At 57.3% G+C, this 56,409-nt stretch carries 54 protein-coding genes (1 of these 54 only partly in view); 29 read left to right on the forward strand and 25 right to left on the reverse strand.

Annotated features, from left to right (window positions below; all coding sequences use genetic code 11):
- Positions 1–39: 39 nt before the first annotated feature.
- A complete protein-coding gene (gene znuB, locus BHU62_RS20980) occupies positions 40–825 on the reverse strand; it encodes a zinc ABC transporter permease subunit ZnuB (protein ID WP_073534229.1) in 786 nt (261 codons plus the stop codon).
- On the reverse strand, positions 822–1,580 hold the full coding sequence (gene znuC, locus BHU62_RS20985; RefSeq protein WP_073534231.1) for a zinc ABC transporter ATP-binding protein ZnuC: 759 nt from the start codon (positions 1,578–1,580) through the stop codon (positions 822–824). The genes znuB and znuC overlap by 4 nt, the downstream gene beginning before the upstream one ends.
- Before the next feature lie 78 nt (positions 1,581–1,658).
- Here znuC and znuA point away from each other — a divergent pair, with 78 nt between their 5' ends.
- From znuA to lpxM, 3 genes are all read left to right on the forward strand, one after another.
- Positions 1,659–2,603, forward strand: coding sequence for a zinc ABC transporter substrate-binding protein ZnuA (gene znuA / locus BHU62_RS20990; RefSeq protein ID WP_073534436.1), 945 nt, complete (start codon positions 1,659–1,661; stop codon positions 2,601–2,603).
- A 21-nt stretch (positions 2,604–2,624) separates the two neighbouring features.
- Positions 2,625–3,947 (forward strand): murein DD-endopeptidase MepM, encoded by a 1,323-nt coding sequence (gene mepM / locus BHU62_RS20995; RefSeq protein WP_073534232.1) that lies wholly within the window; start codon positions 2,625–2,627, stop codon positions 3,945–3,947.
- A gap of 150 nt (positions 3,948–4,097) precedes the next feature.
- Positions 4,098–5,066, forward strand: coding sequence for a lauroyl-Kdo(2)-lipid IV(A) myristoyltransferase (lpxM, locus tag BHU62_RS21000; RefSeq protein WP_073534233.1), 969 nt, complete (start codon positions 4,098–4,100; stop codon positions 5,064–5,066).
- Positions 5,067–5,115: 49 nt separating this feature from the next.
- On the opposite strand, the gene BHU62_RS21005 is transcribed toward lpxM, so the two are convergent.
- The 3 genes from BHU62_RS21005 to BHU62_RS21015 all read right to left on the reverse strand — a co-directional run bounded on the left by BHU62_RS21005 (position 5,116) and on the right by BHU62_RS21015 (position 8,588).
- Positions 5,116–5,997 carry a leucine-rich repeat domain-containing protein gene (locus BHU62_RS21005; protein ID WP_073534234.1) on the reverse strand — a complete coding sequence of 294 codons (882 nt, stop codon included), beginning with the start codon at positions 5,995–5,997 and terminating at the stop codon, positions 5,116–5,118.
- 85 nt (positions 5,998–6,082) lie between these two features.
- Positions 6,083–7,525: a pyruvate kinase gene (pyk, locus tag BHU62_RS21010; RefSeq protein ID WP_019452801.1), complete on the reverse strand. Its 1,443-nt coding sequence runs from the start codon at positions 7,523–7,525 to the stop codon at positions 6,083–6,085.
- A gap of 190 nt (positions 7,526–7,715) precedes the next feature.
- Positions 7,716–8,588: a MurR/RpiR family transcriptional regulator gene (locus tag BHU62_RS21015; protein WP_004932335.1), complete on the reverse strand. Its 873-nt coding sequence runs from the start codon at positions 8,586–8,588 to the stop codon at positions 7,716–7,718.
- Between the two features lie 448 nt (positions 8,589–9,036).
- On the opposite strand from BHU62_RS21015, the gene zwf reads away from it, so the two are divergent.
- From zwf to mdtI, 4 genes are all read left to right on the forward strand, one after another.
- Positions 9,037–10,512 (forward strand): glucose-6-phosphate dehydrogenase, encoded by a 1,476-nt coding sequence (gene zwf / locus BHU62_RS21020; RefSeq protein WP_073534393.1) that lies wholly within the window; start codon positions 9,037–9,039, stop codon positions 10,510–10,512.
- Between the two features lie 154 nt (positions 10,513–10,666).
- Entirely contained in the window at positions 10,667–11,308 is a 642-nt protein-coding gene (locus tag BHU62_RS21025; protein ID WP_073534394.1) for a bifunctional 4-hydroxy-2-oxoglutarate aldolase/2-dehydro-3-deoxy-phosphogluconate aldolase, read from the forward strand.
- Between the two features lie 552 nt (positions 11,309–11,860).
- A complete protein-coding gene (gene mdtJ, locus BHU62_RS21030) occupies positions 11,861–12,229 on the forward strand; it encodes a multidrug/spermidine efflux SMR transporter subunit MdtJ (RefSeq protein ID WP_004932327.1) in 369 nt (122 codons plus the stop codon).
- Entirely contained in the window at positions 12,216–12,545 is a 330-nt protein-coding gene (gene mdtI / locus BHU62_RS21035; protein ID WP_073534395.1) for a multidrug/spermidine efflux SMR transporter subunit MdtI, read from the forward strand. The genes mdtJ and mdtI overlap by 14 nt, the downstream gene beginning before the upstream one ends.
- A 60-nt stretch (positions 12,546–12,605) precedes the next feature.
- Here the strand turns inward: mdtI and BHU62_RS21040 are convergent, their stop codons facing one another.
- Positions 12,606–12,950 (reverse strand): RidA family protein, encoded by a 345-nt coding sequence (locus tag BHU62_RS21040; protein WP_073534396.1) that lies wholly within the window; start codon positions 12,948–12,950, stop codon positions 12,606–12,608.
- A 133-nt stretch (positions 12,951–13,083) separates the two neighbouring features.
- Here BHU62_RS21040 and BHU62_RS21045 point away from each other — a divergent pair, with 133 nt between their 5' ends.
- From BHU62_RS21045 to rnd, 5 genes are all read left to right on the forward strand, one after another.
- Positions 13,084–15,000 carry an ATP-dependent DNA helicase gene (locus BHU62_RS21045; protein ID WP_073534397.1) on the forward strand — a complete coding sequence of 639 codons (1,917 nt, stop codon included), beginning with the start codon at positions 13,084–13,086 and terminating at the stop codon, positions 14,998–15,000.
- Between the two features lie 79 nt (positions 15,001–15,079).
- Positions 15,080–15,781 carry a tRNA (adenosine(37)-N6)-threonylcarbamoyltransferase complex dimerization subunit type 1 TsaB gene (gene tsaB / locus BHU62_RS21050; protein ID WP_073534398.1) on the forward strand — a complete coding sequence of 234 codons (702 nt, stop codon included), beginning with the start codon at positions 15,080–15,082 and terminating at the stop codon, positions 15,779–15,781.
- A gap of 100 nt (positions 15,782–15,881) precedes the next feature.
- Entirely contained in the window at positions 15,882–16,472 is a 591-nt protein-coding gene (locus BHU62_RS21055; protein WP_073534399.1) for a Slp family lipoprotein, read from the forward strand.
- Positions 16,473–16,680: 208 nt separating this feature from the next.
- Positions 16,681–18,369, forward strand: a complete 1,689-nt coding sequence (fadD, locus tag BHU62_RS21060) for a long-chain-fatty-acid--CoA ligase FadD (RefSeq protein WP_073534400.1) — start codon at positions 16,681–16,683, stop codon at positions 18,367–18,369.
- 81 nt (positions 18,370–18,450) lie between these two features.
- A complete protein-coding gene (gene rnd, locus BHU62_RS21065) occupies positions 18,451–19,572 on the forward strand; it encodes a ribonuclease D (RefSeq protein WP_073534401.1) in 1,122 nt (373 codons plus the stop codon).
- A 237-nt stretch (positions 19,573–19,809) separates the two neighbouring features.
- Here the strand turns inward: rnd and minE are convergent, their stop codons facing one another.
- Genes minE through minC form a run of 3 tightly spaced genes read right to left on the reverse strand, consistent with a single transcriptional unit; the run spans position 19,810 to position 21,616 of the window.
- Positions 19,810–20,079, reverse strand: a complete 270-nt coding sequence (minE, locus tag BHU62_RS21070) for a cell division topological specificity factor MinE (protein ID WP_004932303.1) — start codon at positions 20,077–20,079, stop codon at positions 19,810–19,812.
- Between the two features lie 3 nt (positions 20,080–20,082).
- A complete protein-coding gene (gene minD, locus BHU62_RS21075) occupies positions 20,083–20,895 on the reverse strand; it encodes a septum site-determining protein MinD (protein WP_073534402.1) in 813 nt (270 codons plus the stop codon).
- Positions 20,896–20,920: 25 nt separating this feature from the next.
- Positions 20,921–21,616 (reverse strand): septum site-determining protein MinC, encoded by a 696-nt coding sequence (minC, locus tag BHU62_RS21080; RefSeq protein WP_073534403.1) that lies wholly within the window; start codon positions 21,614–21,616, stop codon positions 20,921–20,923.
- A gap of 136 nt (positions 21,617–21,752) precedes the next feature.
- On the opposite strand from minC, the gene BHU62_RS21085 reads away from it, so the two are divergent.
- The 4 genes from BHU62_RS21085 to BHU62_RS21100 all read left to right on the forward strand — a co-directional run bounded on the left by BHU62_RS21085 (position 21,753) and on the right by BHU62_RS21100 (position 24,360).
- Complete coding sequence (locus BHU62_RS21085; RefSeq protein WP_073534404.1) at positions 21,753–22,025, forward strand: YcgL domain-containing protein; 273 nt, start codon at positions 21,753–21,755, stop codon at positions 22,023–22,025.
- A gap of 28 nt (positions 22,026–22,053) precedes the next feature.
- Positions 22,054–23,076, forward strand: coding sequence for a lytic transglycosylase domain-containing protein (locus BHU62_RS21090; protein ID WP_073534405.1), 1,023 nt, complete (start codon positions 22,054–22,056; stop codon positions 23,074–23,076).
- A 58-nt stretch (positions 23,077–23,134) separates the two neighbouring features.
- Positions 23,135–23,791 carry a fumarylacetoacetate hydrolase family protein gene (locus BHU62_RS21095; protein ID WP_025159804.1) on the forward strand — a complete coding sequence of 219 codons (657 nt, stop codon included), beginning with the start codon at positions 23,135–23,137 and terminating at the stop codon, positions 23,789–23,791.
- A 122-nt stretch (positions 23,792–23,913) separates the two neighbouring features.
- Positions 23,914–24,360, forward strand: coding sequence for a YcgN family cysteine cluster protein (locus BHU62_RS21100; protein WP_004932284.1), 447 nt, complete (start codon positions 23,914–23,916; stop codon positions 24,358–24,360).
- A 672-nt stretch (positions 24,361–25,032) separates the two neighbouring features.
- Here BHU62_RS21100 and dsbB read toward each other — a convergent pair.
- Both dsbB and nhaB read right to left on the reverse strand, forming a co-directional pair.
- The gene (gene dsbB, locus BHU62_RS21105) at positions 25,033–25,563 is read right to left on the reverse strand and encodes a disulfide bond formation protein DsbB (protein WP_033643335.1); all 531 of its coding nucleotides are present in this window, start codon (positions 25,561–25,563) and stop codon (positions 25,033–25,035) included.
- Positions 25,564–25,684: 121 nt separating this feature from the next.
- Positions 25,685–27,250 carry a sodium/proton antiporter NhaB gene (gene nhaB, locus BHU62_RS21110; RefSeq protein WP_073534406.1) on the reverse strand — a complete coding sequence of 522 codons (1,566 nt, stop codon included), beginning with the start codon at positions 27,248–27,250 and terminating at the stop codon, positions 25,685–25,687.
- A 244-nt stretch (positions 27,251–27,494) separates the two neighbouring features.
- Between nhaB and fadR the strand changes: the two genes are divergently transcribed.
- Complete coding sequence (gene fadR, locus BHU62_RS21115; protein WP_033643333.1) at positions 27,495–28,214, forward strand: fatty acid metabolism transcriptional regulator FadR; 720 nt, start codon at positions 27,495–27,497, stop codon at positions 28,212–28,214.
- A 56-nt stretch (positions 28,215–28,270) separates the two neighbouring features.
- On the opposite strand, the gene BHU62_RS21120 is transcribed toward fadR, so the two are convergent.
- Entirely contained in the window at positions 28,271–29,806 is a 1,536-nt protein-coding gene (locus BHU62_RS21120) for a SpoVR family protein (RefSeq protein WP_073534407.1), read from the reverse strand.
- A gap of 300 nt (positions 29,807–30,106) precedes the next feature.
- Here BHU62_RS21120 and zinT point away from each other — a divergent pair, with 300 nt between their 5' ends.
- From zinT to dadX, 3 genes are all read left to right on the forward strand, one after another.
- Positions 30,107–30,757, forward strand: coding sequence for a metal-binding protein ZinT (zinT, locus tag BHU62_RS21125; RefSeq protein ID WP_073534408.1), 651 nt, complete (start codon positions 30,107–30,109; stop codon positions 30,755–30,757).
- Between the two features lie 561 nt (positions 30,758–31,318).
- Positions 31,319–32,623, forward strand: coding sequence for a D-amino acid dehydrogenase (locus tag BHU62_RS21130; protein ID WP_073534409.1), 1,305 nt, complete (start codon positions 31,319–31,321; stop codon positions 32,621–32,623).
- A gap of 76 nt (positions 32,624–32,699) precedes the next feature.
- A complete protein-coding gene (gene dadX / locus BHU62_RS21135; protein WP_073534410.1) occupies positions 32,700–33,773 on the forward strand; it encodes a catabolic alanine racemase DadX in 1,074 nt (357 codons plus the stop codon).
- A gap of 8 nt (positions 33,774–33,781) precedes the next feature.
- On the opposite strand, the gene BHU62_RS21140 is transcribed toward dadX, so the two are convergent.
- The 3 genes from BHU62_RS21140 to BHU62_RS21155 form a co-directional block, all read right to left on the reverse strand.
- Positions 33,782–34,975 carry a multidrug effflux MFS transporter gene (locus BHU62_RS21140; RefSeq protein ID WP_073534411.1) on the reverse strand — a complete coding sequence of 398 codons (1,194 nt, stop codon included), beginning with the start codon at positions 34,973–34,975 and terminating at the stop codon, positions 33,782–33,784.
- 78 nt (positions 34,976–35,053) lie between these two features.
- Positions 35,054–35,614: a 3'-5' exonuclease gene (locus BHU62_RS21145; RefSeq protein WP_073534412.1), complete on the reverse strand. Its 561-nt coding sequence runs from the start codon at positions 35,612–35,614 to the stop codon at positions 35,054–35,056.
- Between the two features lie 316 nt (positions 35,615–35,930).
- Positions 35,931–36,413: a hypothetical protein gene (locus BHU62_RS21155; protein ID WP_073534414.1), complete on the reverse strand. Its 483-nt coding sequence runs from the start codon at positions 36,411–36,413 to the stop codon at positions 35,931–35,933.
- A 225-nt stretch (positions 36,414–36,638) separates the two neighbouring features.
- On the opposite strand from BHU62_RS21155, the gene BHU62_RS21160 reads away from it, so the two are divergent.
- Positions 36,639–36,932 (forward strand): hypothetical protein, encoded by a 294-nt coding sequence (locus tag BHU62_RS21160; protein ID WP_073534415.1) that lies wholly within the window; start codon positions 36,639–36,641, stop codon positions 36,930–36,932.
- 275 nt (positions 36,933–37,207) lie between these two features.
- Here the strand turns inward: BHU62_RS21160 and BHU62_RS21165 are convergent, their stop codons facing one another.
- Positions 37,208–37,384 (reverse strand): GhoT/OrtT family toxin, encoded by a 177-nt coding sequence (locus BHU62_RS21165; RefSeq protein WP_025159799.1) that lies wholly within the window; start codon positions 37,382–37,384, stop codon positions 37,208–37,210.
- An 872-nt stretch (positions 37,385–38,256) separates the two neighbouring features.
- Between BHU62_RS21165 and BHU62_RS21170 the strand changes: the two genes are divergently transcribed.
- Positions 38,257–38,946 (forward strand): alpha/beta hydrolase, encoded by a 690-nt coding sequence (locus BHU62_RS21170; RefSeq protein ID WP_073534416.1) that lies wholly within the window; start codon positions 38,257–38,259, stop codon positions 38,944–38,946.
- Positions 38,947–39,168: 222 nt separating this feature from the next.
- Here BHU62_RS21170 and BHU62_RS21175 read toward each other — a convergent pair whose 3' ends face one another.
- Complete coding sequence (locus tag BHU62_RS21175) at positions 39,169–39,399, reverse strand: hypothetical protein (protein WP_073534417.1); 231 nt, start codon at positions 39,397–39,399, stop codon at positions 39,169–39,171.
- A gap of 436 nt (positions 39,400–39,835) precedes the next feature.
- Between BHU62_RS21175 and BHU62_RS21180 the strand changes: the two genes are divergently transcribed.
- Positions 39,836–41,344 (forward strand): hypothetical protein, encoded by a 1,509-nt coding sequence (locus BHU62_RS21180; protein ID WP_139282310.1) that lies wholly within the window; start codon positions 39,836–39,838, stop codon positions 41,342–41,344.
- 62 nt (positions 41,345–41,406) lie between these two features.
- Here the strand turns inward: BHU62_RS21180 and BHU62_RS21185 are convergent, their stop codons facing one another.
- Positions 41,407–42,678, reverse strand: coding sequence for a YeaH/YhbH family protein (locus tag BHU62_RS21185; protein ID WP_073534419.1), 1,272 nt, complete (start codon positions 42,676–42,678; stop codon positions 41,407–41,409).
- 131 nt (positions 42,679–42,809) lie between these two features.
- Positions 42,810–44,744 (reverse strand): protein kinase YeaG, encoded by a 1,935-nt coding sequence (gene yeaG / locus BHU62_RS21190; RefSeq protein WP_073534420.1) that lies wholly within the window; start codon positions 44,742–44,744, stop codon positions 42,810–42,812.
- 426 nt (positions 44,745–45,170) lie between these two features.
- Between yeaG and BHU62_RS21195 the strand changes: the two genes are divergently transcribed.
- Positions 45,171–45,935 carry a MipA/OmpV family protein gene (locus BHU62_RS21195; protein WP_073534421.1) on the forward strand — a complete coding sequence of 255 codons (765 nt, stop codon included), beginning with the start codon at positions 45,171–45,173 and terminating at the stop codon, positions 45,933–45,935.
- Positions 45,936–46,029: 94 nt separating this feature from the next.
- On the opposite strand, the gene BHU62_RS21200 is transcribed toward BHU62_RS21195, so the two are convergent.
- Positions 46,030–46,905, reverse strand: a complete 876-nt coding sequence (locus tag BHU62_RS21200; RefSeq protein ID WP_073534422.1) for a D-hexose-6-phosphate mutarotase — start codon at positions 46,903–46,905, stop codon at positions 46,030–46,032.
- An 83-nt stretch (positions 46,906–46,988) separates the two neighbouring features.
- On the reverse strand, positions 46,989–47,984 hold the full coding sequence (gapA, locus tag BHU62_RS21205) for a glyceraldehyde-3-phosphate dehydrogenase (RefSeq protein ID WP_073534423.1): 996 nt from the start codon (positions 47,982–47,984) through the stop codon (positions 46,989–46,991).
- Between the two features lie 348 nt (positions 47,985–48,332).
- Between gapA and msrB the strand changes: the two genes are divergently transcribed.
- Both msrB and BHU62_RS21215 read left to right on the forward strand, forming a co-directional pair.
- Positions 48,333–48,746 carry a peptide-methionine (R)-S-oxide reductase MsrB gene (gene msrB / locus BHU62_RS21210; protein WP_073534424.1) on the forward strand — a complete coding sequence of 138 codons (414 nt, stop codon included), beginning with the start codon at positions 48,333–48,335 and terminating at the stop codon, positions 48,744–48,746.
- A gap of 63 nt (positions 48,747–48,809) precedes the next feature.
- Entirely contained in the window at positions 48,810–49,082 is a 273-nt protein-coding gene (locus BHU62_RS21215) for a YeaC family protein (protein WP_004932218.1), read from the forward strand.
- Positions 49,083–49,128: 46 nt separating this feature from the next.
- On the opposite strand, the gene BHU62_RS21220 is transcribed toward BHU62_RS21215, so the two are convergent.
- From BHU62_RS21220 to sppA, 4 genes are all read right to left on the reverse strand, one after another.
- Positions 49,129–50,406, reverse strand: coding sequence for a glycoside hydrolase family 18 protein (locus BHU62_RS21220; RefSeq protein WP_073534425.1), 1,278 nt, complete (start codon positions 50,404–50,406; stop codon positions 49,129–49,131).
- Positions 50,407–50,637: 231 nt separating this feature from the next.
- Complete coding sequence (pncA, locus tag BHU62_RS21225; RefSeq protein ID WP_073534426.1) at positions 50,638–51,270, reverse strand: bifunctional nicotinamidase/pyrazinamidase; 633 nt, start codon at positions 51,268–51,270, stop codon at positions 50,638–50,640.
- 22 nt (positions 51,271–51,292) lie between these two features.
- Positions 51,293–52,309 carry an asparaginase gene (gene ansA / locus BHU62_RS21230; protein WP_073534437.1) on the reverse strand — a complete coding sequence of 339 codons (1,017 nt, stop codon included), beginning with the start codon at positions 52,307–52,309 and terminating at the stop codon, positions 51,293–51,295.
- A 93-nt stretch (positions 52,310–52,402) separates the two neighbouring features.
- Positions 52,403–54,259, reverse strand: a complete 1,857-nt coding sequence (gene sppA / locus BHU62_RS21235) for a signal peptide peptidase SppA (RefSeq protein WP_073534427.1) — start codon at positions 54,257–54,259, stop codon at positions 52,403–52,405.
- Between the two features lie 160 nt (positions 54,260–54,419).
- Here sppA and BHU62_RS21240 point away from each other — a divergent pair, with 160 nt between their 5' ends.
- From BHU62_RS21240 to mnmH, 3 genes are all read left to right on the forward strand, one after another.
- Complete coding sequence (locus BHU62_RS21240) at positions 54,420–54,971, forward strand: NAD(P)H nitroreductase (protein ID WP_073534428.1); 552 nt, start codon at positions 54,420–54,422, stop codon at positions 54,969–54,971.
- Positions 54,972–55,128: 157 nt separating this feature from the next.
- Entirely contained in the window at positions 55,129–56,172 is a 1,044-nt protein-coding gene (selD, locus tag BHU62_RS21245) for a selenide, water dikinase SelD (RefSeq protein ID WP_073534429.1), read from the forward strand.
- Positions 56,172–56,409: the 5' end (the start) of a tRNA 2-selenouridine(34) synthase MnmH gene (mnmH, locus tag BHU62_RS21250; protein ID WP_073534430.1), read on the forward strand. Its footprint extends 881 nt past the window's final position; the window shows 238 of its 1,119 coding nt (coding positions 1–238); it begins with the start codon at positions 56,172–56,174; its stop codon lies beyond the right edge, outside the window. Before selD ends, mnmH begins: the two co-directional genes overlap by 1 nt.

Genomic DNA, 56,409 nt, shown 5'->3' on the forward strand with positions numbered 1-56,409 from the left:
AGGGCCGCATCAGCGGCCCTTGTCATATTCCGGCTTTAATCAGGCCTGTTGTTTTTTGAATAGGCTCAGCGTGAACAGCACGGCGGCGCTCAGCACCACCGAAGGGCCGGCCGGCGTATCGTAAAACGCCGAGAAAGTCAGGCCGCCGGTGACGGCCACCATCCCGAGCAGCACCGCGCAGCCGGCCATCTGTTCCGGCGTGCGCGCGAAGCGGCGGGCGGTAGCCGCCGGAATGATCAGCAGTGAGGTGATGATCAGCGCGCCGACGAATTTCATCGCCAGGCCGATGGTCAACGCGGTGATCAGCATCAATACGGTGCGCGCCCGCACCAGATTGACGCCGTCAACGTGCGCCAGCTCCGGGCTGATGGTCATCGACAGCAAATCGCGCCATTGCCACCACAGCACCAGCAACACCACCGCGACGCCGCCGGCGATCATCACGATATCGCTCAGCGTAACCGACAGCAAATCGCCGAACAGGTAGGCCATCAGATCGACTCGCACGTTAGACATCAGCGCCACCACCACCAGACCCAGAGACAGGGCGCTGTGGGCCAGAATGCCGAGCAGGGTATCCACCGAAAGCTGCGGGCGGCGTTCCAGCCACACCAGGGCCAGGGCCAGCAGCAGCGTAATGGCAATCACCGCATAGAAAGGATTGATGTCCAGCAGCAGACCAAAGGCGACGCCGAGCAGCGAGGCGTGGGCCAGCGTGTCGCCAAAGTAGGACATGCGGCGCCAGACCACGAAGGAGCCCAGCGGCCCGGCGGCACTAGCCAACAATACGCCGGCCAGCCAGCCGGGGAGTAACAGTTCGATCATGCTTCGCGGCTCCCGGTTTTCTTCAAGACAATTCTTCCCTGCAGGTCGTGACGGTGATTGTGATGGTGACGATATACCGCCAGTTGCTCTGCGCCGCGGTTGCCGAACATGGCGATGAATTCGGGATGCATCGAGACCACTTCCGGCGCACCGGAACAGCAGATGTGCTGATTGAGGCACAACACCTCGTCGGTTTTCGCCATCACCAGATGCAGGTCGTGCGAAACCATCAGCACGGCGCAGCCCAGCTCTTTGCGCAGCTGGTCGATCAGATCGTAGAGCGCCAGTTGGCCGTTGACGTCCACCCCTTGCGTCGGTTCGTCCAATACCAGCAGTTGGGGTTTATTCAGCAGCGCCCGCGCCAGCAGCACGCGTTGATTTTCACCGCCGGAAAGCTTTTGCATCGGCTGGTCGAGCAGGTGGGCGGCCTGCACGCGCTTGAGCGCCGGCAGAATGTCGGCTTTCTTCACGCCGGGTTTCAGGCGCATAAAGCGGCTGACGGTCAGCGGCAGGGTGGCGTCGAGGTGCAGTTTTTGCGGCACATAGCCGATGCGCAGATCGGCTTCACGCTCCAGCGTGCCCTCGGAAGGTTTGACCAACCCTAGCACTACGCGCACCAGCGTGGATTTGCCCGCGCCGTTCGGGCCAAGCAGCGTGAGGATGCGGCCTGGCTGAAGGCTGAGGGAAATATTCGACAGCACCTTGCGGTTGCCGAAGGCGACGGAGATATTTTTTAGCGTTATCAGTGTAGACATCTCGAGATTACAGGTTGCAGAACGAAGCGAATGTTATAATATCACGCCTTGTTGATGAAAACGATGGGATTACTGATGATGGCAAAGAAAAATAAATGGCTGCAGCGCACGCTGCTGGCCAGCGCTCTGTTGATGGCCGGCCCGCTGAGCAGCGCTTCCGCTGCGGTGGTGACCTCGATTCGTCCGCTGGGCTTTATCGCATCGGCCATCGCCGACGGCGTAACGCCGACCGAAGTGCTGTTGCCGGACGGCGCTTCGCCGCACGATTTCGCGCTGCGCCCGTCTGATATCCAGCGCTTGCGCTCCGCAGACCTGGTGCTGTGGGTCGGGCCGGATATGGAAGCGTTCCTGACCAAGGCGCTGTCGCCGATCGCCGCCAAGAACCAATTGGCCATCAGTGAACTGCCGGCGGTGAAGCCGTTGCTGATGAAAGGTGAAGATGACGACGATCATGATCATGCAGGCGATGCGCATAATCATGCCGATCACGATCATGGGCATCATCACGGCGAGTACAATATGCACGTTTGGCTGTCGCCGGAGGTGGCGAAAGTGACCGCGATCGCGATTCACGACAGATTGTTGGAACTTATGCCGCAAAATAAGGACAAATTAGACGCAAACCTGCGCCAGTTCGAGAATCTGCTGACGCAAACTGACAAAAATGTTGGTAACATGCTTACGCCTGTGCAAGGTAAGGGTTATTTTGTTTTTCATGATGCTTACGGCTACTTTGAGAAACACTACGGTTTGAGTCCACTGGGCCATTTCACCGTCAATCCCGAAATTCAACCTGGAGCGCAGCGCCTACACCAAATTCGAACACAGTTGGTTGAGCAGAAAGCGGTATGCGTTTTTGCTGAGCCACAATTCAGGCCGGCCGTAATCAATGCCGTCGCCAAGGGTACCACTGTGCGTTCCGGAACGCTGGACCCGCTGGGCATCGGCATCGCGCTGGGGAAGGACAGCTACGGGACATTCCTGACACAGCTGTCGAACCAGTACGTGAGCTGCCTGAAGTAAAGCTTATGAGGATAATATCGAGTGCAGCAGATAGTCCGAACTATCGCTCTGGCGTATAACAACCTGCCACGGCCCCACCGCGTCATGCTGGGGTCGCTGACAGTCGTCACATTGGCCGTCGCTGTTTGGCGGCCTTTTGTTTACCACCCAGAACACAATCCCATCGCCAAGAACGTCGAGTTAGAATCCAGCCAGTTGCGGTCACTGCTCCCCGAAGCCAGTGAACCGATCGATGCCGACCAACCCACCCCCGACGACGAAATTCCGCAGGATGAGCTGGACCAAAAGGATGCCGGCGATGATGGCGTGCATGAATATGTGGTTTCCACCGGCGACACGCTCGGCAGTATTTTGACGCAATATGGCATCGACATGTCGGATGTCACCTTGCTGGCTTCGCAAAACCGCGATCTGCGTAACCTGAAGATCGGTCAACAGCTGTCGTGGACCGTGAACGAAGCGGGCGATCTGCAGCAACTGACCTGGGAAGTCTCCCGCCGCGAAACCCGTACCTATGAACGCGTCGGCAATAGCTTCAAAGAGTCGAAAGAGGCACAGCAGGGCGAATGGCGCAACAAGGTGATCAGCGGCCGGGTTAACGGCAGCTTCGTCAGCAGCGCCGGCGACGCCGGGCTGAGCCGCAACGAAATCAATGCGGTGATCAAGGCGCTGCAGTGGCAGCTCGATTTTCGCAAATTGCGCAAAGGCGATCAGTTCGCGGTACTGATGTCGCGCGAACATTTCGACGGTAAGAAATCGCAAAGTCAGCTGTTGGGCGTGCGCCTGCGTACCGGCGGCAAGGATTATTACGCTGTTCGCGCCGAGGACGGCAAATTCTACGATCGCCAGGGCTCCGGTCTGGCGCGCGGCTTCATGCGTTTCCCGACCATGAAGCAGTTCCGTATCTCCTCCAACTTCAACCCGCGCCGTGTGAACCCGGTGACCGGCCGCGTGGCGCCGCATAAAGGCGTCGATTTCGCCATGCCGGTCGGTACGCCGGTACTGGCGGTCGGTGACGGTGAGGTGGTGATCGCCAAGCGCAGCGGTGCGGCGGGCAACTATGTGGCGATCCGCCACGGCCGTCAGTACACCACGCGTTATATGCACCTGAAGAAACTGCTGGTGAAACCGGGCCAGAAGGTGAAACGCGGCGATCGCATTGCGCTCTCCGGCAACACCGGCCGTTCTACCGGGCCGCACCTGCACTTTGAACTGTGGACCGGCCAACAGGCGGTGAACCCGCTGACGGCCAAACTGCCGCGTTCCGAAGGGCTGAGCGGCAAAGATCGCAGCGATTATCTGGCGCAGGTGAAGGAAGTGGTTCCTCAACTCCAGCTGGATTAACGTCCCCCTTTTCCCGGCGCTTCGGCGCCGCTAATTTCATCGGCCTGATTGCGGGCCGATGCTGTTTTATCTGGGCGGTTCGCGGTTGTTAATTGCAAAATCGGTGATGGCAATTATGATTAGCCGAATCGCTAAGCCAAGAGCATGTGCATGCAAAACGAGAAAAAATCGAACGTAGAGTTCATCCCGCAGTTTCAAAAAGCCTTTTTGTACCCGCGCTACTGGGGCGTGTGGCTGGGAACTGGCCTGATGGCCGGCGTTTCGCTGGTGCCTGCGCGCTTGCGCGATCCGGTACTGGGCGCGATCGGTAAACTGGCCGGTAAGCTGGCCAAGGGCGCGCGGCGCCGCGCGCGCATCAATCTGCTGTACTGCTTGCCGGAGCTGCCGGAAAGCGAACGTGAGCACATCATCGACCAGATGTTCGCCTGCGCGCCGCAGTCGATGGTGCTGATGGCGGAGCTGGCGTGCACCAAGCCGGAGAAAGTGCTCCAGCGTGTGCGTTGGCACGGTGAAGAGGTCTTGGACAAGATCCGCGCGGAAGGGCGTAACGTGATCTTCCTGGTACCGCACGGCTGGGCGGTGGATGTGCCGGCGATGTTGATGGCCGCGCGCGGTCAACCGATGGCGGCGATGTTCCACAACCAGCGCAACCAGCTGGTCGATTACCTGTGGAATGCCGTGCGTCGTAAATTCGGCGGCCGCATGCACGCGCGCAATGACGGTATCAAACCGTTTATCAGTTCGGTGCGGCAAGGGTACTGGGGCTACTACTTGCCCGATCAGGACCACGGTGCCGAACACAGCGAGTTCGTCGACTTCTTCGCCACCTATAAAGCGACCTTGCCGGCGGTAGGACGGCTGATGAAAGTGTGCCGTGCGGCGATCGTGCCTCTGTTCCCGGTTTACGACGGCAAAACCAGCATGCTGGATATCTATATTCGCGAGCCGATGGATGACCTGGCCGAAGCAGACGATCCGCGCATTGCCCGCCGCATGAACGAAGAGGTGGAAAATCTGGTGGGCCCGAACCCGGAGCAGTACACCTGGATCCTCAAACTGCTGAAGACGCGCAAGGAAGGGGAGATTGAACCTTACTCGCGCGACGATCTGTATCGTTAATCCTTTCTACCGCTAATGCCGGCCAGGCCGCAACCCGGCCGGCGTCTCTTCAGATGTGGACCATACAGCCGCGAGCCCGCAGGATGTCGACGACTTTAGGCGTGCGGGTGAAATCATTCCAGCGCAGGTCCAGCTTGCGCAGGCGGCTCAGCTCGCCGAGGCTTTCCGGCAGGTCGCTCAGGCGATTGGCACGCAGATCCAGGCTTCTCAGCGCCGTCAGCTCACCGATATTTTCCGGTAGGCGCGTCAGCTGATTGAAACGCAGGTTCAGCTCGCTCAACCGCGGCAGCCGACAGACGGCCTGCGGCAGCTCGGCGATGGCATTGTTAGCCGCGTCGAGTATCTCCAACTCACCGAGCTGAGCCATTTCCGCCGGCAGCGTGGTCAGGGCATTCTTCATGATATGCAGTTCGCGCAGTGCGCGCAGTTGCCCGATTTCGACGGGCAGGTTGCTGATGCGGTTGTTGTATAAACGCAGCTCCTGCAATGCCGCAAGCCGCGGTATCGCCTGTGGCAAAGCGGTTAAATGGTTGTCGGTCGCGTTGAGATAGACCAGCTGCTGCAGCTGCGCCAGCGAGCGCGGCAAAACGCTCAAGCCGTTATCGCTCAGATAGAGATATTTCAGCCGATGCAGTTGCCCCAGTTCTTCGGGGAGTTCGCTTGCGCGATTGTGGCCGAAGTCGAACATCTCGAGCCGTTGCAACTGGCCAATCTCCGGCGGCAGGCGGTCGAGCTGGTTGCAGGAGATATTCAGCACCTGTAGATTTCGGTGCCGGAAGATCGGGATGGGGAAGGTGGTCAGCTGATTGTCGTACAGGCTTATCTTGCGCAGCGAGTGGCCGGCTAATTGCGACTCGTCGAGCTGCATCAGGCCGTGACCGTCGAGATCGAGTTCATCACCGCTCGCTGCGGGATTGTGCTGGTGGAGCATGGTGTTCTCCGTCGTTTATGGCGGTGTCAGGGCAAAAAAAATGCCGGCCCACGTGAGCCGGCCGGCATTTCGTCTGCGGCGCGGATTACTCGACGCGCAGGATACGGCTGGTATTGGTGGTGCCGACGGTTTCCATCACGTCGCCCTGGGTGACGATCACCAGGTCGCCGGAGACCAGGAAGCCTTTGTCGCGCAGGCGGTTGACGGCTTCATTGGCGGCGATCACGCCGTCTTTGTGGCTGTCGAAATACACCGGCGTCACGCCGCGATACAGCGCGGTCAGGTTCAGCGTGTGTTCATGACGCGACATGGCGAAGATCGGCAGGCCGGAGCTGATGCGTGACATCATCAGCGCGGTGCGGCCGGACTCGGTCATGGCGATCAGCGCGGTGACGCCTTTCAGGTGGTTGGCGGCATACATCGAAGACATGGCGATCGCCTCTTCGATGTTGTCGAACTGCACGTCCAGACGGTGTTTGGAAACGTTGATGCTCGGGATTTTCTCGGCGCCCAGACAAACGCGCGCCATCGCTGCCACAGTTTCCGCCGGGTATTGGCCGGCGGCGGTTTCCGCTGACAGCATAACGGCGTCGGTGCCGTCCAGCACGGCGTTGGCCACGTCCATGACTTCGGCGCGGGTCGGCATCGGGTTGGTGATCATCGACTCCATCATCTGAGTCGCGGTGATCACTGCGCGGTTCAGGGTACGGGCGCGGCGGATCAGTTTCTTCTGAATGCCGACCAACTCCGGATCGCCGATTTCGACGCCCAGGTCGCCACGGGCGACCATCACTACGTCGGAGGCCAGAATAATGTCGTCCATCGCTTCGTCGCTGCAGACCGCTTCGGCGCGTTCAACCTTGGACACAATTTTGGCGTTGCAGCCGGCGTCGCGCGCCAGGCGGCGAGCGTAGTTCAGATCTTCACCGGTACGCGGGAAGGAGACCGCCAGGTAGTCGACGCCAATCTTGGCGGCGGTAACGATGTCTGCCTTGTCTTTTTCGGTCAGCGCTTCGGCCGACAGGCCGCCGCCGAGTTTGTTGATGCCCTTGTTGTTGGACAGCGGGCCGCCGACGGTCACTTCGGTAAACACTTTCATGCCCTGAACTTCGAGCACTTTCAGCTGAACGCGGCCATCGTCGAGCAACAAAACGTCGCCCGGCACCACGTCGGCAGGCAGGCCTTTATAGTCGATGCCGACCTTTTCTTTATCGCCTTCGCCTTTGGACAGGTTAGCGTCCAGCAGGAATTTATCGCCCACGTTGAGGAAGATTTTGCCTTCCTTAAAGGTGGATACACGGATTTTTGGCCCTTGCAGATCGCCGAGGATAGCGACGTGACGCCCCAGTTTGGCAGCGATTTCGCGCACTTTATCAGCGCGAGCTTGGTGATCTTCCGGGCTGCCGTGGGAGAAGTTAAGCCGAACTACGTTGGCGCCGGCGGCAATGATCTTTTCCAGATTATTGTCGCGGTCTGTAGCCGGACCCAGGGTGGTAACGATTTTGGTTCTTCTGAGCCGTCTGGACATGTATTACTCCGTTGACTGGTGAAGCAAATATTGGTGTTGCGATAACGTCGGATAACGAAACCAGGCGTGAAATGTAATTTTACAACACTGATATTTCACCCGGGTTACCCGCATGAGCGTTTTAACAGGGTACAACCTCTGATGCCGCCATTCAAATGTCTGTTGAACGGCGATTTTTTTCTTCGTCGGGTTACGAGTCAAAACTGTTGGGAATGACTACGCCTTTATCAAAGCGCGATTCTTTAAGCGCTTCTTTGACCCGCTTCAAGTTATCTCTGAATTTAGCCCCTCTGCGCAAGGTAAATCCGGTGGCAAGCACGTCAATGAGCGTTAATTGCGCAATCCGCGACACCATAGGCATGTAAACGTCGGTGTCTTCGGGTACATCGAGCAGCAAAGCGAGGGTCGCCGCCTGGGCGAGCGGGGTATCGCGTGAGGTGATGGCCAGTACCGTGGCGTCGTTTTCTCGCGCCAGATGCGCCATCTCCACCAGATTCTTGGTGCGGCCGGTATGCGAAATCAACACCACCACGTCGCCTTCGCTGGAGTTCATGCAGCTCATGCGCTGCATGACGATGTCATCGAAGTAGACCACCGGGATGTTGAAGCGGAAAAATTTGTTCATCGCGTCGTGCGCCACCGCCGCGGAGGCGCCCAGGCCGAAGAAAGAGATCTTTTTTGCCTGGGTGAGCAGGTCAACCGCACGATTGATTGCGGCAATATCCAAATTTGCCTTTACTGTATCCAGGCTGGCCATTACCGACTCGAAGATCTTGCTGGTATAGGAATCGACGCTGTCGTCTTCCTCAACGTTACGGTTTACGTAAGGCGTGCCGTTAGCCAGGCTTTGGGCAAGATGCAGTTTGAAATCGGGAAAGCCTTTGGTATCAAGACGGCGGCAAAAACGGTTGACGGTGGGCTCGCTGACGTCGGCCATGCGCGCCAGCGTGGCGATGCTGGAGTGAATGGCGGTCTGCGGGGAGGCCAGAATCACCTCGGCGACTTTCCTTTCAGATTTGCTCAGGAGCTCCAGATGGCTCTGGATTTTGTCCAGCGTATTCATATAACGAGAGTCACTCATGGTTTTATCCCTGTGGCTTTCAAGCAACAGCGCCGAATTTCGCCCGTGTTCGCCGTGCGGGCAGACGCCAAACGAGCGGCTGTAACCTGGAATCGATAGGGTATGTCGATTTCAAATAAAGGAGAAATCAATGCCGGTTTAGTGAAAATATACTACGTGCTGGTAACCGTTGGCAGTCTCGACAGGGCGTATACAGGCTTTTTTCACCAGAATATGACCTGTGTCTAACTTTCATAATGGTAACAGAGCGTCAAAAAAGACGAAAAATTACAGTTTTGCCCGCTGGTGAGGGCTCTGGCGCGCATGGGCGCTATCACTGGAATCTTGAGGTCTTTTTTTCTGCTTTTTCACCGGGTTTGCTGGCCGTAGTCAAACAGAGTACATTAGTAATGTAAGAAAATTACAAATATCCTGCAACGAGGAGATGAACATGGCGGTAACCTCTACAGCCCAGGCGTGTGACCTGGTTATTTTCGGCGCGAAAGGTGATTTGGCGCGCCGTAAACTGCTGCCTTCCCTGTACCAGTTAGAGAAAGCCGGACACATCCACCCGGATACGCGGATCATCGGCGTCGGCCGCGCGGAGTGGGATAAACAAGCTTATACCGAAGTGGTCAAGGAAGCGCTTGGCACCTTCATGAAGGAAAAATTGGATGACGAACTCTGGGCTACGCTGAGCGCCCGCCTGGACTTCTGTAACCTGGACGTTAACGACAGCAAGAACTTTACCAAACTGGGTAAAATGCTGGATCAGAAGCATCGCACCACCATCAACTACTTCGCCATGCCGCCAAGCACCTTCGGCGCCATCTGCAAAGGGTTGGGCGAAGCCAAGCTGAACCACGAGCCGGCGCGCGTGGTGATGGAAAAACCGCTGGGCACCGATCTGGCGTCCTCTCGCGTGATCAACGATCAGGTGGCGGAGTACTTCAACGAATCTCAGGTTTACCGTATCGACCACTATCTCGGCAAAGAGACGGTGTTGAACCTGTTGGCGCTGCGTTTCGCCAACTCGCTGTTCGCGTCCAACTGGGATAACCGCACCATCGATTCGGTGCAGATCACCGTGGCGGAAGAAGTCGGCATCGAAGGGCGCTGGGGTTACTTCGATCAGGCCGGCCAGATGCGCGACATGATCCAGAACCACCTGCTGCAGATCCTGACCATGATCGCCATGTCGCCGCCGGCGGATCTGACCACCGACCGCATCCGCGACGAAAAGGTGAAGGTATTGCGCTCGCTGCGCCGCATCAATCAGACCAACGTGCGGGAAACCACCGTGCGCGGTCAGTACACCGCCGGTTTCGTCCAGGGCAAGAAAGTGCCGGGCTATCTGGAAGAGGAAGGGGCGAACAAGAGCAGCAGCACCGAGACTTTCGTGTCCATCCGCGTGGATATCGACAACTGGCAGTGGGCCGGGGTGCCGTTCTACCTGCGCACCGGTAAACGTTTGCCGACCAAATGCTCGGAAGTGGTGGTGTACTTTAAGAACCCGCCGCTTAACCTGTTCAGCGATTCCTATCAGCAGCTGCCGCAGAACAAGCTGACCATCCGCCTGCAGCCGGACGAAGGCATCGAAATTCAGGTGCTGAACAAGGTGCCGGGGCTGGATCACAAACACCGCCTGCAGACCACCAAGCTGGATCTGAGCTTCTCGGAAACCTTCAACCAGGAGCACGTGGCGGACGCCTACGAGCGCCTGCTGCTGGAAACCATGCGCGGTATTCAGGCGCTGTTCGTGCGCCGCGATGAAGTGGAAGAAGCCTGGAAGTGGGTCGACTCCATCATGGATGCATGGAAAGCCGACAACGAGGCGCCTAAGCCTTATCAGGCGGGCACCTGGGGGCCGGTAGCCTCGGTGGCGATGATCACCCGCGACGGCCGTTCCTGGAACGAGTTCGAGTAATGCGTAACGCCGGCAGCCCGTCTGCCGGCTTTTTTTTGCCTGCGATCTGCGCGTGGGCCACATCACTGACGGTACGGTCGGACGCCTGTGCACTCGCGCAGAGCCCTGTGGCAGGGGCGTGCCATTGTTAACCGCGAGTCATGGAGAAACAACGATGGAAAACTGGAAAACCAGCCCCGAACACATTCTGACGGCGGGGCCGGTGGTGCCTGTTATCGTGATCAACAAGCTGGAGCAGGCGGTACCGCTGGCGAAAGCGCTGGTTGCCGGCGGCGTGCGGGTGCTGGAGGTGACGCTGCGCACCGCCTGTGCGCTGGCGGCTATCCGCGCCATTGCCCAAGAGGTGCCGGAGGCGATTATCGGCGCCGGTACGGTGATCAATCCGCAGCAGCTGCGGGAGGTGACCGAGGCGGGGGCGCAGTTCGCCATCAGTCCGGGGCTGACCGAAGCCTTGCTGCAGGCGGCGATGGCGGGGCCGATCCCGCTGATCCCTGGCATCAGCACCGTGTCTGAACTGATGCTGGGCATGGATCACGGTCTGCGCGAGTTCAAGTTCTTCCCGGCGGAAGCCAACGGCGGCGTGAAGGCGTTGCAGGCGATCGGCGGCCCGTTCCCGCAGGTGCGTTTTTGCCCGACCGGCGGCATTACGCCGAACAACTACCGCGATTATCTGGCGTTGAAAAGCGTGCTGTGCATCGGTGGTTCCTGGCTGGTGCCGGCGGATGCGCTCGAAAGCGGCGACTACGCGCGCATCACTGAACTGGCCCGCAGCGCCGTCAGCGGTGCTGTGTCGTAACCCGCGCCGCGCATGGGATTGGCGCATATTTGCGCATCCACGGTTTTCGCAAGGCTCAACGTTCCGTTGAGCCTTTTTTAATTTTTATCGCAATTAACTTTCTTATTTTTAACCCGTTTTTTTCTGATTTTTTATGAAAACGGCAGTTTGCTTTATTATTTTGGCTGTGGTAAAAATATCTCAGTTGAAAATTTTACATTTATGAGGATATTGGGCAAATCGCACGGTGTGCGGCTGATAATAGAGAACTATTATGATGACTATTAACGGAACTACCCTCAGAACCTCTACGTGCCAACTCTTCCTTTCTGCGATCCTTGCCAGTGAGCATCACTGGTGCAGCGAGCTATAGCGTCTTTCTCCCTTAACCGGTGCCGGTAGCGGGCTTAAGCCTTCGCTCTACCGTTCAGCCGGGCAAACATTCTTTTTGCGTTTGGGTCAGTTTATCCCCAGGGATCTCTGCGTCTTGCGCGCCGCGCTGCGGCCGTTTGGCGAGATAAATCGGGATAAATATGCCTTGGCGCGCGTTATTCGCCGTTTGGGAGAAAAATTATGATTTATTGGATCTTTTTAGGTTTGGCCATCATGACCGAAATCATTGGCACCTTGTCGATGAAATACGCCAGCGTCAATGGCGGCATGATTGGGCACATCGTGATGTACGTGATGATCACCGCGTCTTATGTGTTGTTGTCGGTAGCGGTAAAACGCGTGGCGCTGGGCGTAGCCTACGCGCTGTGGGAAGGCATCGGCATTCTGTTCATTACCCTGTTCAGCGTGCTGTGGTTCGACGAACCGATCTCGGCGCTGAAAGTGCTGGGGTTGGCTACGCTGATCGCCGGCATCATGCTGGTGAAATCCGGCACCCGCAAAGAGCGAAAACAGGTCAGCCCGCGAGGTGACAACCATGCAACAGTTTGAGTTGTACCACATTGGGTTCTTGGGACTGGCGATCGTGTTGGAAATCGTCGCCAATATCTTCCTGAAAATGTCGGACGGCTTCCGTAAAATTTGGCTGGGGCTGTTGTCGCTGCTGTCGGTGCTCGGTGCGTTCAGCGCCCTGGCACAGGCGGTGAAGGGCATCGACCTGTCGATCGCTTATGCGCTGTGGGGCGGTTTCGGCATCGCCGCCACCATCGCCGCAGGCTGGATCATGTTCGGCCAGCGGCTGAACGCCAAAGGCTGGATCGGTCTGGCATTGCTGCTGACGGGGATGGTGATCCTCAAACTGTCCTGATGACGGGCAATAAAAAACCGCAGGCGTTCCGTCTGCGGTTTTTTTACGTCTCGCCCCGGCTTACAGCGCGGCGATGATTTTGATTTCCACCTTGTACTTCGGATTCATCAGCTGCGCCTGCACGGTGCAGCGCACTGGCGCGCTGCCGGCGACCACCCAAGCGTCCCAGGCGGCGTTCATCGCGGCGAAGTCGGCGGTGTTGGCCAGGAAGATGGTGGCGTCCAGAATGCGGCTTTTATCCGAGCCTACGCGCGCCAGCAGCACGTCGATGGCAGCGAGGGCGTTGGTGGTCTGCGCGGTGGCGTCCGCGTCCAGATTTTCCGGTACGCTGGTGTAGTAAACGGTCTCGTTGTGCACTACGGCTTCAGACCAGCGCTGATCGGGATCAATTCTTTCGATATTCATTTGCTTATCTCCATATCATAGTCCCGCTAAGGGTAGCACAGCCGGTCGTGAAAATGCGCGGCGATAAAGTGGGTGGTAGCCGGGCGGCAGGCTTGGCATAATCAGCGCTGAATGACACCGGCAGAGAGACAGCGTGACAGACGATTTTGCAACAGACGGCGCCTTGGCGCAGGCTATCAAGGGATTCAAACCGCGTGAACCGCAGCGGCAGATGGCGCAAGCCGTTACCGAGGCGATCAATTTCAAGCAGGAGCTGGTAGTGGAGGCCGGCACCGGCACCGGCAAAACTTTCGCTTATCTGGCGCCGGCGCTGCGCGCCGATCGCAAAGTGATCATCTCTACCGGCTCGAAAGCGTTGCAGGATCAGCTGTATGCGCGCGATCTGCCGACCGTCGCCAAAGCGCTGAAGTACAAAGGCAAGCTGGCGCTGCTGAAGGGGCGCTCCAACTACCTGTGCCTGGAGCGGTTGGAGCAGCAGTCGATGGCCGGCGGCGAGCTGGCGGGGCAGACGCTGATCGATCTGGTTCAGCTGCGCAAGTGGTCGTCGCAGACCAAAGAGGGAGATATCAGCACCTGCAGCGAAGTGGCGGAAGACAGCTTCGTCTGGCCGCTGGTGACCAGCACCAATGACAACTGCCTGGGCAGCGATTGCCCGCTGTACCAGGATTGCTTCGTGGTCAAGGCGCGCCGCCGCGCGATGGATGCGGATGTGGTGGTGGTGAACCATCACCTGTTCCTGGCGGATATGGTGGTGAAAGAGGGCGGTTTTGCCGAGTTGATCCCGGAAGCCGAGGTGATGATTTTCGACGAGGCGCACCAGATCCCCGATATCGCCAGCCAGTATTTCGGCCAGCAGCTCACCAGCCGCCAGCTGTTGGATCTGGCGAAGGACATCACCATCGCCTACCGCACCGAGGTGCGAGATGCCGCCCAGCTGCAAAAAAGCGCCGACCGCCTCAGCCTGAGTACGCAAGATTTCCGTCTGAATCTGGGGGAGCCGGGGTTTCGCGGCAATCTGCGCGACGTGCTTGGCGAACCGAACGTGCAGCGCGCCCTGCTGCTGCTCGATGACGCGCTGGAACTGTGTTACGACGTGATGAAGCTGTCTCTGGGGCGTTCGGCGCTGCTGGACGCCGCCTTTGAACGCGCCACGCTGTATCGTGCGCGTCTCAAGCGGCTGAAAGCGGTGACGGAGCCGGGCTACAGCTATTGGTATGAATGCAATTCGCGCCACTTCGTGCTGGCGCTGACGCCGCTGACGGTAGCCGATCGTTTCCGTGAAATGCTGGACGAGAAGCCGGGCAGTTGGATCTTTACCTCGGCTACCCTGTCGGTCAACGATCAACTGGGCCACTTCACCGAACGTTTGGGGCTGACCAAGGCCAAAACGCTGCTGCTGCCAAGCCCGTTCGACTATGCCAAACAGGCGTTGCTGTGCGTGCCGCGCTTTTTACCTTCACCAAATCAGCCCGGCGGGGCGCGCCAGCTGGCGCGCATGCTGCGGCCATTAATTGAGGCCAACAACGGCCGCTGTTTCTTCTTATGCACCTCGCACCAGATGATGCGCGAGCTGGCGGAAGAGTTCCGCGCTACGATGACGCTGCCGGTGCTGTTGCAGGGGGAAACCAGTAAAGGGCAGCTGCTGGCGCAGTTTGTCGCCGCCGGTAACGCGCTGCTGGTGGCAACCAGCAGCTTCTGGGAGGGGGTGGACGTGCGCGGCGATGCGCTGTCCTGCGTGATCATCGATAAACTGCCGTTCACTTCACCGGACGATCCGTTGCTGAAGGCGCGTATTGAAGATTGCCGCCTGCGCGGCGGCGATCCGTTTAATGACGTGCAGTTGCCGGATGCGGTCATCACCCTGAAGCAGGGCGTCGGCCGCTTGATCCGCGATACCGACGATCGCGGCGTGCTGGTGATTTGCGACAACCGTCTGGTGATGCGCCCATATGGTGAGGTGTTCCTCAATAGCCTGCCGCCCACGCCGCGTACCCGCGATCTGAAGCAAGCGATCGCTTTCTTGCAGGCCGCCGCTACGCAGGCCACGTGAAAGATGAAGGGCTTACGGGGCTGTGCTACAATGCGCGCCCTGTATGAAAAACCCAGTTTTATTCCCGCCAGAGGTTGGCATGTCCACGCGAATTTTAGCGATCGATACCGCGACGGAAGCCTGTTCCGTCGCCGTCTGGAATCAAGGCGAAATCCACGCCCTGTTTGAGCTGTGCCCACGCGAGCATACGCAACGTATTTTACCTATGGTGCAGCAGGTGCTGGCGGAATCCGGTCTGGCGCTCAACCAGCTCGATGCGCTGGCCTTCGGCCGCGGCCCCGGCAGTTTTACCGGGGTGCGCATTGGCATCGGCATCGCTCAGGGCTTGGCGCTGGGTGCCGATCTGCCAATGCTCGGCATTTCCACGCTGCAAACCATGGCGCAGGGCGCCTGGCGCGTCAGCGGCGCAGAGCGGGTGCTGGCGGCGATCGATGCGCGCATGGGCGAGGTCTACTGGGGGCAGTATGAACGCCAGGCGGACGGCAGCTGGTTGGAAAGCGAAGGCGAGGCGGTGCTGTCGCCGGCGCAGGCGCTGGAGCGCGCACAGCGTTTGCAGGGCGACTGGGCTCATGTCGGCACCGGCTGGCAAACCTATCCCGATCTGGTCAACGGCTCTGCGCTGAGCGTGCGTGACGGCCAAATGCTGTTGCCGCAGGCGGAAGACATGTTGCCGCTGGCGCTGCTCGCATGGCAGCAGGGGCTGTCGGTAGCGGTAGAAAACGCCGAGCCGACCTACCTGCGCAATGAGGTGACCTGGAAAAAACTGCCGGGCCGCGAGTAAGCGCGGCTTATTGTGCTGTTGTTGATAATGGGCGACGCCGGCCTGCAACTTGAGCGGTGAAACGCGGTCAAAGTTACAGGCGTTTCAGGAGATTGCGACCATGTTAATCCGCACTGCAAGTAGAAAGCTGTCGCTGCTGGCCGTTGCCTGCGGCGCGCTGGTTCTGGCCGGGTGTGTCACCGTGCCGGATGCGATCAAAGGCTCCAGCCCTTCGCCGGTGACCCAGCTTTCCTCGGTACAAAACGCACCAAACCTGTTCACCGGCGCGGAAGCCCGCTTTGGCGGCACCGTGGTGAACGTTGCCAACGAGCAGGGGCGCACGGTGCTGGAGATTGCGGCGGTGCCGCTTGATAGCGGGGCACGGCCGATATTGGGTGAACCGTCGCGCGGCCGCTTGCTGGCCACGGTGAACGGTTTCCTCGAACCGGTCGATTTCAGAGGCCAGCTGGTCACCGTGGTTGGCCCGATAACCGGCCTGAAAGAGGGCAGGATCGGCATGACGCCGTATCGCTTCGTGACGATGAACGTCACCGGCTTCAAACGCTGGCATCTGGTGCAACAGGTGGTGATGCCGCCAGCGCCGATGGGGCCTTGGGGTTGGCGCGGTGGTCCGTGGGGACCCGGTTGGGGCGCTGGTTATGGTTGGTACAACACTGGCCCGGCGCAGGTGCAAACCATCGTAACCGAGTAGCATACGCTTGATGTGAACAAATTTGACAGGGCGGCTCCGGCCGCCTTTTTCTTTTTTGGATAAGGAATATCCGACAATTAGTGACGTACATCGCAACCTGAGTAATGTTTAAAACTCGAACTGGTCTGCTGAGTTAAAATATTGTTATGGTTGGGCTGCGAGTTTGAGGGCTGCGATGATAATTAGTAATGATTTCAGGAGTAATACCTTGGATAAGGTCTGGTTAAAACGGTATCCGGCGGATGTGCCCGCAGAGATTGATGCCGATCGCTATTCGTCGTTGATCGAAATGTTTGAGCATGCCGTACAGCGCTATGCCGATCAGCCCGCCTTTATCAACATGGGCGAGGTGATGACCTTCCGCAAACTGGAAGAGCGCAGCCGGGCCTTCGCGGCTTATCTGCAAAATGAACTGGGCCTGAAGAAGGGCGACCGCGTCGCGCTGATGATGCCTAACCTGCTGCAATACCCCATTGCCCTGTTCGGCATTCTGCGTGCCGGCATGGTGGTGGTCAACGTCAACCCGCTGTACACCCCGCGCGAGTTGGAACATCAGTTGAACGACAGCGGCGCCAGCGCCATCGTCATCGTCTCCAACTTTGCCCACACGCTGGAAAAAGTGGTGTTCAACACCCAGGTCAAGCACGTGATCCTGACGCGTATGGGCGATCAGCTTTCGGCCGCCAAAGGCACGCTGGTCAACTTCGTGGTCAAATACGTCAAACGCCTGGTACCGAAGTACAACCTGCCGGACGCCATTTCATTCCGCAGCGCGCTGCAGCGCGGCCGCCGCATGCAATACGTGAAACCGGACATCGTTAATGCCGATCTGGCCTTCCTGCAATACACCGGTGGCACCACCGGGGTGGCGAAGGGGGCGATGCTGACGCACCGTAACATGCAGGCCAACCTCGAGCAGGCCAAAGCCGCGTACTCGCCGCTGTTCCGCGAAGGGCAGGAGGTGGTGGTGACGGCGCTGCCGCTGTACCACATTTTCGCGCTGACAGTGAACTGCCTGCTGTTTATCGATCTGGGCGGGCGCAATCTGTTGATCACCAACCCGCGCGACATTCCGGGGCTGGTGAAGGAACTGGGCAAATATCCGTTCACCGCCATGAGCGGGGTGAATACGTTGTTCAACGCGTTGCTGAACAACGAAGATTTCCACAAGCTCGACTTCTCGACGCTGCGTTTCTCGGTCGGCGGCGGCATGTCGGTGCAAAAAGCGGTGGCCGAGAAGTGGGAGAAAACCACCGGCAAACACCTGCTGGAGGGTTACGGCCTGACGGAGTGCTCGCCGTTGGTGGCAGGCAACCCTTACGATCTGAAACATTACAGCGGCAGCATTGGTTTGCCGGTGCCGTCGACGGACATCCGACTGGTGGACGACAACGGCCACGATGTGCCGCCGGGCGAACCGGGCGAACTGTGGGTCAAAGGGCCGCAAGTTATGTTAGGCTATTGGCAGCGCCCGGAAGCCACCGACGAAGTGCTGAAAGACGGCTGGTTGGCGACCGGTGATGTGGTTACCGTGGACGATCAGGGTTTTGTGCGCATCGTCGACCGTAAGAAAGACATGATCCTGGTTTCCGGTTTCAACGTCTACCCGAACGAGATCGAGGACGTGGTCAGCCAGCACCCGAAAGTGCTGGAATGTGCGGCGATCGGCGTGCCCAGCGAGGCCTCCGGCGAAACAGTGAAGATCTGCGTGGTAAAGAAAGACGCCTCGCTGACCAAGGAAGAGCTGCTGACCCATTGCCGCCGCCACCTGACCGGGTATAAAGTGCCTAAAATTGTTGAGTTCCGCGATGAACTGCCGAAATCGAACGTCGGCAAGATTTTGCGGCGAGAACTGCGCGAGGAGCAAAAAACGCCGAAGCCGGCCGATGCCGCTTAGGTTTCGCCCACGCGCCTGACTATCAACAACGCCGGTGAATGCCGGCGTTGTTGTGTTTGAATCCTACAAGAGAATGATGTTTTGAATTATCAGTTGATCACTACCGATGCCGGATTGCAGCAGGTCTGCGAGCAGGCGAGAAAGCATGCCCAGATTGCGCTGGACACCGAATTTGTCAGAACGCGCACCTACTATCCGCAGCTGGGTCTGATCCAGCTCTACGACGGTGAACAACTCTCCCTTATCGATCCTTTGCCGATCAAACAGTGGCAGCCGTTCATCGACCTGCTGGCCGATACCGCGGTGGTGAAGTTCCTGCATGCCGGCAGTGAAGATCTTGAAGTGTTTCTCAACGCCTTTAAAACGCTGCCGACGCCGATGGTCGATACCCAGATCCTGGCGGCCTTTACCGGTCGGCCGCTTTCCTGCGGCTTCGCTACGCTGGTGGCGGAGTACATGAAGGTTGAACTGGATAAGAGCGAGTCGCGCACCGACTGGTTGGCGCGCCCGCTGACCGAAAGGCAGTGCGTGTACGCGGCCGCCGACGTGTTCTACCTGCTGCCGATGGCTAAACAGCTGGTGCAGGAGACCGAAGAGGCCGGCTGGACCGCAGCGGCCAACAATGAGTGCGTGCTGTTGTGTCAACGCCGCAGCGAGGCGCTGGCGCCGGAAGTGGCCTATCGCGAAATCAGCAACGCCTGGCAGCTGCGTCCGCGCCAGCTGGGGTGTTTGCAGAAGCTGGCTGAATGGCGGCTGCGACAGGCGCGTGAGCGCGATCTGGCGGTGAATTTCGTGGTGCGAGAGGAAAACCTCTGGCAGGTGGCGCGTTACATGCCGTCTTCACTGGGGGAGCTGGACTCGCTGGGGCTGAGCGGGCCGGAGATCCGCTATCACGGTAAAACGCTGCTGGCGCTGGTGGCGGAGGCCGAAGCCCTGGATGAATCCGAGTTGCCGGCGCCGTTGGCCAACCTGATCGATCAGCCAGGTTACAAGAAGGTGTTCAAGGACATCAAGGCGGCGATCGCCACGGTCAGCGAGCAGAGCGGGTTGAGCAGCGAGCTGTTGGCGTCCCGTCGTCAAATTAACCAACTGCTGAGTTGGCATTGGAAACTGAAGGATGGCGAGAATCGCCCGGAATTAATCAGTGGTTGGCGCGGTGACTTATTAATGGCGCCGCTGCAGGAAATCCTGAAAGATTATTAATCGCTAAGTATCACCAGGGCAGGGTAAGGAAACTCTGCTCGGGTGAACTTGAGTAGGAAATAATGCGCTGAAGGTAAATCTGGCCAGAATTTACTTTAAACGAGGCGACGGCAAAGTTAATTGGGAATAGTCCCAAAGGGTGAAATCCCTTTTTTGCTGCCGATAAAGCTTAATAACTGGATGTGCATACAGTTACCCCCTGCATAAAATATACAGGGGGTAATTAATGCATCGCAATCATTTAGCTGCTTCTTCCGATTCCGGTAATGTCACGTTAAGTTCAAGAACCGAAATATCGTCCCCTTTCTGCTCGAACTGCACGTGCAGCATTTCAGGATCGATCTGAATGTATTTGCAAATAACCGCCAGAATATCGCGTTTCAGATCAGGCAGATACGGGGGCTCACTGTCCCCGCGACGACGCTCTGCGACGATAATCTGCAGCCGTTCCTTGGCTATATTGGCTGTCTGTTTTTTGCGGGACAGAAAGAAGTCTAATAAGGCCATGGTTTATCCCCCAAAAAGGCGTTTCAGGAAACCCTTCTTCTCTTCTTCAATGAAGCGGAATGGGCGTTCTTCCCCCAACAAGCGGCAAACGGTATCGTCATAGGCCTTACCGGCGTCTGACTCGGCATCCAGGATGACAGGTTCACCCTGGTTGGAAGCGCGCAGCACGGACTGGTCTTCCGGAATCACACCCACCAGCGGAATGCGCAGGATTTCCAGCACGTCTTCCATGCTCAGCATATCGCCACGGCTGACGCGGCCCGGGTTGTAACGGGTCAGCAGCAGGTGTTCTTTGATCGGCGATTCGCCTTTTTCAGCGCGGCGTGATTTGGAAGAGAGAATGCCCAGGATACGGTCGGAGTCGCGCACCGAAGATACTTCCGGGTTGGTGGTGATGATAGCTTCGTCGGCGAAGTACAGCGCCATCAACGCGCCGGTTTCGATGCCGGCCGGTGAATCGCACACCACGAACTCAAAATCCATCTCGCCGAGATCGTTGAGAATCTTTTCAACGCCTTCACGGGTCAACGCGTCTTTGTCGCGAGTCTGCGAAGCCGGCAGGATATAGAGGTTTTCAGTGCGTTTGTCTTTGATCAACGCCTGATTCAGCGTGGCGTCGCCCTGAATCACGTTCACGAAATCATAAACTACCCGACGTTCGCAGCCCATGATCAGGTCAAGGTTACGCAGGCCGATATCGAAATCGATCACTACGGTTTTCTTGCCTTTCTGGGCCAGGCCGGTAGCAATGGCCGCGCTCGAAGTGGTCTTGCCAACGCCCCCTTTACCCGATGTAACAACAATAATGCGTGCCATGAAATGGATTCCTTGTCAAAAGGGCTTAATTTAAAGGTTGTATGGTTAAAGCGTTATCCAACAGGCTGAGTCGTACGGCCTGCCCGACGTAATCGGACGGGATTTGGTCGCTCAACCAGTACTGCCCTGCGATAGAGACTAGCTCAGCCGCCAGGTGGGTGCAAAAAATCTGACATTGCGTGTCGCCTGACGCGCCTGCCAGTGCGCGGCCGCGCATCATGCCGTAGACGTGAATGTTGCCGTCGGCAATCAATTCGGCGCCGGCGCTGACGCTGTTGGTCACGATAAGATCGCAGTTGCGGGCATAAATTTGTTGGCCGGAACGGACAGGCGTGCTGATGATGCGCGTTTTGGCGGGGGCGTTATCCGCCACCACTGGTGCAGGCTTTGGCTCCGGCGCCGCCACTTTCTGGCCCTTGCCTTCGCTCAGCAGCGGCAGCCCAGCACGGGCTATCGCGCGTTTTTGCCGCTCATCTCTGCAACCGCTGATGCCCACAACGCGCAGACCTGCTGCCGCGACAGCCTGTTGAAGTTCTTTCCAGTTCGCATCGCCATCCAGCGTTGCGACGTTGATAACAACAGGGGCATTTTTCAGAAAAGCGGGCGCTTGCTCGACTTTTTCCTGTAACGCCTGACGTATTACCTCGGGCTGCGAATTATGCAAATGAACAACCGATAGGGTAAAACTGCTGCCTTTTAGCTCAATTGGCGATTGTGACATCTATCCTGACTCAGTCTCAGCAACTTTAAATCCCCGGAATACCACTCGGGGTGCGATATTCCGATGTACTATAAGCATGTTATAGTCAGAGTTATATCCAGGCAAGACGCTCCCTCAATTAAATAGAGTTAAAAAAATGCTTTGTGTGATCTATAGAAGCCCGAAACGCGATCAAACTTATCTTTATGTCGAAAAAAAAGACGATTTCTCTCGTGTGCCAGAAGAACTGATGAAAAGTTTCGGCGTGCCGCAATTCGCCATGATGCTTTCGCTTGATGAGCGTAAGAAACTGGCGTCGGCAGATATCGAAAAGGTGAAGCAGGCGCTGAAAGACGAAGGGTATTACCTGCAGTTCCCGCCGCCGGTAGAAAACCTGCTCAATCAGCATCTGGCGGGCGACAAGGTCTGAGACGGCGGCCACGGCCAGGGGAGGCGCGATGATACGTTCGGCGAGAAGAACCGTATGGGCCGCCTGGCTGGCGCTGGGCGCTGTGCTGATACCGGGTGCACCGCAGGCGGCACCGGAAACGACGCTGGCGGCGAGCGGCCGCGATCCGGCGCAGTTCCCGGCGTATGTCGAGCAACTTAAGCGCCGTGCACAGGATCAGGGCATCAGCCAGGCCACCCTTGACCGCGCTTTTGCGCAAATACATTTCGTCGATCGGGTGATCAAGGCCGATCGCAATCAGCCGGAGCAGAAGATCACTCTGGACGACTACCTGCGGCGGGTGATGGCGCCTGTTAAGGTACGCCAAGGGCGCGAGCTGTACCGGCAGCGCCATGCGCAATGGGGGCGCGCCAGCGAGCGTTATCGGGTGCCGGGGCGCTATATCATCGCGCTGTGGGGTATGGAAAGCGCTTACGGCAAGATTCAGGGGCGAGAGGACGTGGTCTCTGCGCTGGCGACGCTGGCGTTCGAAGGGCGCCGCGAGGCCTTTTTCAACCAGGAGCTGATGGCGGCATTGCAGATCATGGATCAAGGCCATGTCGGCGACGCGCTGCTGAAAGGCTCCTGGGCCGGCGCAATGGGGCAATGTCAGTTTATGCCGAGCTCCTTCCTGCGCTATGCGGCAGACGGCGACGGTGACGGGCGCATCGATATCTGGAACAACATTGATGACGTTTTCGCGTCTACGGCCAGCTACTTGTCCAAAGAGGGCTGGCAGCCCGGCATCGGCTGGGGGCGCGAGGTCAAACTGCCCGTCGGTTTCAATCGGGCCGATCTGGGGCTGAAAGACGCGCAGGCGCGCAGCGTCAATGAATGGCAGCAACGCGGCGTGCGCCGTGCGGATGGCAGTGCGTTGCCGCACGCCGTTCAGCGCGGTTGGATCATCGCGCCGGACGATCTGCAGGGGCGGACGTTCCTGGTCTATGATAATTTCCGCACCCTCATGCACTGGAATCGGTCTTACTATTTCGCCATTGCCGTGGGTATGATGGCGGACGCGATCGGGCATTGATCCGGCACACCAATAACCGGCTTGGCGCGCCAAGCCTCTACAGTTTGGGAGAAGTGGTATGTATCAACATAGAGACTGGCAGGGTTCGCTGCTCGATTTCCCGGTGAACAAGGTGGTCTGCGTCGGCAGCAACTACGCCGATCACATTAAGGAAATGGGCAGCGCGGTTTCCGTCGAGCCGGTGGTGTTTATCAAACCGGAAACGGCGCTGTGCGATATTCGCCAGCCGGTGGCCATCCCCAAAGAGTTCGGCTCGGTGCACCATGAAGTGGAGCTGGCGGTGCTGATCGGCACGCCGTTGAAACAGGCCAACGAAGACCGTGTCGCGCGGGCGATCGCCGGTTACGGCGTGGCGCTCGATCTGACGCTGCGCGATCTGCAGGCTGGCTTTAAAAAGGCCGGTCAGCCGTGGGAAAAGGCCAAGGCCTTCGACGGCTCCTGCCCGATGTCGGGGTTTATCCCGGTGGCGGAATTCGGCGATCCGCAAAATGCCGAGCTGTCGTTGACCGTCAACGATCAGCTGCGCCAGCAGGGCAATACGCGCGATATGATCACGCCGATCCTGCCGCTTATCAGCTACATGAGCCGTTTCTTCACGCTGCGCGCCGGCGACATTATCCTGACCGGCACGCCGCAGGGCGTGGGCCCGATGGCTTCCGGCGACATGCTGAAAATCAGCCTGAACGGCAAAACGCTCAGCACTCGCGTGATCTGATTTCTCCTTGCCGCCGGCATCGTCGGCGGCAAAGCTTGCATCTCGCGACTAAAATGTCTATATAGTCCCCCCTCGAACCTGTGCGCAGGTGACTTATCCATTTACCGAAACCGGACGCTAACATGTCACAACTCGCTTTTTGGCAACAGAAAACGCTGGCGGAAATGTCAGAACAAGAGTGGGAATCGCTGTGCGACGGGTGCGGGCAATGCTGTTTGAATAAGCTGATCGACGAAGATACCGACGAGATTTATTTTACCAACGTAGCCTGCAACCAGCTCAACATCAAATCCTGCCAATGCCGCAACTACGAGCGGCGTTTCGAGCTGGAAGAAGACTGCATCAAATTGACGCGCGAGAACCTCACCACCTTCGATTGGTTGCCGCCTACCTGCGCCTATCGTTTGATCGGTGAAGGCAAGCCGCTGTTTCCCTGGCATCCGCTGATCAGCGGTTCCAAGGCGGCGATGCACGGTGAGCGCATCACGGTGCGGCATATCGCGGTGCGCGAGAGTGAAGTGGTGGATTGGCAGGACCATATCCTCAACAAGCCTGACTGGGCGCGCTGAGACGCGTTCCATTCCCGCCGTGCCGTTGACCTGAGCGGCACGTCTACAACCTTCGTTTCATACCCCATCGCCCGGTTTTTCCTGTCAGAAACGCACAGACGAAAAATGAACCTGCTATTTATAAGGTTAACTGCTGTTCAGCGTTACCGGAGAAAGGGGAAACGTCGATACGACGGGAAGTAGGGGGAAAAAAGCCCCTGCAAAGATGAGGGGCAAGACACACAACAACACCAGGGAAATCGGTAGTACTCACTTTGCCGATACTATAAGGATTTTACGGGTAAACTTCACCAAAATATTATGCTCTGAATGTGACAAAAGCGCCGTCGTTCATAAGCAACGGTAATTTATCGATGTCGGAAGAGCGGAGGGGAAATCGCCTGCATGGCCTGCTTTCATCCGTATGCGTCTCAGAAACTTAATGTTATGTAAATTACGCGGTTGACCGCGGCGGGATGCTTCTTTTTAAACGATAAGTTGGGTAATTTGGCCGCTCTCCCGCAAGTTCGAGAGCATAACAATGAAAATGGTCCGTCTTTTTGCCGTGGCTGGCGCGCTAATCGTGCTCGTTTACTTCCTTACACATACCTGAAATGGGGTTACCTCTGAATTTGACCGCAATGCCATAAAAAAACGGCGCCTTCAGGCGCCGTTTCTTGTTTGCCGGTCATATCAGCGGCCGAACAGGTCGCGACGACGTGGGCGGACAAACTGGGCGATCAGTACGATCAGCGCCACCAGCAAATAGGCACCGAAGATGCCGACCAGCCACTGTGGCATTTCCAGCGTCAGGAACTGCCATTGGCGCACGGAACAGTCGCCGGAAGCGTGGAACACCGCCGGTAGCCATTTGTCCAGCGGCAGCCAGGACGGGAAGCTGACGAAGAAATCACAGGTATTGAACGGTGAAGGGTGCAGTTGGATCATGGTGTGCTTCCATGCCAGCTGAACGCCTTCCCAGGCGCTGTAGATCCACAGCAAAATCGCCACATAGCGCAGCGGGGTTTTCGGCGCGATGGCGCCCACCAGCGAAGCGCCGAGGATGCCGAACAGCGCGCAGCGCTCATAGATGCACATGACGCAGGGCTGCAGCAGCATAACGTGCTGGAAATAGAGCGCGACCAGTTCCAACACCAACGCTGTCAGGGCCATCAGCAACCAGGCGCCGCGTCCTTGTGAACAGCGGTTAAAGAATTGCAACATATCTAGATTCTTCCATGCAGTAAGCAATTGAACCGGCAGTGTAAACCAATTCAACCTCGCTGCCAGCCACCTGGGCCGGATTCAGCGTAAAAATAGTCGGTTTACTCCAGCAGGCGTCGAGTCAATGGCCGATGGCGTCGACGGGCGGCAGCGCCAGCCAATGCCATTGCGTCAACAGCTCGGTCGCCGGTTCAAGCGTAAACTGTACGCATAGCAGGCCGACCACGGTCAACACCACCGTATACGGCAGAGCCATCCACACCATGCGGCCATACGACAGGCGCACCAGCGGTGCCAGCGCCGACGTCAGCAGGAACAGGAACGCCGCCTGGCCGTTAGGGGTAGCGACCGAAGGCAGGTTGGTGCCGGTATTGATGGCGACCGCCAGCAATTCGAACTGTTTCAGTGCGATGGTGCCGGATTCCAACGCGGCGCGCGCCTCGTTGATGTAAACCGTGCCGACGAACACGTTGTCGGAAACCGACGACAGCAGGCCGTTGAACAGGTAGAACAAGGTCAGCTGAGAAGCGGGTTCGGCGCGCAACACAAACTGGATCACCGGGCTGAACAGATGTTGTTCAATGATTACTGCCACAACGGTGAAAAACACTGTCAGCAGCGCGGTGAACGGCAGCGCTTCCTGGAACGCCTTGCCGATGGCGTGTTCGTCGTTCACGCCGCACAGTGAGGTGGCGAGAATGATCACCGACAGGCCGATCAGGCCGACCTCCGCCAGGTGGAAGGCCAGCGCCAGCACCAGCCAAACGCCAATCAGCGCCTGCATCACCAGCTTGAGCCGTTCTTGCTTGCTGCGGCTTGCGGTGGCCTTGCGGTCATACTCTTTCAACACGTCACGCACCGCTTCCGGCAGTTGCGTACCGTAGCCGAACAGGCGAAAACGCTCCACCAGCCAGCAAACCGCCAGGCCGCAAATCAGCACCGGCAGCGTGACCGGCGCCATGCGCAGGAAGAAATCGATAAAGCCCCAGCCCGCGCTTTTGGCGATGATCAGATTCTGCGGCTCGCCCACCATGGTCATGACGCCGCCCAGTGCGGTGCCGACGCCGGCGTGCATCAGCAAGCTGCGCAGGAAGGCGCGGAATTGCTCCAGCGTTTGCTTGCGCTCTTCACCGGTGAAATCGCTGTCATCGCCGATATCGCCGTCGGGGCGATTTGAAGTCACGTTGTGATAGATGGAGTAGAACCCGGTGGCGACGCTGATCACCACCGCCACGACCGTCAGCGCGTCGAGGAAGGCGGAAAGAAAGGCGGCCGCCAGGCAGAACGCCAGCGACAGCCAGGTTTTTGAGCGAATGTTGAGCAGCAGTTTGGTAAATACGAACAGCAGCAGCTGTTTCATAAAGTAGATGCCGGCCACCATAAAGACCAGCAACAGCAGCACTTCCAGGTTATGTTCGATTTCCTGCGAGACCTGCGCCGGGCTGGTCATGCCGATGGCTACCGCCTCCAGCGCCAGCAGGCCGCCTGGCAACAGCGGATAGCATTTCAACGCCATTGCCAGGGTAAAGATGAACTCGATCACCAGTAGCCAACCCGCGATAAACGGACTGGCGAAAAAGAACACCAATGGGTTGATCGCCAGGAAAATGATAACGGTCAGTTTGTACCAGTCGGGAGATTGCCCCAGGAAATTTTTGAGCAGGGCGCTGCGCAGGGTTGTTTCCATTGTCCTCTATGCATCCTTAAATCAGTCGTAGCACGTACCCTAACAACGCGGCGGGGGCGGGCGCAACCGGAGCTTGCATTGCGGCGGAAAATTTCTTCCGGCCGGTTTTCTTGCACGTTTTTTTGCCACTTTATGCACACTTTCGTTTATTGTTTTTCGCTCACGCTATGTCATGCCGGTGCGATCTGGTATGATGAGCTGATTACTATTACTGATTTTATCGTCGCAACGGAACGTCAAACACATGGTCATAAAGGCGCAGAGTCCTGCCGGTTTCGCGGAAGAGTACATTATTGAGAGTATTTGGAATAATCGCTTCCCCCCTGGCTCTATTTTGCCCGCGGAGCGTGAGCTTTCGGAGTTGATTGGCGTCACGCGCACCACGTTACGTGAAGTGTTGCAACGTCTTGCCCGCGATGGTTGGTTGACCATTCAGCACGGCAAACCGACCAAAGTGAACAATTTCTGGGAAACGTCCGGCCTCAATATCCTTGAGACCGTGGCCCGCCTCGATCACAAAAGCGTGCCGCAGCTGATCGACAACCTGCTGTCCGTGCGGACCAATATCGCGTCTATCTTTATTCGCGCCGCGGTGCGCAATCATCCGGAGCAGGCGCAAGAAGTGCTGGCGAAAGCCGCCGAGGTGGAAGATCAGGCGGATGCTTTCAATGTCCTGGACTATGAAATCTTCCGCGGCCTGGCGTTCGCTTCCGGCAACCCGATCTACGGCCTGATTTTCAACGGCTTGAAAGGGCTGTATACCCGCGTTGGCCGTTATTACTTCTCCAACCCGGAAGCGCGCAAGCTGGCGCTGACCTTCTACAGCAAGCTGTCCACGCTGTGCCATGAGAAACTGTACGACCAGGTGATGGATACCGTGCGCAACTACGGTAAAGACAGCGGGGCCATCTGGCAGAGCATGCAGGGCACCATGCCGAGCGATCTGACCGAAGCGCGCCGTTAATCGCGTGCTGATGAAACAACAAGGGCGCCTTTCGGCGCCCTTGGTCGTTGTGGTGATTACAGCGGCGTAGGCCGCGGCGGGCAGCGATCGAGCAACTCCACGCTACCGTCTTCGTTTTGCTGCTCAAGGATCACGTCGAAGCCCCACAGCCGGTGCAGGTGCTTCAACACCTCACGGCGGCTCTTGTCCAGCGGTGCGCGTTCCTGCGGGATGTAACGCAGCGTCAGCGAACGGTCGCCGCGCAGATCCACGTTCCAGATCTGAATGTTCGGCTCGTGATTGCTCAGATTATATTGCGCCGACAGCTCCTGGCGGATCGCCCGGTAGCCGGCCTCGTTGTGGATCGCGGCGATCTCCAAATAGTTGTTGCGATCGTCATCCAGTACGGTGAACAGCCGGAAGTCGCGCATTACCTTGGGCGACAGGAACTGGCTGATAAAACTTTCGTCCTTGAAGTCGCGCATGGCAAAGTGCAACGTTTCCAGCCAGTCTTGGCCGGCGATGTTCGGGAACCAGTAGCGATCTTCTTCGGTCGGCGATTGGCAGATGCGCTTGATGTCCTGGAACATGGCGAAGCCCAGCGCATAGGGGTTGATGCCGTTGTAGTACGGGCTGTTGTACGGCGGCTGATACACCACGTTGGTATGGCTGTGCAAAAACTCCAGCATAAACCGCTCGGTTACCCGGCCTTCGTCGTACAGATGATTGAGGATGGTGTAATGCCAGAAGGTGGCCCAGCCCTCGTTCATCACCTGAGTCTGCTTTTGCGGATAGAAATACTGGCTGACCTTGCGCACGATGCGCAACACCTCGCGCTGCCAGGGTTCCAGCAGCGGCGCATTCTTCTCGATAAAGTAGAGGATGTTTTCCTGCGGTTCGCTCGGATAACGACGTGCCTGTTCCGGCGACTCTTCACGCTCGACGCGCGGCAGGGTTTTCCACAGCGTGTTCACCTGGCTTTGCAGATACTCTTCGCGGCTTTTCTGGCGCGCTTTCTCTTCCACCAGTGAGATTTTCTGCGGCCGTTTGTACCTGTCGACGCCGTAGTTCATCAGCGCATGGCAGGAGTCCAGCAGCCGTTCCACTTCATCGACGCCGTAGCGTTCTTCGCACTGGCTGATGTAGTGGCGGGCAAACAGCAGATAATCGACGATGGAACTGGCGTCGGTCCAACTGCGGAACAGATAGTTGTTCTTGAAGAAAGAGTTGTGGCCGTAGCAGGCGTGCGCCATCACCAGCGCCTGCATGGTGATGGTGTTCTCTTCCATCAGATAGGCGATGCAGGGATTGGAGTTGATGACGATTTCATACGCCAGCCCTTGCTGGCCCTGCTTGTAACGCTGCTCGGTTTCGATGAATTTCTTGCCGAACGACCAATGGGTATAGTTGATCGGCATGCCGACGCTCGAATAGGCGTCCATCATCTGTTCAGAGGTGATTACCTCGATCTGATGGGGATAGGTGTCGAGCTGGTAATGCTTGGCGACGCGGTCGATCTGCTCCAAATACACCTGCAGCAGTTCGAACGTCCAGTCCGGTCCATCGCTCAGACGTTTATCATCCTTAACCTTTTCATGTGTTGAAGTAGTCATCAGCGCACCCTCATTATTCACGGGCCTTGCTCAAACGGCCGACCCTGTAACAAGCATAGTTCAAGTCATAATTAACCGTTGAAAATCAGTTAAATAAAAATACCGGCACGCAGGGAAGCGAATTGCGGTCAGTTTGGCGCACGTTTGTCCCGCAGTAGGCGGTACAGCGCCGCGCTTCTTCTCCGAGTATAGACCTGCGGCGGGGCCGCGCAACACATTGCATGCTGAGCGGTTGGGATTGAATATTGTTATGTTATATTGTAACTTTTCGTTTTCTCAATAACGAACAAGGAGCATATTGTGGCGAGGTATTTGGGCAAACTGGCGGTGGCGTTGACGGCGTTGTTGATGAGCGGACAGGCGCTTGCTCATGGGCATCATTCGCATGGCAAGCCGCTGACGGAACTGGAAAAAAAGGCGGAAGCGGGCGTGTTTGATGATAAGGACGTTAAAGACCGCAGCCTGGCCGATTGGGAAGGGGTGTGGCAATCCGTTTATCCTTATCTGCTCAATGGGGATCTTGACCCGGTGTTCAAGAAGAAAGCGGCGCAGGATAAGAGCAAGACCTTTGCAGAAATGAAGGCGTATTACCGCAAAGGTTACGCCACCGATGTGGATACCATCGGCATTGAGAACGGCGTTATGGCGTTTCACCGTGGCGGCCAATCCAGCACCTGCCAGTATAAGTACGCCGGACATAAGATCCTGACGTATGTCTCCGGTAAAAAGGGCGTGCGTTATCTGTTCGAATGCCAGGATGTCGGCAGCCTGGCGCCGAAATTCGTGCAGTTCAGCGATCACATCATCGGTCCGCGCAAATCGGCGCATTTCCATATCTTTATGGGCAATACGTCACAGGAGGCGTTGCTGAAAGAGATGGACAACTGGCCGACCTATTACCCATTCCAGCTGCAGACCAAAGACGTCGTGGACGAGATGCTGCATCATTAAAGGTGGCCGTTCCCCCGCAACCACAAGCCCACGTGCGTGGGCTTGTGCGTAGTCGAACGGTCTGACTTGCAGGTAATCGTCCATATCGTGCTGCGGCGATTAAATAAGGAGGGTGCACTACGCTGAACCGCCCGCTTATTCCATTGCTAAAAATGTGGTTATCTTCGGCTGAAATTTTACGCGATTTTTCTGCTGCGGGAAGAAATGCCTCTCTTTTTCTGTTGTGTTGGTGTTTTTGGTTTTATTGGTTTTTTGTTCTGTTTATGTGTTGAGTGTTATTTTTATATTCTGTTAAATCATTGTTGCTTATCACGCCTTTTTTTCTTGCTATCATTGATAGCATTGCTATCGATTCAGTGGTGGTCTGACGCCACATTCCCCCCTAAACCGCATCTTATCGCTATTTACGAGCGGCTATTGCAAATGCAGGGCCCATCGACGATAAATTAATTGTGAATATTGTCACGTTTGATGACGAAGTTGTTGGACGGATTTTTTCACTGAGTTAATTTCCTGTAAGCAGAAGATTATGCTTTGTGAAGCCTTGGGCTGGAGTCAGCGATGCGAGTGGTAATTTTAGGTAGTGGAGTGGTGGGCGTAGCCAGTGCCTGGTATTTGGCGAAGGCGGGGCACGAGGTGACGGTGATCGATCGTCAGCCCGGCCCGGCATTGGAAACCAGCGCGGCGAACGCCGGGCAGATTTCACCGGGCTATGCCGCCCCCTGGGCGGCACCGGGCGTACCGCTGAAGGCCATCAAGTGGATGTTCCAGCGCCATGCGCCGTTGGCGATCCGCCTCGACGGCAGCAGCTTCCAGCTGAGCTGGATGTGGCAGATGCTGAAAAACTGCAACACTGAACACTACATGACCAACAAAGGCCGCATGGTGCGCCTGGCGGAATACAGCCGCGACTGCATCAAGGCGCTGCGTCAGGAAACCGGCATCCAGTACGAAGGGCGCCAGGGCGGCACGCTGCAGCTGTTCCGCACCCAGCAACAGTTCGAAAACGCAGCGAAAGATATCGCGGTATTGGAAGACGCCGGGGTGCCTTACAAACTGCTGGAAGCCAGCCAGCTTGCCAGCGTCGAGCCAGCGCTGGCACAGGTGGCGCACAAGCTGACCGGTGGCCTGCAACTGCCGAACGACGAAACCGGCGACTGCCAGCTGTTTACGCAGCAACTGGCGAAGATGGCGCAGCAGGCCGGCGTGACCTTCCTGTTCAACCGCAGCGTCGATCGTCTGCTGGTGGAGGGCGACAAGATCGCCGGCGTGCAGTGCGGCGAAGAGGTGTTTAAAGCCGACAGCTACGTGGTGGCATTCGGTTCGTACTCCACGGCGCTGTTACGCGGCCTGGTGTCTATTCCGGTTTACCCGTTGAAGGGGTATTCGCTGACCATTCCAATCACCGACGAAGCGGCGGCGCCGTTCTCCACGGTGCTGGATGAGACGTACAAAATTGCCATCACGCGTTTCGACCAGCGTATTCGCGTCGGGGGCATGGCGGAGATCGTCGGCTTCAATACCCAGCTTGAACAAAAGCGGCGGGAAACGCTGGAGATGGTGGTGCGCGATCTCTACCCGAACGGCGGCAGGGTGGAAGACGCGACGTTTTGGACCGGCCTGCGCCCGATGACGCCGGACGGCACGCCGATCGTCGGCCGCACTTCGCTGAAGAACCTGTATCTCAACACCGGACACGGCACGCTGGGCTGGACGATGGCCTGTGGTTCCGGGCAGTTGCTGTCCGATCTGATGTCCGGCGTTACGCCGGCGATCCCTTCCGACGATCTGGCGGTGGCGCGTTACAGCGCCGGGTTTCGTCAGCAACACGCGGTCCCGCTGAACGACGTGCACCCCGCGCGTTAATCGTCGATCCGATCATAGACTTTCCCGGCCACGCGCAGACGCGCGTGGCCGCTGTACGCTGCCCCAAGGAGAAGCGATGCCCCGTCCCATAACTGCCACGATGCATCTTGGCGCGATTGAAAACAACTTGCAGGTGGTGCGCCGTTTTGCCCCCGGTGCCAAAGTCTGGTCGGTGGTCAAAGCCAACGCCTATGGCCACGGCATCAAACACGTTTGGCGCAGTATGGCGCAAACCGATGGTTTCGCCATGCTGGACCTGGCCGAAGCGGTGCTGCTGCGCGAGTCCGGCTGGCAGGGGCCTATTCTGCTGCTGGAAGGTTTCTTCCAACAGCAGGACCTGGCGTTGCTCGATCGTTATCGCCTGACGACGGCGGTGCACAGCGACTGGCAACTGGCGGCGATCGCCGACACCAGGCTGAGTGCACCGCTCAATGTCTATCTGAAAGTGAACAGCGGCATGAATCGGCTGGGATTCGCACCCGAGCGCTTGCACGAGGTGTGGCGCAGGGCACAGGCGGTTGCCAACATCGCCGAGCTTACGCTGATGAGCCATTTCGCCACCGCCGACGGCCCGGAAGGCGTGACCCAGCAGATGGCTACCATTGATACCGCCGCCGCCGATATTCCGTTGCCGCGCTGCCTGGCCAACTCAGCTGCCACGCTGTGGCATCCTTCGACCCACGGCAGCTGGATACGCCCAGGGATCATTCTCTATGGCGCGTCGCCGAGCGGTTGCTGGAAGGATGTTGCGACGACGGGCCTGCGGCCGGCGATGACGCTGAGCAGCGAGATCATCGGCATTCAGCGACTGAAGGCTGGCGATCGCGTGGGTTACGGTGGCCGTTACAGTGCCGCCGGCCCGCAGCGCATCGGTGTGGTGGCCTGCGGTTACGCCGACGGCTATCCGCGTCATGCACCGACCGGTACGCCGGTGTGGGTTGATGGCGTGCTGACGCGCACCCTGGGAACGGTATCGATGGATATGTTGGCGGTGGATTTGACGCCCTGTCCGCAAGCCGAACTGGGCGCCGAAGTGGAACTGTGGGGGAAACGTCTGCCGGTGGATGAGGTGGCCACGGCGGCAGGGACGTTAGGCTATGAACTGCTGTCGGCGCTGGCGGCGCGAGTGCCGGTCGTCACCGAAGCCTGAGCCACGGCTCAGGCAACTTTTTTTATCTGACCTTTAATCTGCTTGCTGAGCCGCCGTGCATGCAGCGCCAGCAGGCAACCCGCCAGCATCACCAGCGCCAGCGACAGCTTCGGCTGCAGCGGCAACGCCATCGCCACCAAGCCTAACGCGGCACCGCCCGCCATCTGCACGAAACCGACCAGCGCAGACGCGACGCCGGCCTCATTGGAGTACGGCTCCAGGGCGTAACTGGTGGCTGGGCCCATCACGAATGCCAATCCGGCACAGGCGCTGGCGACCGGCAACATATATGCCAGCCAGTACGCTTGCGCCGCCGCCGGCAGCAGCGTAACGCCCAGCAGCAGGCCCAGGCAGCCCAGCCCCATCAAAATGCCGCCGGTTGCCAGACAAATCGGGCGGCCGACCTTGTGGATGATGCGGTTGGCGAAGAAGCTGACCAGCATGATCCAGAAGCCGTTGGCGCCGAACACCAGCGAGAATTGCAGCGGAGTCAGGCCGGCGGTACCCATCAGCACGTTCGGCGCCAGAGAAACGTAGGTCAGCGCCATGCCCATCGCCCCGGAGTTCACCACCGCAAAGGAGAGGAAGCGCCGTTCGCTGAGGATGCGTGCGTATTGGCGTACCGGCAGCCCTTTGACCGGCACTGTGTCGGCGGGGCGGGTCTCAGGCAGACGCAGCGCGATGAGCACCAACACCAGCAGCGCGTAGCCGACCAGGAACCAGAAGGGCGCGCGCCAGCCGAAGGCTTCGGCGAGCAGGCCACCGAGCAGCGGCGCCAGCGCCGGGATGATATTCAGCGTGCCGTTGAGGAAGCCGAAAGCGCGGGCGGCGTCGTCACCGTTGAGGCGGTCGCGCACGCCGCTGAAGGCGACGACGGCGGTACAACAGACCGCTACCCCTTGCAGCAGACGCGAAGCGATGAAGATCGTCGGGCTGGTGGCCAGCGCCGCCATCGCTGCGCCGATCATGTAGAGGATAATGCCGGCCAGCGCCACCGGCTTGCGGCCATAGTTATCCACCAGCGGGCCGGCGATGATTTGGCCGAGGCCGAGCACCAGAATAAACAGTGAAATGGTGGATTGAATCAGCGCTTCACTGCTGCCCAGGCCGGCGGCGATGGCGGGTATGGTCGGCAGGTAGAGATCGATGCCTAATGGGCCGAGCAGCACCAGGCTGAGAAGCAGAAACAGAAACTTTTGCATAACAAGAAAGGCACGTCCGAGTGACAAAGAGGGCTAGAGTAGAGATTCTGACGGCAAATGAAAAGGGGCAAAGCGGGGTCAGCGCTGCGCACTCTGGCGGTAATAGAGCGCCGAGACGGTATCGGCCACATAGCGGGCCTGGTGTCGGGCATCATCCAACGCGCGATGCGGCATGCCTTCGAACGGGCGGGCCTTTTTCGGGTTAAAACCGTGCAGCTCCGCCAACGTGATCACCGTGCGCACGTCCTGAGTATCCCAGAATTTCCACGGGCAGGGCATTTCCAGCTGCTGGAAAGCGTGTTCGAGGATCGCGCAGTCGAACTCTTTGCCGTTGCCCCAGACTTTCACCGTATCGGTGCTGTTCATATGAATAAAGCGGCTGAGGCTGCTCAGCACGCGTTTCAGGCTCTCGGTACCGCCGAAGGCCAGCTTGCGCGCTTCGTCGGATTGTTTCGCCCACCAGGCGACCGTATCCAGGCTGATGGTTCGGCCCGGCTGATCCTTCTGGCTGCTGACGCCGGCTTCAAATTCGGCGCCCAGCTCCCCGGTACGAGGATCGAAAAATACCGCGGCGACCACCAGAATGACGGCGCTGGGTTTTATGTCCAAGGTTTCAATGTCTAACATCAGATGGTGCATAGGCGTTTCCGGCGGTGGGCGTGGTGGCTTAATGTTACTACAGAACGCGCGCCGATGCGGCCCGCACAAGAATGAAATACTTTGATACGGGCTAAAGCGCATCGTTCAGGTTATGATGCCCGAGATATTTTCGTCAGGTTGGTCGCTATCGGTGAGAACGCTTATCTTTATTTTGTGCATGGTGGGTTACTTGCTGTTGCTGGGCTACCTTAGCGTGTTCGTCACGGACAAGATCTGTGAGAAAGCGGGTAACTACACCAAAATATGCCGAATGGTGGATATTTCTGAACCTCACATCCCGAGATAGCGCTGTTTTTTAGCCCAGATAGTCGGTAGTGATCAATGGTGTCAGGATCGCCGCCAACGCCGTGAGCACGGCCCATTGTCGCCAGCCCAGCCGCGCCAACCAGTCATGCCGCTGAGGGGGAGAGGCCAACTGTCCCACGGCCACGGCGCCGGTAAGTAGCAGCGTCAGAATCAGCAGCACCAGGGCGCGGCTTACCAGCGTGAACTCGACATGCAGCACATTGGCGTAATACAGGCGCATCAAAATAAAATAGCTCAGCAAGATCCAGGCGAAAACGCTGTGCTTCTTGAGCACCTGTTGCAGCATCAGCGCGAGGAACACGCTGTGAAACAGCGACAGCAGCGGGGTTTCGATCGGATACCTAACGCAGACGTTGTAGACCGCCATGTAAATGTTGAAAACCAGCAGGATATAGATCACGTAAATATACCAGCCGTAGATCACCTTGAGTTTTTTCGGGTTCGGCGGCAGGGTGAATGCGTCCGGTTTCATTAATGCCTCCTGAGGATGCCACGCAAACGCTGCGGTTGAAGGCGGCGCACCGGCATCGAAATTTAAAATCCACAGGGTATATATCACCCGGGTGCTAAATGAGAATTAAACGCAGGATCGGCTTTATTTCAGCGTTTGCGCGGAACTATTCTTCGTCGTCAGGGTCGGTTTGCATGTCATCGTCGAGCGGTTTGCTGGCCGTGAAGGAAGACGTTATTTATTGATATGAAAGATTATAAAAACACATCAGGCACCCAAACCCTGCTGCTGTTCAGCCTGGCATGGTATGTGCTGTTACCGCCGTTGCTGACGGCCTGCGTCTTCAACCGTTTCAATTTAAACCCCTTCGCGATCGTCAAATTCTTGCGCTTCAACCCGTTTGACGCCGATCGTGGCATTCCCGGTTATCAGACTTTCCTCTATTTACTGATGCTGTGGTTGGGGTTGAACATTTTTCTGTGGTTGATGGTGTGGGGGGCGGGGCGGCTGTATCAGTGCTGGCTAGCGCCGCGCGGCTGATATTATATCCAAGGGAAAAAGTTTCGTCGGGAAATGACTTTACATTCGGTAATGAGACGTATTATCATCTTAATCGCCGGTGAGGGGAAAAGGGTTGTCTCCTTCTGTGCCCCCCGAGCCGGCACGACATTGCTCACATTGCTTCCAGTTTTCCTGCCAGCCTCGCGCTGGCATTTTTTTTATCCTGCGCCGGGTGTTGCGGCTTCGGCGTCTAACCAATTTTCATTAGCACAGCTGATTGAAAGCAGGTGAGAGTGACGAAGCGTTTTCTGGCGTCAGAACAGTGAAAACAGCAAGACCACCGGTAGGCTCAGCGGCCAGGTTAGCCCGATGGTCAGCGCGCTGATACAACGAATTTTGACGGTATCCCTGCTAACCAGGTAGGTGAAAACCATAGAAACTAAAAGGCCAATAAAATAACAGTATTGCGTTGCAACCCACAGCGACGACATGAAACCCGATCCCAGTTGTATTTTTACGCGCGAATTTTAGGAGCTTGGCGGCCGATAATCAATGACCCACGGCCGTTTATTCAAACCTTTATCCTTAAGTCTGCATAATTTATTTCTATAAAGAACGTGGGGTTATTAACGGCTGTATGTTTATTACGAAAAGAAATCAACAACATAGTTACCGGTAACATTCGAAGGCGGTAAACGCCTTCTCCGAGGGGATGTAGCCAAGATAAGAACATGCTCGGTAGAGGTACGCGGAAACGCGATGGTGTCATGAAATATAAGATTTAATAATGTTTTAATGTAAAAGAAGCGCAGGAGAGAGGAGGTGGAACCCGCCGGTTCGCGCCGCCTTTCTGAGCGGCGGTGGGTGTGGTGTTCGATAAGCGCATCGACAGGATGCTCGTCGTTCAGGCGGTTTTGGCGTTCATGCCGATGCGTTGCCCGTCCATCAGAAAAGGGGGCAGCAGGTTTAATGAATGTTAAGACCGTAGACGAACAGCCACGAAAAAAGCAGCGCCAACAGGCACACCATAAAGACGATGGAGAGCATTTCCTTCACAATTTAATTCCTTTTCCCGGTGAGACTAATTTACTTCTCTTTGTTTTTTAGCGAAATTTTAGATCGGTATGGGTAAGAATCCTAGTTTTAATCCAATCTTTCGTCCTGGGTGCGCGGCATGCCGCCGTTGCGATAGCCAAAAGCGACGCCTGCAAACGGTCGGGGTTAACCCGTCGTAGCTATTGCCGAACTCCGCGAGGCTGACTATATAAAATGGGGATCCCGAGACGGCGCGACAGTATGGTGTCGATGCTTTATGGCGTCTGTTCACCTGTCCACAGCGCTCCATAGAGAGAAGGAGTCAGCAATGAGCAAAGAAACCACTATCGTGCTGGTGCACGGATTTTGGGGCGGCGCAGCACACTGGAGCAAAGTCATTATCGAGTTGTCGCGCAGGGGATACTCGTCGATTCACGCGGTGGAAATGCCGCTGACCTCACTGGCGGACGATGCGGAACGCACGCGCAAGATGGTCGCGCAACAAACGGGGCCGGTACTGCTGGTGGGGCACTCTTACGGTGGGGCGGTCATCACTGAAATGGGCAACCAGCCTAACGTGGTAGGCCTGGTTTATATTGCGGCATTTGCGCCGGACGCCGGCGAAAGCCCCGGCGGCCTCACTCAGGCGCAGCCGCCGGTGGCGGCAGCGAATCTGGCGGCGGATAGCGATGGGTATTTGTGGATCAAGGCCGATAAGTTTCACGAAAGCTTTTGTCAGGATCTTACCGCCGACGAGGCGTTGGTGATGGCGGTAGCGCAGAAGGCTCCATTGGCCGCAACCTTCGGTAATGTTATCGGCGAGCCGGCCTGGAGGCATAAACCGTCATGGTATCAACTCTCCAGCGACGATCGCATGATTGCCCCGGAGAACCAACGACACATGGCGCAGCGATTGCAGGCTAAAAAAGTGATGGTGCTGAATGCCAGCCATGCTTCGCTGGTTTCCCATGCCGATGAGGTGGCGGGGTTGATCGACGAAGCGGCCGGTGCGCGATAAAGAAAGGGCACGCCAATATGTCCGGGTGAAGAAGAGGCGCCATAATTAACTGCGGCGCTGGATTCTCTCTTCACCCCCTCTGCCATAGCGCTGAAACACCGGCGCGGGAGGCGGCCATTAGGGATAAACGCTGATATCACTATCCATGCTAATCATTAACAGCATGATCAACACCACGATGATGGCAATAATCGCGTAAATTTCCGACTTTCGCATATCACCCTAGCGCCCGTTAACGCCGATCATTTCTATTGCCGCGCGATACAGGCTTTGAAAATGTTCATCGGGCTGCTTTTCTACCTCCTGAATAAGGCAGGCGAGCAGATTCTGTTTGGTTATCGGCTTATTGGCGGTCAGCACCAGCAGCACGCTTTTGCCGAGCAGGCAGCATATTTGCTTATGATATTCATCAACATCGTTCTTGCTGAGGCCATAGAGGGTGTAGTCGTTCATGATGTTTAACCTGCTGACAGGTAAATGCCCGCCGAAGCGGGCTGAGAAGCCATAGAAAAATAAAATTAAGCAAATGTCGCTTGGGGCAGAACCCAAGGCGTGAGGTAACGATAACTGAATGGGAATATTCCTATCAAGCCGCGCGGGTGCGGATGTGAATGTTTAGGAATAACCTCAGGCAAGTATTGAGTCATGTGTTGCGGCATTCACCGAGAAATTAAATTCATGAGCATGAGTGCCAGATATTTCGCGTCGAGGTTATAAGCCATCGCATGTGGTTAAGTCATCTCTACGTGAGGAAAGCGTTGTGCCGTGTTTCACTGGGACAAGTTAGGGCGCGTCATACTTCGTTCGATATTAGTATTCTGGGTGTGCGGAATAAGGACACCCTCTTGGGAGGGGCGTTAACTTTTATCATCACTTTAGCGTGGGCGGTATGAATCCTAAGAATATTTATTCATGTGACGATCTGGCGGCGTTGAGAACTGTTATTCCTACGGATGAACTCAAGGAGATTTTGGTTTCCCATCACGCCACTCATAGCGGTTTTGGTGGCGGTTTCTTTTATCATGATCCGAATGACACGGTTTCTCCAGACGATAATGGCATGGTGGTGGTCACCTCACAGGGGCAGCGTTGGAAGCGTCGGTATACACATGACATTTGCCTGTCGTATTTCGGCCTTATCCCAGGAGGGGCGTTGGACCCCTTTTTGGTCAGCGCGATCAAGTTCGCACAGCGCAATGGCATCGGGCGTATTTCTATCCCCCCATCAGCCAAGGAATATACTCTGAAGGGCGGCGTGTATATCAATACATTGAATGGTGGAATCAGCATTCATGGCAGCTCCAGCGGCAAAACCGCCAATGTAAAAATCAAACATGACGGCGACAATGTCGGCGTCCTGTTTGGCGGGGCGAATCTCTGGGTTGCTGGCGGTGTCTATGATATCGAGGTTATCGGAAATGCCGGGGAGAATGCGGCATTTGTCGAGTTTCAGGACGCATGGGGATTCGAGATTAAGAATTGCTTCGGTAAAAACTACACGAATGGCGCGTTGATCGTCTTGCGGAATAAAAAATCGTGGACAGAAGGTGCAGTGATAGAAAACATCCTCAGCCGCCAGTGTAAAAAGACGGTTTATCTGGTGCGTGACAGCGATAGCGGCGGTACCCGATCGTTTTATGGCACAACCATTTCCCGGTTGTATCATCAGGGCGCAGTTGGCAACGATGCCGGGATCGTCATCGGCGATGGCACGGAAAAAAACAGTGTGAAATTGTATTCGTCACTGATTGATATCGGTGGCTGGAACGAAAAAGGAGGCGGCCATTCAACGGTGTTGGTCAGCCAATTTTCTGAGTTTATTGAGAGCGTCTGTATTAATCGCAACGACGGATTCTCGATGGAGGCATGGAAACCCAGCTCATGGCAGGTGCGGGTTGCCGATAATGCATTTTGCGATGTTGAGTATCGGCAGCTTGGCGGGCAGCTTAACCGCCTGGATGTTACCGATATGCCGGAGCGTTTCGGGCTGTTTTCATTGATTGGGTCGCAGGCGAAGGTTTACGGTACCAGCGGTTCGCGGCCAAGAGTCAGGTTGAAAGGGGCGTGTATCAAGTTTGGTCAGTCTGAGTTGAAAACCTTAAGGAAGCTTATCATCAAAGATTTACCGCCTTATTCCAGCTGGTTACTGAGCCTGAAGGCGGTGGGCGCCAATCTGACCGTTGCGGATACTTATGCAATCGAAGTGCTTGATGGCAATAAAATCGCACATGTAAAGTCACTGACTCAGCAGAGCAACGGTAAGTTTGCAGCGCAGACGTTTAATGAACTGGCCGGTGGGTATTACTCATTGGACAATGGGTTGACGATCCAGTTGTTATTGGACGCATCAACCTTTGCCAACGGTGTCGACTGGACGGCTGAATTAATGATGCAGTAAGAGATTGTTCTCGAATGATCAGGTTAAAACACAGCCAGTGAAATCACCGGCTGTGTTCTGGTTCAGGCTGTTTGCTTGCGAAACAGTTCTCGGAATACCGGATAGATATCGTCCGGTTCGCGGATATGCTGCATGGCGAAGTTGTCGAATCTCGCTTGCAGGTCCTCGTACTCGCGCCACAGCGTTTGGTGAGCGCGGCGGGTGATTTCTATATAGCTGTAGTAACGCACCATCGGCAGGATCTTTTTCGCCAACAGTTCATGACACAACGGTGAATCGTCGGCCCAGTTGTCACCGTCCGACGCTTGCGCGGCGTAGATGTTCCACTGTGCCGGATCGTAACGCTCTTCGACCACTTCGTTCATCAGCTTCAGCGCGCTGGAGACGATGGTGCCGCCGGTTTCCTGCGAATAGAAGAACTCCTGCTCATCCACCTCTTTCGCCTGAGTGTGGTGGCGGATGTACACTACCTCGACGTTTTTGTAGGTTCGGCTCAGGAACAGATAAAGCAGAATGTAAAAACGTTTGGCCATGTCTTTGGTGGCCTGATCCATCGAGCCGGATACGTCCATCAGGCAGAACATTACCGCCTGGCTGGAAGGTTCCGGCCGACGTTCATAGTTTTTGTAACGGAGGTCGAAGGTGTCGATAAACGGCACGCTTTCGATCTTCTTGCGCAGTTCGGCAATCTCTTTGCGCAGCCGTTCTTCTTCCAGCAATTGCACCGGTTCGGTGTTTTCCAACTGGGTCAGCTCGTCTTCCAGTTCGTGCAGGGCGCGCCTTTTACCGGCGGTCATGGCGGTACGCCGCGCCAGCGAGTTTTGCAGCGAACGCACGACGCTGATATTGGCCGGTACGCCGTTGGCGGTATAGCCGGCGCGATGAGTTTTGAACTCGGTCAGCTGTTTGTACTGATTCTTTTTCAGATTGGGAAGGGCGAGATCTTCGAACAGCAGATCGAGGTACTCGTCTTTGGAAATCTGGAAGACGAATTCATCTTGGCCTTCACCGTCCTGGCTGGCGTTGCCTTGGCCGCCACCACCACCGCCTGCGCCGCCCTGAGGCCGTTCGACGCGGTCATTCTGCACGAAGTGGTCGTTGCCTGGGTGAACGCGGTGACGCGTGCCGCCACGCCCCTGATGAAACATCGGTTCGTTGATATCGTCAGTGGGGATGGAGACCGATTCCCCGCTGTCTACGTCGGTGACCGAACGCTTGTTGATGGCTTCGGCAATCGACTGTTTGATTTGCGACTTGTAACGGCGCAAGAAGCGCTGGCGATTCACCATGCTCTTGTTTTTACCGTTCAGCCGTCGGTCAATGAAATAGGCCATACTTCCCCCAAACGACGTTGCCAACTCTTCATGTCCCGGCCGCGACAGCGCAATATTCCGGCCCCTCCCTGGGCCGCGCTGCAACGTCCATGACTGTGGACATGGCCCTGATAATGCCGCTTACTCCGGCGTTACGAGGATTTTCTGACCCGCAGATACCACTCACACAGCAGGCGAACCTGCTTGCGGGTATAACCTTTCTCCATCATGCGATCGACGAAATCGTCGTGTTTTTTCTGCTCGTCCGTCGAGGTTTTGGCGTTGAACGAAATCACCGGCAGCAGCTCTTCGGTATTGGAGAACATTTTCTTCTCGATCACGGTACGCAGCTTCTCGTAGCTGGTCCAGTTCGGGTTACGGCCGCTGTTGTTGGCGCGGGCGCGCAGCACGAAGTTCACGATTTCGTTGCGGAAATCTTTCGGGTTGCTGATGCCGGCCGGTTTTTCGATCTTTTCCAGCTCGGCGTTCAGGGATTCGCGATCGAACAGTTGACCGGTGTCGGGATCGCGATACTCCTGATCCTGGATCCAGAAGTCCGCGTAGGTCACGTAGCGGTCAAAAATGTTCTGCCCGTATTCCGAGTAGGACTCCAGATAAGCAGTCTGGATCTCTTTGCCGATAAATTCGGCGTATTTCGGGATCAGATAACCTTTCAGGTGCTCCAGGTATTTCTCCGCCAAATCCTGCGGGAACTGTTCGCGTTCGATCTGCTGCTCCAGCACATAGAACAGGTGCACCGGGTTGGCCGCCACTTCGGCGTGATCGAAGTTGAACACTCTCGAAAGAATTTTAAAGGCGAAACGGGTGGAGAGGCCGTTCATGCCTTCATCAACCCCGGCGTAATCGCGGTACTCCTGATAGGATTTGGCTTTCGGGTCGGTGTCTTTGAGGCTTTCGCCGTCATACACGCGCATTTTCGAGTAAATGCTCGAGTTTTCCGGCTCTTTCAGCCGCGACAGCACGCTAAAGCGCGCCAGCGTTTCCAGCGTGCCAGGGGCGCATGGCGCGTGGGTCAGCTCGCTGTGGTCAAGCAGCTTGTCGTAAATCTTGATCTCTTCCGACACCCGCAGGCAGTAAGGCACCTTGACGATATACACGCGGTCGAGGAATGCTTCGTTGTTCTTGTTGTTACGGAAGGTCACCCACTCCGATTCGTTGGAGTGCGCCAGAATAATGCCGTTGAACGGCAGGGCGGAGATGCCTTCGGTACCGTTGTAGTTGCCTTCCTGGGTTGCGGTCAGCAGCGGGTGCAGCACCTTGATCGGCGCTTTGAACATCTCAACGAACTCCATAATCCCCTGGTTGGCGCGGCACAGGGCGCCGGAGTAGCCATAGGCGTCCGGATCGTTCTGCGCGTGGTTCTCCAGTTTACGGATATCCACTTTACCGACCAGCGCCGAGATGTCCTGGTTGTTTTCATCGCCCGGTTCGGTTTTGGCGATGGCAATCTGCTCCAGAATGGAAGGGCGTACTTTCACCACTTTGAATTTGGTGATGTCGCCGCCGAACTCGTTCAGGCGCTTCGCCGCCCACGGCGACATGATAGTGCCGAGGTAGCGGCTGGGGATATTGAACTCTTTTTCCAGGATCGTGGCGTCTTCCTGCGGGTTGAACAGGCACAGCGGATGGTCATTGACCGGGCTGCGTTCGCCGTTGGCGCTGAGGGTGTAGATTGGCACACGCTGCATCAACGCTTTCAGGCGTTCCGCCAGCGAGGATTTACCGCCGCCCACCGGGCCCAGCAGGTAAAGGATCTGTTTCTTCTCTTCCAGGCCCTGAGCGGCGTGTTTCAGGTAAGAGACGATCTGCTCGATGGCCTCTTCCATGCCGTAGAACTCTTCGAAGGCCGGATAGCGTGCGATCACGCGGTTGGAGAACAAGCGCGACAGGCGTGACTCTAGCGCAGTGTCGACCATCACAGGTTCACCGATAGCCATCAGCAGACGTTCGGCCGCGTTGGCATAGGCACTGCGATCTTGCCGGCAAATGGTAAGAAATTCCTGCAGTGTGAACTCTTCGTCCTTGGCAGCTTCGTAGCGCTGGCGATAGTGGTCAAATATGTTCATGATGCCCGTCCTTTCGTTATTAGCACAGGTTAAAGAGAGCGTGTGATAGTGTTCTGGCTCCCGAAAGATGAGAATACTCCTGAGTACAGCAACCCGTATGCCAACTTGGTGCGCTTATTATCGCGAGTTGCGCTGTATGCCACTGGGCCCAGGATAAATTCACCTTCTGATTTAAGCTTAGTTTGCTTGCCGGAAAATTTCCTGCCGCAGAAAAAGCTTTTTTTAAGTCATATCAATGACTCAGTTATTACCGTGGGAAGCAAATGCCTTGTCTGGCGCGGCCTGCGGTATGAAACGTCATCGTTCCGCCATGATTAATTCATAATTCCGCTATAAGTTATTCGATCTTGGTTGTTTTCTATTGTAAAGATTAGGCGCGCAACTAAATTTTCACATAAACTATTGCGGCTATTAACCCTGTAATTTATGGAAAAAGAACCAGTGAAGATCTCAAAACTCAAAACGCTAGCAATTATCGCTTCCGCTATGGTTTGTGCGCAAAGTGCTCAGGCGGGAACCTGGTCACTTGGCGCCGCCGCGCTGGTTAGCCCGGACGCGTACCGCGGTTATCAGGACCGCGTTTATCCGGTGCCCGTCATCGACTATGAAGGTGACGACTTCTACTTCCGTACTCTGACCGCCGGTTACTACCTGTGGAAAGATCAAGAAAACCAGCTGAGCATCATGGGTTACTACACGCCATGGGGCTTCCGTCCGGGCGACAGCGACGACGATCGCATGAAGCGTCTCGACAAACGCCGCGGCACGCTGATGGCTGGCCTGGCCTACTCTCACAACGCCGAGTGGGGCACCCTCCGCACCACGCTCACCGGCGACACGCTGAACAACAGCAACGGCCTGGTGGGCGATCTGGCTTATCTGTACAAGTTTGACCTGGACGCGCTGACGTTAGTTCCGGGCGTGGGCGTGATGTGGAACAGCAAGAACCAGAATAAATACTACTACGGCGTCAGCAGCAATGAATCGCGCCGCAGCGGCCTGGACAGCTACACCCCAAGCGACAGCTGGGCACCGTATCTTGAGCTGAGCGCCAATTACCAGATCAACAAGAGCTGGAACGCCTTCTTCGTCGGCCGCTATGTGAAGTTGTCTGATGAAGTGAAGGACAGCCCGATGGTGGATAAATCATACACCGGTCTGCTGATGACGGGTGTGAGTTACACCTTCTAATCGCACATTGCACAATTTTTGTGCATTTCGTGCATCAAAAAGGGGCGCCGGCGCCCCTTTTGCACATCTATAGTGCGCGACCGCACGCGGCCATTCAGGCCTTTCTGCGGCTGCGGAAGGTCACGCCCAGGCGGGCAGGCTGTTCGCCGGCGGCGACCAGCGGTTTGCTGACGCGCCCGGTTTCTACGCAGACCATGGTCTTATAGCCGTCGTTCGGCATATCCCCCATGCTGCATGACAACTCGACGCCGGGGTTCCAGGCGATAACGTCGCTCATGTGATGGTGGTGAACCTCGATGGTGCGTGCGTGCGCCGGATCGCGGATCAGGCTGAAGGCGTCCGGGCGGGTATAGACGCGGTCGGTTTGACCGACGAAGGTCACTTCACCCGTCTGGCGCGCTTCGGCGCCGCCCGCCACCTTGTCGATATAGGGCTCGCCCAGGCCCGCCACGCTGACCCGATCGATATCGCCGACCTGGAAGTAGCTGTGCAGCGCTGCCGTGGCCTGATAGTCGCCGTGCGATTCCAGTTCGATCTCGCATTCTTCACCCAGCTTGAACCGGGCGATCAGCGTGAAAGCGTGTGGCCACAGTTTGCGGGTCTGCTCATTGTCTTTCAGCGTAAAGGTCAGGATGACGCCGTTGTCATCTTCATCGTGCGCCGTCAGGCTCCAGGGCTGGTTGCGGGCAAAACCGTGGGAGGGTTGCGCCACCGGGCCGAACCACGGCCAGCAGATCGGAACGCCGCCGCGGATTGCCTTGCCTTTGGCGAAAGGCGTGTTGTTGCTGAGCCAGATAACCGGCTGCTCACCGCTGGGCTGCCAAGCCAGCAAATGGGCACCCTGCAGCGCGACGGCCGCGCGCACTTTCGGGTGCGAGACCACCACCACGCCCAGCTCATCGAGTTGACGCTGGCTGATGTAAGGCGAAATCTGTTCGGAAACGGGCAGGGTGAAAATTTTCTCGTTCATTTCATGACCTATTGTTTGCCGGAGATACAAATAAAAAAGGGCGACAAGAATGTCGCCCTCATTATCAGCTTAACATCATGCCATTACTTGGAGATGTGAGCGATCAGGTCCAGAACCTTGTTGGAATAACCGGTTTCGTTGTCGTACCAGGAAACCAGTTTCACGAAGTTGTCGTTCAGTGCGATACCGGCTTTGGCATCGAACACAGAAGTCAGCACTTCGCCGTTGAAATCGGTGGAAACCACGTCGTCTTCAACGTAACCCAGAACGCCTTTCATAGAGCCTTCAGCGGCTGCTTTGATGACTTTCTTGATTTCTTCGTAGGTAGCCGGTTTTTCCAGACGCACGGTCAGGTCAACAACGGATACGTTAGGCGTTGGTACGCGGAACGCCATACCGGTCAGTTTGCCTTTCAGCTCTGGCAGAACCACGCCAACCGCTTTCGCTGCGCCGGTAGAAGAAGGGATGATGTTCTGGGATGCGCCGCGGCCGCCGCGCCAGTCTTTGTGAGACGGGCCATCAACGGTTTTCTGAGTGGCGGTAGTCGCGTGAACGGTGGTCATCAGGCCTTCAACGATACCGAAGTTGTCGTTGATGACTTTAGCCAGTGGCGCCAGGCAGTTGGTGGTGCAAGAGGCGTTGGAAACGATGTCCTGGCCGGCATATTTGTCAAAGTTTGCGCCACGAACGAACATTGGGGTCGCATCTTTGGATGGGCCAGTCAGAACCACTTTTTTAGCGCCAGCGGTGATGTGTTTACGTGCGGTTTCGTCGGTCAGGAAGATACCGGTCGCTTCAGCAACCACGTCAACACCCACTTCGTTCCACTTCAGGTTAGCCGGGTCTTTCTCTGCGGTAACACGGATGGTTTTGCCGTTAACAACCAGGTGGCCGTCTTTAACTTCTACCGTACCGTTGAAACGGCCGTGAGTAGAGTCATACTTCAGCATGTAAGCCATGTACTCTGCGTCCAACAGGTCGTTGATTGCAACGATCTCGATGTCAGAACGCTCTTGAGCAGCACGGAAAACAATGCGACCGATACGGCCAAAACCGTTGATACCTACTTTGATAGTCATATATTCCACCAGCTATTTGTTAGTGAATAAAAGGTTGGTTGTAAAATTACAAAAACCTTACCCAGCGTCAAGCGGAATCGTGTCAATTCTTGCGGCAAGTCAAACCGGAAGGGTGGTTTTGCACGCTTATTGCACAGTCCATTTGCGCTCGGCCTCATCCGTTATATGGGGACAAGCCGCCAAGTATAAAGTCAGCATACGCAAGATGTGTGATCGTTATCACATATCACCGTGACGTGGCCTTTATGGGCTACAGTTTAGGCCAAAAACCCCTGCAGCGGTGTTAATTTTTTGTTATTATTAATCATTGTTTTCGTTGACATTATCCACATTCAGAGATAAGCACAAATGGCTAAAGAGACAACCCCCGGTCATCCGGTCACGGAACTGAATGAAATCCAACGTTATGTGACGCAACAGCGCGGCACCGAAGCGCCGTTCAGCGGCAAATTGCTGCACAACAAGCGTGAGGGCGTGTACCATTGCCTGTGCTGTAACCAGCCGCTGTTCTATTCCGAAACCAAATACGATTCTGGCTGTGGCTGGCCGAGTTTCTATGAGCCGGTTTCCGCCGATGCAATCCGTTATCTTGATGATAATTCACATAATATGCATCGCGTTGAAATTCGCTGCGGCCACTGCGACGCGCACCTGGGGCACGTTTTCCCCGATGGCCCGCAACCAACCGGCGATCGCTATTGTGTCAACTCTGCCTCGCTGAGTTTCACCGATGGCGAAAATGGCGAGCAAACGGCCGGTTAAGTGGTAATTTAACCGACAAAATCGATTCAGCTAATTATTCCTCCGTAAGCGAGAAGGGCTCTGATGGACGTGAAAGATCTGATTGCGGCGATGACGCCCGAGATATACCAGCGCCTGGTGCAGGCGGTTGAGCTGGGCAAATGGCCAGACGGCGTGGCGCTGACGCCGGAGCAGAAGGAAAACAGCCTGCAGGCGGTGATGCTGTGGCAGTCGATGAACAACGTCGATCCGCAGCACATGAGCATCGGCACCGACGGGCAAATCGTGATGAAGAGCAAGCAAGAGCTGAAGCAGCAGTTCGTCGCCGAGCCGCTGGTCAAACTCAAGCCGCAGTAAGGCTATCAACCGAACCGCGGGGCGATGTCGCCATCGCCCCGCCAATTTAACGTTTCTCGCCCTTTATCCCCAGCGATTCCGCCAGCTGTTGCGCCAGCCGGTTGTTGTCGTCTGCGCCATATTCCCAGAACATCGCACCGCCCAAGCCCTGGCTTTTGATGTACTCGGCCTTGATCGCCACCGAACGCGGGTTCTCGTAGGAGATGGCGAACAGCGGTTTGCCTTCGACGGATTGCAGCGTCAGATAAGGCACTTTGGCGTCGTCATCCCAGTGCTCGCGAAAACGTCGCTGCGGATCGTTGAGCAATTTGCCGACGATATCGTGGTATTTAAAGTAAGTGTCTTTGCTCAGGTTCAGCCCTAGCGTGTTGAACAGGGCGGTTTCTCGCGCGCCGAAGTAGGGCTGCGTCACCGGCTGTGTGGCGGCGTCCGGTTTGTCCCAGTCGATGCCCGCTTCGGTAGCCCGTTTTGGCACCCGGCCGTAAAAGCCGATGCCGAGGTTCATCTGCGCCGGTTTCAATCCGGCGGCCAGGTAGTTCTTCACCACAGCATCGGCGCTGTAGCGGTCGGCGGCGGCCACGGTCGGCCAACGCTTCGAATCGTACAGGTTGGCATTAAAGTACTGCGTGCCGTAAGCCATGTCGTAGGTCATCAGATTGATGTAGTCGAGGTAGGGAGCGATGCTTTTCACGTCGACCCACTCCTGTGGGCTTTTGGCATTGGCCCCGACGGCGATGGTCAACAGCTTGCCCTTAGCCAGCGCCTGATGAAGCTCTTTCAGCAGCAAGGTGAAGTTGTCGCGGTCTGCCGGTTGGCTTTCTACCAGCCCCCATGCGCCGTTTACCGGGTATTCCCAGTCAAGATCGATCCCATCCAGCTGATACTGTTCGATCACCTGCAACGCGGAACGGATGAATACCGCCCGGCTTTCCGCCGTGGCGGCAGCGCCGGAGAAACCGCGTGCGCCCCAGCCGCCGACCGACAACAGCACTTTCAGCTCGGGGTTCTGTTTGCGCAGCACCGGCAGCTGTTGCAGATCGGCCGTCACTTTCGGCGACAGGTAGATTTGGTGGCGGCGGGCGGGATCTTTCAGCGCCGCATGGGTTTCGTCTTTCTCGTCGTTGTAGATCAGGCCGAACGAATAGTTGAGGTGGGTGATTTGCGTCACGTCCAGCTTGTTGATATCGCCACCGGGGCCGGCGGTGACGTCGCCGCCGCCGTTGAAGTAGCCGACGGAGAGATAAGCCGCCTGGGCCGTGCCGGTACCGGCCATAGCCAACTGCACCGCAGCCAGCAAAGGCAGCAGTCTTCGGGTTATTTTCATGTCTGTCTCCTTGGGTCGGCAAGGCCGACCGTACCGCCAGGGGCGGTCACAATAAAGCCGGGCTCAGCGGGCCCCGGATGCGTATAACCGATTGACGCTAAAAGCGTCGTAGCCATAACAGCAAAAGCGCCTGTCGGCCACAAGCGGCTGGAGGAGGAGAAGGGTGGTATTGTGAGCGGCGTCGATATTTTCGCCGCCGCGCAGAGAGGGTGCCGATGGCGCCCGGCAGGTTTAGTTGACGAGGAACTGTGACAGGGTAACTAGTTGCGCGCCGGCGCGTTCCATGTCCCGCAGCGCTCGCTCGCTGTCGTCCGGTTGCAAATTGACGCCGCGGCAGCCGTCGACGATCACCTGCGTCGAATAGCCGGCCGCCAGCGCATCCAACACGCTGAACTTCACGCAATAATCGGTCGCCAGGCCCATGATCGCCAGCCGGCGGATGCCCTGCGATTGCAGCCAGCCGTGCAGTTCGGTCTGTGCTCGATGGCCGTTATCGAAGAAGGCGCTGTAGCTGTCGATGTCCGTAGCCTGGCCTTTGCGAAAGACGGCATCGATGTGTTGCCGCTGCAACTGAGGATGAAAATCGGCGCCGTGACTGCCCTGTACGCAGTGCACCGGCCACCACACCTGCGGCAGGCCTTCCAGCTCGCCGAGGGTGCCGGCCTGCGCATGGGAGTTCACCGCAAAGCTGCGGTGATTGGCGGGGTGCCAGTCCTGGCTGGCCACCACCGGCTCGCCGCGCGCCAGACAGGCGGCGATCGCCTGATTGGCGACCGGGATGACGGCGTCGCCCTCCGTGACCGCCAGCGCGCCGCCGGGGCAGAAATCGTTTTGCAGATCGATCAACAACAGGGCCGTTTTCATCGTTGCTCCATAGGTCGGTAGGTTAGCCGTTGACGCTCAGCTCGCCGCGCAGATCTTGTTGCATCAGGTCGCGAATTTGCTCCGGCGTCAGCGGCTGGCTCAACAAATAGTGGAGTTTAGTCAGAGCGGCTTCCACCGTCATGTCGAAACCGCTGATCACCCCGGCGTGCGCCAGCGCGTTACCGGTGGCGTAGCCTTCCATATTGACGCGCCCGGAGATGCACTGCGTCAGGTTGACCACCACGATGCCGCGTTCGGAAGCCGCGCGCAACTCGTCGATCAGCTCGGCCTTCTGCGGCGCGTTGCCGACGCCGTAGGAGCGCAGGATCAGCGCTTTGACCGGCTGCAGCAGGAAGTTGCGCACCACCGCGCCGGAAATACCGGGATAGATGGTGACCACGCCGATCGGCTGCGGCGTGATGTCGTGCACCAGCAGTTCGCCGTTGCAAGCCGGGCTGTCGATGCCGGGCTGGCGACGAATATGAATGCCGGCTTCCAGCAACGGCGGCAGATTGGGGGAGGCGAAGGCGTCGAAGCCGTCGGCGTGCGCTTTGGTGGTGCGATTGCCGCGGAACAGCTTGTTGTTGAAGAACAGGCTGACTTCATTCACCGGGTGGTTGGCCGCCAGATACAGCGCGTTCAGCAGATTGGTCTGGCCATCGGAGCGCAGTTCCGCCAGCGGAATTTGCGAGCCGGTGACGATCACCGGTTTAGCCAGGTTTTCCAGCATGAAGGAGAGCGCCGAGGCGGTGAACGCCATGGTGTCGGTGCCGTGTAGGATCACGAAGCCGTCGTAGCGATCGTAGTTCTGTTTGATGTCGTCGGCGATGTGCTGCCAGTCTTCCGGCGTCATGTCCGACGAATCGATCAATGGCGCATATTCATGAATGGTGAAATCCGGCATTTCCGGCCGATGGAATTCGGGCATCAGCGCCAGCTGGCGCTGCAGGTGACCGGAAACCGGGATATAGCCGTGATCGGAACGCTGCATGCCGATGGTGCCGCCGGTGTAGGCGACGTAAATGGATTTCTTTTGCATGGTCATGATTTTAACAAAGATAAGATGGGCTGAATTATAGGGGCATGGCGGCAGAAAAAAAGCCCGGCGGTGGCCGGGCTGCAGAATTATTTGTTAGCGGACTTCTCCGCAGGTCAGGCAGATCGCATAGCGGTTCTGCGGATCGTTCAGGTTATTGAACAAGCCCGGCTGTTCTTTCACCGCATTGGCGACCGAGGCCAGCGGGGCGGGCAACATGGCCTGAATCGCCGCCGGCAGCATGGCGTGAATGGAAACGCCGAACTGGCTGAGCACCATATCGCTCAGGCTTGGGGTATCAACGAACCAGTCGAGTTGCCACTGCTGCAGCTTCGCCAACTCGACGGCTTTTTTCACCGCGTCGTCGAAATCGCCCAACTGATCGACCAGGCCGTTGGCCTTGGCGTCGCTGCCGAGCCAGACATGGCCTTGGGCGATTTGATCCACCTGCTGCGGCGTCATCTTGCGCGATTTGGCGACCAGCTCGATGAAGTTCTTATACCCGTTTTCGATATTCAGCTGCATCATCTGCGAGAATTCTTGCGGCAGCGCCTTGGTAACCGCAATGTCGGCCAGCGGCGAGGTCGCCACGCCGTCGGTGTGCACGCCCAGCGTATCCAGGGTTTTCTCGTAAGTATTGATGATGCCGAAAATGCCGATGGAACCGGTCAGGGTGCTCGGGCTGGCGATGATGTAGTCGGCCGGTGTCGAAACCCAGTAGCCGCCCGACGCGGCCATGCCACCCATCGAGACCACCACCGGTTTACCGGCGGCGCGCACGGCGGCCAGTTCGGAACGGATCACTTCGGACGCGCTGACGCTGCCGCCCGGGCTGTTGACGCGGAACACTACGGCCTTGATGGCCGGATCCAGACGCGCCTGGCGCAGCTCGGCGGCGGTGGTGTCGCCACCGACGTTGCCCGGCGTCTGCGGGCCGTCCATGATGGCGCCGTTGGCGAACACCACGGCGATTTTGCCGCCCTGATTGGCGTCCGGCTTCGGCTGGTAGTCGTAGATGCTGGTGGCGTTGAAATCGTTCGCCTGTTTGTCCCAGCCGAAGGTTTTGACCAGCTGATTTTCGATCGCGGTGCGCGAGGCCAGCTCATCCACCAGCTTATTGTCCAGCGCATAACGGGCGGTATCGCCACCGGCCGCCTGCAGGCCGCTCAGCACGCCGGCGGCGCCTGGGAACAGCTGCTGTGGCGTCAGCTGGCGGTTGGCCGCCACGGTCTCCAGATAGTTCTGCCACAGGCCGCCGATCCAGCGGCTGTCCGCTTCACGCGCCGCCGGGGACATATCGTCGCGGATCAGCGGTTCGACCGCCGATTTATAGGTGCCGACACGGAAGATATTGGTGGTGACCTTGAGCATGTCCAACAACGATTTGTAGTACAGATTGTTGGTGGCAAAACCGTGCAGATCAACTGCGCCCTGCGGCGACAGATAGATCTTGTTGGCGTAGCTGGCCAGGAAGTATTGCGTCTGGTTGTAGCTGTCGCCGATGGCGAAGATCGGTTTGCCACTGTCGCGGAACTCGCGCAGCGCTTTGCCGATATAGCGCAGCGACGGCTGATCGGCGCCGGCGAAGTCATTCAGCTGCAACACCATGCCGGTAATGTTTTTGTCGTCCTTGGCCTTGCGGATGCTGTCCACCACGTCGAACAGCGAGTTCTCCTGCAGGCGGCTGCTGGAGGCGCCCAACAGTTCGCGGCCCCATTGGCGCACCCGGTTGTTCACCGAAGGCTGATCGACCACTACGCCGCTCAGATCGACCAGCAGCGCGCCGCGCGCCGGGGCCGTCGAGGTGGAGGAGCTTTGGAAGGACAGATAGATGCCGACCCCAACGAGGATCAGCAATACCAGGAACAGGTTAAGGATCAGTTCCCTGATAAAATTCAGCAGACGCCATGTCCACCGGAAAATGCCGGCAATAATTTGCCACAATGTGCGCATGTGCTCTCCAACAAGAGTCGAGAATGTTCCGCTATCCTAATGAGCAGCCGGGAAAATGTCAGCTTTAAATCGCGGCTCACAGACGGTATCGCCGAGGCTGTAACTCGCCGTTTAGCTATGTTAACGTGGCCGGAATGAAAATTGTTATCAGGAGTTTACGATGGATGCTCTGGATCTTTTGTTGAATCGCCGCTCGGCCTCGCGCCTGGCGGAACCGGCGCCGGCGGGGGAAGTGCGCCAAAATATTATCAATGCGGGCCTGCGCGCGCCCGATCACGGCGCGCTGCAGCCGTGGCGTTTCGTGATGATCGAAAATCAGGGCCTGGAGCGCTTTAGCCAGCTGCTGCAGGCGGCGGCGAAGCAAGATCAGCTGGATGAAGCGGCGATCGAGAAGGCTGCGAAGGCGCCGTTCCGTGCGCCGTTGATCATCACCGTCATCGCGCATTGCACCGAAGAGACCAAGGTGCCGCGTTGGGAGCAGGTGGTTTCCGCCGGTTGTGCGGTGCAGGCGATGCAAATGGCGGCGCTGGCGCAGGGCTTTAACGGCATCTGGCGTACCGGCGCCTGGACCGAACATGCGCTGGTGCGCGACGCCTTCGGTTGCCGCGAGCAGGACGAGATCGTTGGCTTCCTCTATCTGGGCACGCCGCAGTTGAAGGCTGCCACCAAGGTGACACCGCCGGACAGCGCGCCGTTCGTCAGCTATTTCTGAGTTTCCTCCGACCGGGCGCGGCGAAAATGCGCTAAATCCCGCAGAATTGCATGGTTTCTGAGCAGGCCGTTCGCTTATCGGCGGCCCGCTCTTATCAATCCCCTCGGCAAGCGCTACCCTATGTTATCTTGAGTGCCGTTACCGAAGGGAGTGGACTATGACATCGCCAGCGATCCGTTTAACCCAGTACAGCCATGGTGCTGGCTGCGGCTGCAAAATCTCACCGAAAGTTCTCGAAACCATTCTGCACAGCGAGCGGGAAAAGTTTGTCGATCCGCGCCTGCTGGTCGGCAATGAAACCCGCGACGACGCGGCGGTGTACGACATCGGCAACGGCGTCGGCATCATTAGCACCACCGACTTCTTTATGCCGATTGTCGACGATCCGTTCGATTTCGGCCGCATCGCCGCCGCCAACGCCATCAGCGACGTGTACGCCATGGGCGGCAAACCGATCATGGCGATCGCTATTCTTGGCTGGCCGATCGCCAAACTGCCGCCGGAGGTGGCGCAGCAGGTGATTGACGGTGGGCGTTTCGCCTGCCAACAGGCGGGGATCGCGCTGGCCGGTGGTCACTCCATCGATGCGCCGGAACCCATTTTCGGCCTGGCGGTCACCGGGGTGGTCAATACCGAGCGGGTGAAGAAAAACAGCGCCGCACAGGCCGGGGCGAAACTCTATCTGACCAAACCGCTGGGTATCGGCGTGCTGACGACCGCCGAGAAGAAAAGCAAGCTGCGCCCTGAGCATCAGGGCCTGGCGACGGAAGTGATGTGTCGCCTGAACAAGCCGGGCGCCGATTTTGCCGAAGTGGCGGGCGTCACGGCGATGACCGACATCACCGGGTTTGGCCTGCTGGGCCACCTGAGCGAGGTGTGCCAGGGTTCCGGTCTGCAGGCGACGGTTTGGTTCGACCGCGTGCCGAAGCTGCCGGACGTCGAGGCGTATATCGCCGAAGGCTGCGTGCCGGGCGGTACCGGGCGCAACTTTGACAGCTATGGTCATCTGGTTGGCGAGATGAGCGATCTGCAGCGTCAACTGCTGTGCGACCCGCAGACCTCCGGCGGTTTGCTGCTGGCGGTGCTGCCTGAGGCGGAGGCGCAGGTGCTGGCGATTGCCGAACAGCACGGCATCACGCTTAACGCCATCGGCGAGCTGCATGCGGCGCAGGCCGGTAAGCCGCTGATCGAGGTCGCGTAGTGGCCAACATCCAAGGAAGGCCGGACAGCGACGATTACCGACGCATTTTTCTGCAGGACGTGCCGTTGATTGACGTGCGCGCGCCGATCGAATTTCAGCAGGGCGCTTTTACCCAGGCGATGAATTTGCCGTTGATGGTCGACAGCGAACGCCAGGCGGTCGGCACCTGTTATAAGCAGCATGGCCAACAAGCGGCGATCGCGCTCGGCCACAGCCTGGTCAGCGGCAAGCTGCGCG

It is taken from the genome of Serratia marcescens, from assembly GCF_001902635.1.
Classification (GTDB): Bacteria; Pseudomonadota; Gammaproteobacteria; order Enterobacterales; family Enterobacteriaceae; genus Serratia; species Serratia marcescens_F.

Excerpts from the sequence above, each read along its gene's own strand:
- dsbB (WP_033643335.1), bottom strand. The coding sequence starts at position 25,563 with ATGTTGCAATTCTTTAACCGCTGTTCACAAGGACGCGGCGCCTGGTTG.
- znuB (WP_073534229.1), bottom strand. The coding sequence starts at position 825 with ATGATCGAACTGTTACTCCCCGGCTGGCTGGCCGGCGTATTGTTGGCT.
- BHU62_RS21165 (WP_025159799.1), bottom strand. The coding sequence starts at position 37,384 with ATGTCGTCGCTGTGGGTTGCAACGCAATACTGTTATTTTATTGGCCTT.
- dadX (WP_073534410.1), top strand. The coding sequence starts at position 32,700 with ATGCCCCGTCCCATAACTGCCACGATGCATCTTGGCGCGATTGAAAAC.
- pncA (WP_073534426.1), bottom strand. The coding sequence starts at position 51,270 with ATGAAAACGGCCCTGTTGTTGATCGATCTGCAAAACGATTTCTGCCCC.
- ansA (WP_073534437.1), bottom strand. The coding sequence starts at position 52,309 with ATGCAAAAGAAATCCATTTACGTCGCCTACACCGGCGGCACCATCGGC.
- minD (WP_073534402.1), bottom strand. The coding sequence starts at position 20,895 with ATGGCACGCATTATTGTTGTTACATCGGGTAAAGGGGGCGTTGGCAAG.
- BHU62_RS21160 (WP_073534415.1), top strand. The coding sequence starts at position 36,639 with ATGAAAGATTATAAAAACACATCAGGCACCCAAACCCTGCTGCTGTTC.
- sppA (WP_073534427.1), bottom strand. The coding sequence starts at position 54,259 with ATGCGCACATTGTGGCAAATTATTGCCGGCATTTTCCGGTGGACATGG.
- BHU62_RS21005 (WP_073534234.1), bottom strand. The coding sequence starts at position 5,997 with ATGCTCCACCAGCACAATCCCGCAGCGAGCGGTGATGAACTCGATCTC.
- BHU62_RS21155 (WP_073534414.1), bottom strand. The coding sequence starts at position 36,413 with ATGAAACCGGACGCATTCACCCTGCCGCCGAACCCGAAAAAACTCAAG.
- znuA (WP_073534436.1), top strand. The coding sequence starts at position 1,659 with ATGGCAAAGAAAAATAAATGGCTGCAGCGCACGCTGCTGGCCAGCGCT.
- BHU62_RS21145 (WP_073534412.1), bottom strand. The coding sequence starts at position 35,614 with ATGCACCATCTGATGTTAGACATTGAAACCTTGGACATAAAACCCAGC.
- BHU62_RS21090 (WP_073534405.1), top strand. The coding sequence starts at position 22,054 with ATGATACGTTCGGCGAGAAGAACCGTATGGGCCGCCTGGCTGGCGCTG.
- BHU62_RS21220 (WP_073534425.1), bottom strand. The coding sequence starts at position 50,406 with ATGAAAATAACCCGAAGACTGCTGCCTTTGCTGGCTGCGGTGCAGTTG.
- mdtI (WP_073534395.1), top strand. The coding sequence starts at position 12,216 with ATGCAACAGTTTGAGTTGTACCACATTGGGTTCTTGGGACTGGCGATC.
- BHU62_RS21195 (WP_073534421.1), top strand. The coding sequence starts at position 45,171 with ATGGAAAAAGAACCAGTGAAGATCTCAAAACTCAAAACGCTAGCAATT.
- nhaB (WP_073534406.1), bottom strand. The coding sequence starts at position 27,250 with ATGGAAACAACCCTGCGCAGCGCCCTGCTCAAAAATTTCCTGGGGCAA.
- BHU62_RS21040 (WP_073534396.1), bottom strand. The coding sequence starts at position 12,950 with ATGAATATCGAAAGAATTGATCCCGATCAGCGCTGGTCTGAAGCCGTA.
- tsaB (WP_073534398.1), top strand. The coding sequence starts at position 15,080 with ATGTCCACGCGAATTTTAGCGATCGATACCGCGACGGAAGCCTGTTCC.
- lpxM (WP_073534233.1), top strand. The coding sequence starts at position 4,098 with ATGCAAAACGAGAAAAAATCGAACGTAGAGTTCATCCCGCAGTTTCAA.
- zwf (WP_073534393.1), top strand. The coding sequence starts at position 9,037 with ATGGCGGTAACCTCTACAGCCCAGGCGTGTGACCTGGTTATTTTCGGC.
- BHU62_RS21240 (WP_073534428.1), top strand. The coding sequence starts at position 54,420 with ATGGATGCTCTGGATCTTTTGTTGAATCGCCGCTCGGCCTCGCGCCTG.
- znuC (WP_073534231.1), bottom strand. The coding sequence starts at position 1,580 with ATGTCTACACTGATAACGCTAAAAAATATCTCCGTCGCCTTCGGCAAC.
- BHU62_RS21200 (WP_073534422.1), bottom strand. The coding sequence starts at position 46,905 with ATGAACGAGAAAATTTTCACCCTGCCCGTTTCCGAACAGATTTCGCCT.
- BHU62_RS21085 (WP_073534404.1), top strand. The coding sequence starts at position 21,753 with ATGCTTTGTGTGATCTATAGAAGCCCGAAACGCGATCAAACTTATCTT.
- BHU62_RS21015 (WP_004932335.1), bottom strand. The coding sequence starts at position 8,588 with ATGAATACGCTGGACAAAATCCAGAGCCATCTGGAGCTCCTGAGCAAA.
- BHU62_RS21100 (WP_004932284.1), top strand. The coding sequence starts at position 23,914 with ATGTCACAACTCGCTTTTTGGCAACAGAAAACGCTGGCGGAAATGTCA.
- BHU62_RS21025 (WP_073534394.1), top strand. The coding sequence starts at position 10,667 with ATGGAAAACTGGAAAACCAGCCCCGAACACATTCTGACGGCGGGGCCG.
- BHU62_RS21185 (WP_073534419.1), bottom strand. The coding sequence starts at position 42,678 with ATGGCCTATTTCATTGACCGACGGCTGAACGGTAAAAACAAGAGCATG.
- mdtJ (WP_004932327.1), top strand. The coding sequence starts at position 11,861 with ATGATTTATTGGATCTTTTTAGGTTTGGCCATCATGACCGAAATCATT.
- yeaG (WP_073534420.1), bottom strand. The coding sequence starts at position 44,744 with ATGAACATATTTGACCACTATCGCCAGCGCTACGAAGCTGCCAAGGAC.
- BHU62_RS21180 (WP_139282310.1), top strand. The coding sequence starts at position 39,836 with ATGAATCCTAAGAATATTTATTCATGTGACGATCTGGCGGCGTTGAGA.
- minC (WP_073534403.1), bottom strand. The coding sequence starts at position 21,616 with ATGTCACAATCGCCAATTGAGCTAAAAGGCAGCAGTTTTACCCTATCG.
- BHU62_RS21120 (WP_073534407.1), bottom strand. The coding sequence starts at position 29,806 with ATGACTACTTCAACACATGAAAAGGTTAAGGATGATAAACGTCTGAGC.
- msrB (WP_073534424.1), top strand. The coding sequence starts at position 48,333 with ATGGCTAAAGAGACAACCCCCGGTCATCCGGTCACGGAACTGAATGAA.
- BHU62_RS21055 (WP_073534399.1), top strand. The coding sequence starts at position 15,882 with ATGTTAATCCGCACTGCAAGTAGAAAGCTGTCGCTGCTGGCCGTTGCC.
- pyk (WP_019452801.1), bottom strand. The coding sequence starts at position 7,525 with ATGTCCAGACGGCTCAGAAGAACCAAAATCGTTACCACCCTGGGTCCG.
- gapA (WP_073534423.1), bottom strand. The coding sequence starts at position 47,984 with ATGACTATCAAAGTAGGTATCAACGGTTTTGGCCGTATCGGTCGCATT.
- BHU62_RS21095 (WP_025159804.1), top strand. The coding sequence starts at position 23,135 with ATGTATCAACATAGAGACTGGCAGGGTTCGCTGCTCGATTTCCCGGTG.
- minE (WP_004932303.1), bottom strand. The coding sequence starts at position 20,079 with ATGGCCTTATTAGACTTCTTTCTGTCCCGCAAAAAACAGACAGCCAAT.
- BHU62_RS21130 (WP_073534409.1), top strand. The coding sequence starts at position 31,319 with ATGCGAGTGGTAATTTTAGGTAGTGGAGTGGTGGGCGTAGCCAGTGCC.
- BHU62_RS21170 (WP_073534416.1), top strand. The coding sequence starts at position 38,257 with ATGAGCAAAGAAACCACTATCGTGCTGGTGCACGGATTTTGGGGCGGC.
- BHU62_RS21175 (WP_073534417.1), bottom strand. The coding sequence starts at position 39,399 with ATGAACGACTACACCCTCTATGGCCTCAGCAAGAACGATGTTGATGAA.
- fadR (WP_033643333.1), top strand. The coding sequence starts at position 27,495 with ATGGTCATAAAGGCGCAGAGTCCTGCCGGTTTCGCGGAAGAGTACATT.
- selD (WP_073534429.1), top strand. The coding sequence starts at position 55,129 with ATGACATCGCCAGCGATCCGTTTAACCCAGTACAGCCATGGTGCTGGC.
- BHU62_RS21140 (WP_073534411.1), bottom strand. The coding sequence starts at position 34,975 with ATGCAAAAGTTTCTGTTTCTGCTTCTCAGCCTGGTGCTGCTCGGCCCA.
- BHU62_RS21215 (WP_004932218.1), top strand. The coding sequence starts at position 48,810 with ATGGACGTGAAAGATCTGATTGCGGCGATGACGCCCGAGATATACCAG.